At 27.1% G+C, this 57671-nt stretch carries 53 protein-coding genes, 1 pseudogene and 1 riboswitch (2 of these 55 cut by a window edge); of the genes and pseudogenes, 4 read left to right on the top strand and 50 right to left on the bottom strand.

Translation table 11 applies throughout. The features are described 5' to 3' along the window. The 4 genes from Q0Y03_RS02520 to Q0Y03_RS02505 form a co-directional block, all read right to left on the bottom strand. On the bottom strand, positions 1-2878 hold the 5' portion of the coding sequence (locus tag Q0Y03_RS02520; protein ID WP_297712266.1) for an Ig-like domain-containing protein. The gene continues 1730 nt to the left of window position 1, outside the view; only the first 2878 of its 4608 coding nucleotides appear in the window; the start codon lies at positions 2876-2878; its stop codon lies off the left edge, out of view. 280 nt (positions 2879-3158) lie between these two features. Beyond that, positions 3159-4181 (bottom strand): homoserine dehydrogenase, encoded by a 1023-nt coding sequence (locus Q0Y03_RS02515; RefSeq protein ID WP_297712265.1) that lies wholly within the window; start codon positions 4179-4181, stop codon positions 3159-3161. Positions 4182-4240: 59 nt separating this feature from the next. Then, entirely contained in the window at positions 4241-5095 is an 855-nt protein-coding gene (locus Q0Y03_RS02510) for a CPBP family intramembrane glutamic endopeptidase (RefSeq protein WP_297712264.1), read from the bottom strand. A 105-nt stretch (positions 5096-5200) separates the two neighbouring features. Then, entirely contained in the window at positions 5201-5521 is a 321-nt protein-coding gene (locus Q0Y03_RS02505) for a DUF1540 domain-containing protein (RefSeq protein WP_297712263.1), read from the bottom strand. Positions 5522-5802: 281 nt separating this feature from the next. Between Q0Y03_RS02505 and Q0Y03_RS02500 the strand changes: the two genes are divergently transcribed. Continuing rightward, the gene (locus Q0Y03_RS02500) at positions 5803-7464 is read left to right on the top strand and encodes a glutamine--tRNA ligase/YqeY domain fusion protein (RefSeq protein WP_297712262.1); all 1662 of its coding nucleotides are present in this window, start codon (positions 5803-5805) and stop codon (positions 7462-7464) included. 211 nt (positions 7465-7675) lie between these two features. On the opposite strand, the gene Q0Y03_RS02495 is transcribed toward Q0Y03_RS02500, so the two are convergent. The 39 genes from Q0Y03_RS02495 to Q0Y03_RS02305 all read right to left on the bottom strand — a co-directional run bounded on the left by Q0Y03_RS02495 (position 7676) and on the right by Q0Y03_RS02305 (position 44896). Then, complete coding sequence (locus Q0Y03_RS02495) at positions 7676-7876, bottom strand: hypothetical protein (RefSeq protein WP_297712261.1); 201 nt, start codon at positions 7874-7876, stop codon at positions 7676-7678. A gap of 306 nt (positions 7877-8182) precedes the next feature. Next, complete coding sequence (locus Q0Y03_RS02490) at positions 8183-8437, bottom strand: hypothetical protein (RefSeq protein WP_297712260.1); 255 nt, start codon at positions 8435-8437, stop codon at positions 8183-8185. A 158-nt stretch (positions 8438-8595) separates the two neighbouring features. Continuing rightward, positions 8596-10257 (bottom strand): glutamate--tRNA ligase, encoded by a 1662-nt coding sequence (gltX, locus tag Q0Y03_RS02485; RefSeq protein WP_297712259.1) that lies wholly within the window; start codon positions 10255-10257, stop codon positions 8596-8598. Between the two features lie 571 nt (positions 10258-10828). Then, the gene (locus Q0Y03_RS02480) at positions 10829-12136 is read right to left on the bottom strand and encodes an NCS2 family permease (RefSeq protein ID WP_297712258.1); all 1308 of its coding nucleotides are present in this window, start codon (positions 12134-12136) and stop codon (positions 10829-10831) included. A 129-nt stretch (positions 12137-12265) separates the two neighbouring features. After that, a riboswitch (purine riboswitch) is annotated at positions 12266-12367 on the bottom strand. A gap of 233 nt (positions 12368-12600) precedes the next feature. Beyond that, positions 12601-13524 (bottom strand): type II CAAX endopeptidase family protein, encoded by a 924-nt coding sequence (locus Q0Y03_RS02475; RefSeq protein WP_297712257.1) that lies wholly within the window; start codon positions 13522-13524, stop codon positions 12601-12603. Positions 13525-13695: 171 nt separating this feature from the next. Beyond that, positions 13696-14700 carry a ketol-acid reductoisomerase gene (ilvC, locus tag Q0Y03_RS02470; protein WP_297712256.1) on the bottom strand — a complete coding sequence of 335 codons (1005 nt, stop codon included), beginning with the start codon at positions 14698-14700 and terminating at the stop codon, positions 13696-13698. 74 nt (positions 14701-14774) lie between these two features. Next, on the bottom strand, positions 14775-16457 hold the full coding sequence (gene ilvB, locus Q0Y03_RS02465; protein WP_297712255.1) for a biosynthetic-type acetolactate synthase large subunit: 1683 nt from the start codon (positions 16455-16457) through the stop codon (positions 14775-14777). A 109-nt stretch (positions 16458-16566) separates the two neighbouring features. After that, positions 16567-18225 carry a dihydroxy-acid dehydratase gene (gene ilvD, locus Q0Y03_RS02460; protein ID WP_297712254.1) on the bottom strand — a complete coding sequence of 553 codons (1659 nt, stop codon included), beginning with the start codon at positions 18223-18225 and terminating at the stop codon, positions 16567-16569. Positions 18226-18391: 166 nt separating this feature from the next. Beyond that, positions 18392-19462 (bottom strand): 3-isopropylmalate dehydrogenase, encoded by a 1071-nt coding sequence (leuB, locus tag Q0Y03_RS02455; protein ID WP_297712253.1) that lies wholly within the window; start codon positions 19460-19462, stop codon positions 18392-18394. A 116-nt stretch (positions 19463-19578) separates the two neighbouring features. Beyond that, positions 19579-20073 carry a 3-isopropylmalate dehydratase small subunit gene (gene leuD, locus Q0Y03_RS02450; protein ID WP_297712252.1) on the bottom strand — a complete coding sequence of 165 codons (495 nt, stop codon included), beginning with the start codon at positions 20071-20073 and terminating at the stop codon, positions 19579-19581. 14 nt (positions 20074-20087) lie between these two features. Further along, positions 20088-21347: a 3-isopropylmalate dehydratase large subunit gene (gene leuC, locus Q0Y03_RS02445; protein ID WP_297712251.1), complete on the bottom strand. Its 1260-nt coding sequence runs from the start codon at positions 21345-21347 to the stop codon at positions 20088-20090. Between the two features lie 72 nt (positions 21348-21419). Beyond that, on the bottom strand, positions 21420-21932 hold the full coding sequence (ilvN, locus tag Q0Y03_RS02440; RefSeq protein ID WP_297712250.1) for an acetolactate synthase small subunit: 513 nt from the start codon (positions 21930-21932) through the stop codon (positions 21420-21422). Positions 21933-22586: 654 nt separating this feature from the next. Then, positions 22587-23930, bottom strand: coding sequence for a phosphoglucosamine mutase (gene glmM / locus Q0Y03_RS02435; protein WP_297712249.1), 1344 nt, complete (start codon positions 23928-23930; stop codon positions 22587-22589). 106 nt (positions 23931-24036) lie between these two features. Then, positions 24037-24336 (bottom strand): YerC/YecD family TrpR-related protein, encoded by a 300-nt coding sequence (locus Q0Y03_RS02430; RefSeq protein ID WP_297712248.1) that lies wholly within the window; start codon positions 24334-24336, stop codon positions 24037-24039. 214 nt (positions 24337-24550) lie between these two features. After that, a complete protein-coding gene (gene fliN / locus Q0Y03_RS02425; RefSeq protein WP_297712247.1) occupies positions 24551-24814 on the bottom strand; it encodes a flagellar motor switch protein FliN in 264 nt (87 codons plus the stop codon). A 12-nt stretch (positions 24815-24826) separates the two neighbouring features. Next, the gene (locus Q0Y03_RS02420) at positions 24827-25711 is read right to left on the bottom strand and encodes a FliM/FliN family flagellar motor switch protein (RefSeq protein ID WP_297712246.1); all 885 of its coding nucleotides are present in this window, start codon (positions 25709-25711) and stop codon (positions 24827-24829) included. Positions 25712-25726: 15 nt separating this feature from the next. Beyond that, positions 25727-26485 carry a flagellar hook-basal body complex protein gene (locus tag Q0Y03_RS02415; protein ID WP_297712245.1) on the bottom strand — a complete coding sequence of 253 codons (759 nt, stop codon included), beginning with the start codon at positions 26483-26485 and terminating at the stop codon, positions 25727-25729. An 11-nt stretch (positions 26486-26496) separates the two neighbouring features. Continuing rightward, the gene (locus Q0Y03_RS02410) at positions 26497-27255 is read right to left on the bottom strand and encodes a flagellar hook-basal body complex protein (protein WP_297712244.1); all 759 of its coding nucleotides are present in this window, start codon (positions 27253-27255) and stop codon (positions 26497-26499) included. A 13-nt stretch (positions 27256-27268) separates the two neighbouring features. Beyond that, complete coding sequence (locus Q0Y03_RS02405; RefSeq protein ID WP_297712243.1) at positions 27269-27985, bottom strand: FliA/WhiG family RNA polymerase sigma factor; 717 nt, start codon at positions 27983-27985, stop codon at positions 27269-27271. A 15-nt stretch (positions 27986-28000) separates the two neighbouring features. Then, entirely contained in the window at positions 28001-30049 is a 2049-nt protein-coding gene (flhA, locus tag Q0Y03_RS02400; RefSeq protein ID WP_297712242.1) for a flagellar biosynthesis protein FlhA, read from the bottom strand. 16 nt (positions 30050-30065) lie between these two features. Then, a complete protein-coding gene (gene flhB, locus Q0Y03_RS02395; protein WP_297712241.1) occupies positions 30066-31124 on the bottom strand; it encodes a flagellar biosynthesis protein FlhB in 1059 nt (352 codons plus the stop codon). A gap of 40 nt (positions 31125-31164) precedes the next feature. Next, entirely contained in the window at positions 31165-31887 is a 723-nt protein-coding gene (locus Q0Y03_RS02390) for a flagellar biosynthetic protein FliR (RefSeq protein WP_297712240.1), read from the bottom strand. Next, positions 31887-32156 (bottom strand): flagellar biosynthesis protein FliQ, encoded by a 270-nt coding sequence (gene fliQ / locus Q0Y03_RS02385; RefSeq protein ID WP_297712239.1) that lies wholly within the window; start codon positions 32154-32156, stop codon positions 31887-31889. The genes Q0Y03_RS02390 and fliQ overlap by 1 nt, the downstream gene beginning before the upstream one ends. A 12-nt stretch (positions 32157-32168) precedes the next feature. Then, positions 32169-32840, bottom strand: a complete 672-nt coding sequence (fliP, locus tag Q0Y03_RS02380) for a flagellar type III secretion system pore protein FliP (RefSeq protein ID WP_297712238.1) — start codon at positions 32838-32840, stop codon at positions 32169-32171. A gap of 2 nt (positions 32841-32842) precedes the next feature. Then, positions 32843-33205, bottom strand: coding sequence for a flagellar biosynthetic protein FliO (locus Q0Y03_RS02375; protein ID WP_297712237.1), 363 nt, complete (start codon positions 33203-33205; stop codon positions 32843-32845). Then, positions 33198-33914, bottom strand: coding sequence for an OmpA family protein (locus Q0Y03_RS02370; protein ID WP_297712236.1), 717 nt, complete (start codon positions 33912-33914; stop codon positions 33198-33200). Before Q0Y03_RS02370 ends, Q0Y03_RS02375 begins: the two co-directional genes overlap by 8 nt. 6 nt (positions 33915-33920) lie before the next feature. Next, positions 33921-34715, bottom strand: coding sequence for a motility protein A (locus Q0Y03_RS02365; RefSeq protein ID WP_297712235.1), 795 nt, complete (start codon positions 34713-34715; stop codon positions 33921-33923). 14 nt (positions 34716-34729) lie between these two features. After that, complete coding sequence (locus Q0Y03_RS02360; RefSeq protein WP_297712234.1) at positions 34730-35614, bottom strand: flagellar hook-basal body complex protein; 885 nt, start codon at positions 35612-35614, stop codon at positions 34730-34732. 32 nt (positions 35615-35646) lie between these two features. After that, complete coding sequence (locus tag Q0Y03_RS02355) at positions 35647-36117, bottom strand: flagellar hook capping FlgD N-terminal domain-containing protein (RefSeq protein WP_297712233.1); 471 nt, start codon at positions 36115-36117, stop codon at positions 35647-35649. A 10-nt stretch (positions 36118-36127) separates the two neighbouring features. After that, entirely contained in the window at positions 36128-37381 is a 1254-nt protein-coding gene (locus tag Q0Y03_RS02350; protein ID WP_297712232.1) for a flagellar hook-length control protein FliK, read from the bottom strand. Positions 37382-37394: 13 nt separating this feature from the next. Beyond that, positions 37395-37835, bottom strand: a complete 441-nt coding sequence (gene fliJ / locus Q0Y03_RS02345; protein ID WP_297712231.1) for a flagellar export protein FliJ — start codon at positions 37833-37835, stop codon at positions 37395-37397. Positions 37836-37847: 12 nt separating this feature from the next. Continuing rightward, positions 37848-39155, bottom strand: a complete 1308-nt coding sequence (fliI, locus tag Q0Y03_RS02340) for a flagellar protein export ATPase FliI (protein WP_297712230.1) — start codon at positions 39153-39155, stop codon at positions 37848-37850. Positions 39156-39165: 10 nt separating this feature from the next. Continuing rightward, a complete protein-coding gene (locus Q0Y03_RS02335) occupies positions 39166-39915 on the bottom strand; it encodes a FliH/SctL family protein (RefSeq protein ID WP_297712229.1) in 750 nt (249 codons plus the stop codon). Beyond that, complete coding sequence (gene fliG / locus Q0Y03_RS02330; protein WP_297712228.1) at positions 39908-40963, bottom strand: flagellar motor switch protein FliG; 1056 nt, start codon at positions 40961-40963, stop codon at positions 39908-39910. Before fliG ends, Q0Y03_RS02335 begins: the two co-directional genes overlap by 8 nt. A gap of 16 nt (positions 40964-40979) precedes the next feature. After that, positions 40980-42518, bottom strand: coding sequence for a flagellar basal-body MS-ring/collar protein FliF (gene fliF / locus Q0Y03_RS02325; RefSeq protein ID WP_297712227.1), 1539 nt, complete (start codon positions 42516-42518; stop codon positions 40980-40982). A gap of 23 nt (positions 42519-42541) precedes the next feature. Continuing rightward, on the bottom strand, positions 42542-42907 hold the full coding sequence (fliE, locus tag Q0Y03_RS02320; RefSeq protein WP_297712226.1) for a flagellar hook-basal body complex protein FliE: 366 nt from the start codon (positions 42905-42907) through the stop codon (positions 42542-42544). 12 nt (positions 42908-42919) lie between these two features. Next, entirely contained in the window at positions 42920-43324 is a 405-nt protein-coding gene (flgC, locus tag Q0Y03_RS02315) for a flagellar basal body rod protein FlgC (protein ID WP_297712225.1), read from the bottom strand. Positions 43325-43329: 5 nt separating this feature from the next. Beyond that, the gene (locus tag Q0Y03_RS02310; protein WP_297712224.1) at positions 43330-43653 is read right to left on the bottom strand and encodes a flagellar basal body protein; all 324 of its coding nucleotides are present in this window, start codon (positions 43651-43653) and stop codon (positions 43330-43332) included. Positions 43654-44173: 520 nt separating this feature from the next. After that, positions 44174-44896: a hypothetical protein gene (locus Q0Y03_RS02305; RefSeq protein ID WP_297712223.1), complete on the bottom strand. Its 723-nt coding sequence runs from the start codon at positions 44894-44896 to the stop codon at positions 44174-44176. A gap of 198 nt (positions 44897-45094) precedes the next feature. On the opposite strand from Q0Y03_RS02305, the gene Q0Y03_RS02300 reads away from it, so the two are divergent. From Q0Y03_RS02300 to Q0Y03_RS02295, 3 genes and pseudogenes are all read left to right on the top strand, one after another. Then, complete coding sequence (locus Q0Y03_RS02300; protein ID WP_297712222.1) at positions 45095-45229, top strand: glycosyltransferase; 135 nt, start codon at positions 45095-45097, stop codon at positions 45227-45229. A gap of 74 nt (positions 45230-45303) precedes the next feature. Then, positions 45304-45741 (top strand): annotated as a pseudogene (locus Q0Y03_RS15490) (glycosyltransferase); the annotation flags it as partial. A gap of 378 nt (positions 45742-46119) precedes the next feature. Beyond that, positions 46120-47181, top strand: a complete 1062-nt coding sequence (locus Q0Y03_RS02295; RefSeq protein WP_297712221.1) for a glycosyltransferase family 2 protein — start codon at positions 46120-46122, stop codon at positions 47179-47181. A 95-nt stretch (positions 47182-47276) separates the two neighbouring features. Here Q0Y03_RS02295 and Q0Y03_RS02290 read toward each other — a convergent pair whose 3' ends face one another. From Q0Y03_RS02290 to Q0Y03_RS02260, 7 genes are all read right to left on the bottom strand, one after another. Further along, on the bottom strand, positions 47277-49271 hold the full coding sequence (locus Q0Y03_RS02290; RefSeq protein WP_297712220.1) for a glycosyltransferase: 1995 nt from the start codon (positions 49269-49271) through the stop codon (positions 47277-47279). Positions 49272-49481: 210 nt separating this feature from the next. Next, positions 49482-51848, bottom strand: a complete 2367-nt coding sequence (locus tag Q0Y03_RS02285; protein ID WP_297712219.1) for a glycosyltransferase — start codon at positions 51846-51848, stop codon at positions 49482-49484. 26 nt (positions 51849-51874) lie between these two features. After that, positions 51875-52630, bottom strand: coding sequence for a hypothetical protein (locus tag Q0Y03_RS02280; RefSeq protein WP_297712218.1), 756 nt, complete (start codon positions 52628-52630; stop codon positions 51875-51877). Positions 52631-52993: 363 nt separating this feature from the next. Beyond that, the gene (locus Q0Y03_RS02275; RefSeq protein ID WP_297712217.1) at positions 52994-54448 is read right to left on the bottom strand and encodes a sodium:solute symporter; all 1455 of its coding nucleotides are present in this window, start codon (positions 54446-54448) and stop codon (positions 52994-52996) included. Between the two features lie 19 nt (positions 54449-54467). Then, the gene (locus Q0Y03_RS02270) at positions 54468-55181 is read right to left on the bottom strand and encodes an acylneuraminate cytidylyltransferase family protein (RefSeq protein WP_297712216.1); all 714 of its coding nucleotides are present in this window, start codon (positions 55179-55181) and stop codon (positions 54468-54470) included. Between the two features lie 86 nt (positions 55182-55267). Next, the gene (locus Q0Y03_RS02265; protein ID WP_297712215.1) at positions 55268-57268 is read right to left on the bottom strand and encodes a glycosyltransferase; all 2001 of its coding nucleotides are present in this window, start codon (positions 57266-57268) and stop codon (positions 55268-55270) included. A 29-nt stretch (positions 57269-57297) separates the two neighbouring features. Next, a protein-coding gene (locus Q0Y03_RS02260) for a glycosyltransferase (protein WP_297712214.1) crosses the window boundary here: on the bottom strand, positions 57298-57671 show its 3' end. 1618 nt of this gene lie beyond the right edge of the window; only the last 374 of its 1992 coding nucleotides appear in the window; the start codon falls outside the window, past its right edge; the stop codon is at positions 57298-57300.

Here is a 57671-nt window from a genome sequence, read left to right as displayed (position 1 = left end):
ATATATCCTCTTCTCTATTATCAGCATCAGATAATTTTAAATCAAATTGCACTGTATATGGATAATCCAACGACTTTAGTGTTGTTGTAACTTCACCAGTACCGTCTAACTTTAACCATGCTTCTCCATCTTCTTTCACTATTTGTCCATTCTTAATTTTCCCATCATATCCATTTCCACTTGCATCATATATAATTCCATCTTTTTCATTTGTAAAATCATATGACATAACAAGCCCTGATTTAGAGTCTACTCCTGCACCTAGAGTTGCACCAGGTCCTTCTCTCAAACTCTCATATTTAAAACTATACTCTTCAAAGCTCTGATCTTTATCAGTTCCACCCCATGTTTTTTCACTCAAAACAGCTGCCTGTCTTAATAATCTTTCCTGACTATCTCTCTCTGTTACTCCCATATTATTAATATCTGCCCATAATGAAGTCTTTGCACCAAGTAGATTTGGTTCTCCCTTTTTCAAGTTCCCCCCTGAAATTATGGTTGGATCCCAATTATTAAAAATATGTTCTATATTTACAATATCTCTATAATCTCTTCCTGGATTTCCATATAGATGATTTGAATCAGCATTTACTATTTTAAATCCTTCTGAGACTCTTTTAACAGCATTGTCCCAATGATCTGACCAGAAATCTATTACAATATCATTATATTGTTTTGCATCAACACCTTTATTATCAAAATAAGGTACCATAGATGCCCACATACGAACCTCTTTTCCACTCTCTTTAACTTTCTCTGCCATTCTGTTAATATACTCACGCATTCCCTCATATTCATTATCTTGAATTTTCCAATATTCATCAATACCAATATTTACTGTATCACCTAAGAAAACTGGATCTTCTGAGTCTAGATATTCTCCATATAATGTTTCCATAAAGTCAATTGCCCAATCTCCACTTTCGCCAGTTAAGGATAATAACTCCCAATCTCTAGGGTTGTTAATATTTCCTTTGATTTGCGGAAGAACTTTCTGCACTTCTTCCAAATTATTTCTTACATATTTTGTGAATAAAAGTGAATGTCCCGGTGCATCAATCTCAGAAATAGGGTTAATTCCATAACTCATTGCTAGCTTTTGAAGTTCCTTATATTCTTCTTTTGAATACTGTGGTGAGCCATCATACACTTCGTTATAATATTCATCATCCTTATCATCTGTTTTCAGACTTGGGAATAAATCACTTTCTAATCTGAACATTGCTTCGGCATTCTTCCAATAATCATAATCTCCCCTATCACCGTTTGCGGCAATATGTCTATTATCATTTAAGTGAAACTGTACTTCATTTATCTTATAAAAAGCAAATGACTTAACTAAATCTTGTAAAGCTTCAATACGGTAAGGTGCTCTTGCAATATCAATCATAACTCCTCTTATTTCATATTGTGGGAAGTCTCTTATAACACCTTTTGGGAATGTGAACTCTTTTTTCTGAGTATAAAAAACTTGTTCCAAAGTCATAAGTCCATAAAGACATCCATTATAACCACTGCTTGAGATTTTAATTCCATTGTCATCTGCTACTAGTAGATAACCTTCTTCTCCAGTATCATATTCATCTGTTTTTGTAGAAGTTAAAACAATATCAGATTTGCCAGAATCGCCACCTTCCACTATTTCTAATGTCCACCCGGTAATATCCTTCATATCACCTTGGAATTCTTCTGCTACCTTTTTAATTCCTAATTCTGCATTATCTTGAATAATTATTTTAGATTCACTATTTAGATTAAATTCTCCTTCATATCCATACCACTCTTGAATACTTGGAATTACTTTTGGTTCCTTGTTCGCATTATTAACTTGTGGGAATAAAGATGCATTTTTATTCCTTTTATTTGGTACATGAACATTAAAACTCTTTTCAGCCTTATCTTCCTCATTTTCTTTATTTACTGCCTCAATAATGATATCTTGATCATAATCGTAAATATTATAATTACTTATTTTACCGTCATCTGAAATTACTTGTGAATATTCACTTCCTTTTACTCGAATCTCATATCCTTCAGGCGCTTTTGGAAGAGGTACTTCTTCCATATCATTTGTTATCGTTTGCAAAGAAGATATGCTATCAACTACATCTTGTGCAGATTCCGGTAATAACACCTCCCCATCATCCAAATCTAATACTCCATTAATTTCTATTTCATACACACCTATACTCATATTAGCTGCATTTGTATTTCCAGATGTAAATCGTAACCTTACATAACGCTCTACATGCTTCATATTTCCATTTTCCTTTAAGTCTACAACTTTAGTTAAATTCATATCATTCCCTGATGTCATTTCTCCTCTTCCTACTTCTACCCATTCCGCATTTTCATCATTAGTTTTTGATGTTTCAATCACAAAATTTCCATAAAGCTTTGCGAAAAATTTAACCTTAATTTCAGAAACTAGAGAATCTGTTCTAAGTTGTATCTCTATCCATTGTTCTTTAAATTCTTTATCTTCACCACTTTGCCATCTGCTATTTCCTTCTGATGAATTTCCATCTACGGCAAGATTTGGAGTTCTTGCTGGATATTGACCATTAGCTTCTAAATATGCTGATGCTCTTGTAGGTCTCTTCAATGCTAAATTTCTGATTTCTTGATTTGTATTATTTGTTTCTTCTGTTTCTTCTATCTTTTCTATCTCTTCTGTTTTTTCTGTCTCTTCTACCTTTTCTGTCTCTTCTGTTACTTCTGTCTCTTCTGTCTCTTCTGTTACTTCTGTTTCTTTCTCTATACTTTCCTCTTCACCTGATTGATTCATTGCTTTTACAGTAATTCCACCCCCTCCACAAAAGCAACTTAAACTAACTGCCATAGCCAAAAATGTTGCTAATACTTTTTTTCCTCTCATATTTTCTCATCCCCCATTATTTATAGATTGAATAAATTTATTATTCACTTTATAACATATTATATAATAGGATAAATTGCAATATTAAATTTAACTATTTTTTCTAAATTTGAAAATAAAAAGAATATTTCTGTTTTCTAATTAAACCAAAATAATTATTCATTGATATTTATGTTTTTAAAATTTATCCTAGAAATTTTTTATTTGCAACATATATATTCTAATATTTACCTCTAATTAATCATCCAATTTTTACAAAACCTCATTTATTTATTATATCTTATTCTAAACTTTTAACTAATACTATATCTCTTAATATTGATGCTGCTGCATTCCTTGTTCCAGAAGCACCTCCAATTATACTTATATCTCCTAAAGTATCAGTCTTAAAATAAACTCCCTTATCTTTATAATCAACAAAATAAAGTGGATGATCTTCTTTTATTTCTATTGGCTTTACATAAGCCTTTACCATATTATCTTCTCTCTTAACTTTTCCTATTAATTTTAATTTTTTATTTTCCTTCTGGATCCTTTTCACTGTTTCTAATTCAACTTCTGTTATACCTTGTACTTCTACATCTTCTAACTTTATATTCGCATTCATAAGAACATTAGTTAATATTACTATCTTACATGCAGTATCATATCCTAAAACATCAAGACTTGGATTAGCCTCCGCTATTCCATCTTTTTGTGCTTGAAATAAGGCCTCTTCATAACTTACTTTCTCAATGGACATTTTACTTAATATATAATTTGTAGTTCCATTTAATATACCTTCAATGACTTTTATCTCACTACCTGCAACATCATATATCCCTCCATTAATTGAAGGTAATGCTCCTCCAGTTGTGCAACCCACCTTAAGTTTTACAGAGTTTTTATCTGCAATTTCTTTTAATTGTTTATATTTTAATATAATAGGCCCTTTATTACCCGTAACAACATTTATTTCACTTTCCAATGCTCTTTTTATATGTGTTAACCCTGGTTCTCCATTCTCTATGTTTGTAGCTGTTAATTCTACTAAAGTATCAATATCATTATTTTTTATTATTTCATCAATACTTAAGTCATTTTTCCATAATATATGATCTTTAATACTTTTATTTTTATTAATAAATTTAACTAACTCTTCTAAATTAATACCATCTGATTTATAGATGCCACCATCACTTTTTACTATATACTTTACTTTTAACTCTAAGTTGTATTTTTCAAAAACATAGTTTTTCTTTTCTACTAATAATTTTATAAATGCTTGTCCTACTCCACCAAACCCTATTAATCCTATATCCATAATTTCACCTCAAAATTTATATTAAAGGCACTTATCTACAACAGATAAATGCCTCTATATTATCTATAAATATTTACTTTTATTTTAGTTCGTTCTTTTAAACTTAATATCTTAAAACATAAGATCATTAATATTACACCTATTATAGGTACTACAATAAACAATATAGTTGTCCACATTTCGCTGCTAGGATAATAAACAAAATTCACTAAAAGATTATTAACAAAATGCATTATCATACATAAATAAATAGATCTAGTATAATAAAATACAGTTCCTAATATTAATCCTAATAAAAAGGCATTGATACCTTGAGGTATATTTAAATGTGCTATACCAAAAATTAATGCTGAATAAACTATAGCTCTTTTACTATTATACTTATTTATTAATCCCTTTAATAATATTCCTCTATATAAAGTTTCCTCAAAAATAGGTGCAATTACGCAGGTTTCTATTAACAATATTACTATAGGTAATGAATCAAAATATTCCATTGAAGCTTCAAACATATCTCCAGTTGGAATTGAAAATAATATATAATCAAACCATCCATAAGTAATAAGTATATATGAAACAACTAATAACGATCCAATTAAATAATCTCTTTTTCTTACTTCAAAACTATTAGTAATATCACTAGATATATTAAAGCTTTTATTTATAAATACAGTAATAATTAAAATAGTTCCAAATTGATAAATACATGATAATAACGTGGATATACTATACCAAAATTCATTATATGTATTAACTCCCATACCACTTAAAGCAGTATAAAATAACTCTGTAGGAGTATTTAAAAACATAAGTACTATATCAAATAAAAATGATAATCCTAACGCTTGCCAAAAATTTATTGGCTTTATTTGTATTCTTTCTTTATTCAAGTTTTTAAAATAATTTATACTCATAAAATCCTGTTCCTTTTATATTAATATCTTTATTTTATTTTATTCTCCATTTAATGTAAACATTATTGTAAAAATAAAAAGCTAGCTTAACTAGCTTTTCTATTTTTACTTATCTATTTTTGATGTAAATGTTGAACATTCAGTTTGTACTTCTGATATAGCATAAGAACCTTCTATACTTATATTGTTAGCTTCACATTTTTGATTGTTGTTATATTTACAATTTTCTGCTTCACACAATACATTTAATAAATTTTTAGGTGCTTGTATATTGTTAGTAAGCTGTCCTTCTTTTCTCCTGAAATTTTCACAACTTGTAAAGTTCGCAGTAATTGTATTTTTACCTGCTACTTTTATATATTCCCTACAACATAAATTATTCTGATTATGAGTGCATGTGTTAACACTACACATTAAATTATTCATTTTCTAATCCTCCGTTAAAATACTATTGTCAGATAATATTATTTTATTAATATTATTTTTTTATACTTTACTCTAATTTAAAGTTATCTATAAAGTGTTATCTTAATTCTTAACTAGTAATTATCTAACTTTTTCTATAAGCTACTTTATTTTTTACTTATATTCGATTAAAATTATTAATAATAGCCAAAATATAAGTTATAAATGTTATATAATTAGGATTTAAATTATTATATAAAGATTTTTAACTTAAAATTAATCGTTAATAGGAGAGGTAAACTATGTCAACTGAAATTAATTCTTCTAATTTTATAAGAAATATAATAGTAGATGATTTAGAAAACGGAAAACACAAAGAAATAATAACTCGTTTCCCACCAGAACCAAATGGATATCTTCATATAGGTCATGCAAAATCTATACTTTTAAACTTTGGTTTAGCTGAAGAGTTCAAAGGAAGAACTCATCTTAGATTTGATGATACTAACCCAGTAAAAGAAGATACTGAATATGTTGAATCAATAAAAGAAGATGTAAAATGGCTTGGTGGAAACTGGGATGAACTTTACTTTGCATCAAATTATTTTGATGAAATGTATAATAGAGCTGTTCTTTTAATAAAAAAGGGATTAGCTTATGTTTGCGACTTAACTCCAGAAGAAGCTAAAGAATACAGAGGTACTTTAACTCAACCAGGTAAAGAAAGCCCATGCAGAAATAGATCTGTAGAAGAAAACCTAGATTTATTTGAAAGAATGAAGAACGGTGAATTTAAAGATGGAGAAAAAGTTTTAAGAGCTAAGATTGATATGTCTTCTCCTAATATGAATATGAGAGATCCTATTATCTATAGAATTGCACATGCATCTCACCATAATACAGGAGATAAATGGTGCATCTACCCTATGTATGACTTTGCTCATCCATTAGAAGATGCTATAGAAAAGGTAACTCACTCTATTTGTACTTTAGAATTTGAAGATCATAGACCTCTATATGATTGGGTTGTTAGAGAATGTGAAATGGAAGCTCAACCTAGGCAAATTGAATTTGCTAGATTAAACATGACTAACACAGTTATGAGTAAAAGAAAACTTAAACAATTAGTTGATGAAGGTATTGTTGATGGATGGGATGATCCTAGAATGCCTACTATCTCTGGTTTAAGAAGAAGAGGATGCACTCCTGAAAGCTTAAAGAACTTCTGTGCTGCAATTGGTGTTGCTAAGGCTAACTCTACAGTAGATTCTCAAATGCTTGATTATTTTGTAAGAGAAGATTTACAAATGAAAGCTCCTAATGCAATGGCAGTTTTAAGACCTTTAAAATTAGTTATTACTAACTATCCAGAAGGGCAAACTGAAATGCTTGAAGTTAGTAATAATGCTAAGGACGAATCTTTTGGTAAAAGATTAGTTCCATTCTCAAGAGAATTATATGTTGAACAAGAAGATTTCATGGAAGTTCCAATAAAGAAATATTTCAGATTATTCCCTGGAAATGAAGTTAGATTAATGGGAGCTTACTTTGTTAAGTGTAACGAAGTAATTAAAGATGAAAATGGTAATGTAACTGAAATCCACTGTACTTATGATCCTGAAACTAAGAGTGGTTCAGGATTTACAGGAAGAAAAGTTAAAGGAACTATTCATTGGGTAGATGCAAATAATTGTGTACCTGCTGAATTTAGATTATATGAACCTTTAATTTTAGATGATGCTCCAGAAAATGAAGGAAAGCACTTCTTAGAACAAATAAATCCAAATTCTATGGAAGTTTTACAAGGATTTATAGAACCAACAGCTGTAGAAAATGCTAAACCTCAAGATAAATTCCAAATGGTTAGAAATGGATTCTTTAATGTAGATCCTAAATATACTACACCTGAAAAGTTAGTATTTAATAGAATAGTTTCTTTAAAATCTTCATTTAAATTAAAATAAGAGAAAGGCTTTTGCCTTTCTCTTATTTTAATTAGGTATAGTGAGTGTCTTTGAGGTTTCATACATAGTGATTTTTATAATTTTATAATCAGGTACACACAAGTCGTTATTTATCTGCCCTCCTAACACTCTTATCGATATTAGTTTGTGCTATATTATTAATTTAATACTAAAACTTATTGTTATAATTCTAAAAATTTATAATTCTAAATTAACACCATTGGTTATTTGTTGCAGTTTTTTCTTTTTTCTCACCTTTACATTTGTCAGTAATAGTTGATTTTACACTTGCAGGTGATGCCCATTGATTATTTACTGCAGATTTTGGTGCACCACTATTACATCCACATCCACAACTTGATTTACAATTACTTTCTTCACTATGACATCCACACTTTGAATGTTTACTCATAACATTTACCTCCAATGTCTTATTAAATTTAGCCCTGATACAGCCAAGTCTATACTTAGTTCTACCACCGCTACAATAATAGTTTGTACATTATCATAACTTTGATACCTTGTATTAATTGTTGCTATTAGCAGTACACTCTCATTTTTTCTATAATATAATCTAGTTTATTTTTTTACCCAATGTGAATTAAATTTAGCATATCTAATAATATTTATATAAAAGAAAAACTCTCTATTTTTCAATAGTCTCTATCTACTTAACAGAAGACTATTCATTTTATAGAGAGTTTTACTTTTCAATATTTTATTGCATAGAATTTTGATTTGAATTTTGTTGAGCTTTTTTATATGCATCAATATTTGAATCAATTTGAGCACTACTCATTCCATTTTGCATAGCATTTTGATTATTGTAACTGCTTTGCATATTGTTTTGTTGTTGTGGTTGTTGAGATTGTTGTGCATTGCTATTTATGCTTTGAGAACTACTGCTCATACCTTGTTGTGCGTTATTACTCATAGCTGAATTACTTTGATTTTGCTTATTCATATTGTTCATAATATTACCTCCAATTATATTTTTCGGTATTATTTTATGAATTTTAAATCATATAATACATGCCAATATATTCAGCTTAAGTTTAATTTTGTAATGTAATATAATAAATAAAATTTAATATAAAAGTGCTGTATTATATTTAATACAGCACTTTTATATTATAAGCTTAAAAACTTATTAAATCTTTCTCTAACTCTTTCTTCGCCCATAATTTGCATTATAGTATAAAGATCTGGAGTATTTGTTCTATGTGATAATGCACTTCTTACAGCTCCTGCAACATCAGAAATCATACCCTTATATGCCTCTGGATTGGCCTTAAATTCTTTTCTATTTGCACAATATCCAAGCTCTGCTCCAATTACTTTTAATTCTTCAAACCAATTTTCTTGGCTTCCTATATTGAAAGTAAATTTCTTAGCATATTCTTCAATTATAGCTTTTGCATTTTCTAATGATAAAGTCTTTGGTAATTCTACTTTTTCAGCAGTTTCATTATAGAATAACTCATCAAAGAAATAGAATATTTTATCTTTAACTTCATCCCATTTAGCAAAGTCTTTTCTTGGCTTTGGACCTTCTTTATCTATATTGAATATTTCTCTAGCCATAGCTTCATTTGAAGTTACTAAGCTATACATTTCTTCATCATATTGCTTAGCCCATGCAGTATATTGTTCATATACTTTATCTGCTGGCATTCTAGCTATAACATCCTTAGAAACATCATTTAATTTTACTAAATCAAATAATGCTCCACTCTTACTCATTTTTTCTAAAGCAACATGGAACTCATGATAATCAGCAGTTGGATTCTCTGCTCTCCATTCCTCATAACTTGAGTTTACTATGTTTAATAAGTATTCAATAACACATACTACTGGATATCCAACTTCATTATAGTAAGAAACAGCTGCTTCAGCATCTTTTCTCTTAGAAAGCTTTCTCTTAGATCCACCTTCTTGTTTCATTATTGTTGGAATATGAGCATAGTTTGGTCTTTCAAATCCTAATACTTCAAATAACTGAACATGAATTGGAAGTGATGATAACCATTCTTCTCCTCTTATTACATCAGTAGTTCTCATTAGATAGTCATCTATTGCATGTGCAAAGTGATATGTTGGAAGTCCATCACCTTTTATTAAAACTACGTCTTGATTATTTTCAGGGAAAGATATATCTCCCTTTATTAAATCATGAAATTCTACTCTATTTTCAATGTTTCCTGGTGATTTTAATCTTAAAATATAAGCTTCACCATTGTTTATTCTTTCAATAGCTTCCTCTTCAGTAATATTTCTATATTTAGCATATTCTCCATAGTATCCTGGAGTTATTTTATTAGCAATTTGTTCTTCTCTTAATGCAGCTAACTCTTCTGGAGTACAGAAATCTGGATATGCTAAACCTTTTAATAATAAATCCTTAGCAAAAGTTCTGTAAATTTCAGCTCTTTCACTTTGTCTATATGGACCGTATTCACCTTTTGAAGTTTCTTGACCAGTCATTCCTTCACTGAAGTCCATTCCAAAGTTGTGCATAGTTGCAATTGTATCTTCAATAGCACCTTCAACTTCTCTTTTTTGATCTGTGTCTTCTATTCTTAAATAGAAAATCCCTTCACTTTGACTTGCTAATCTTTCATTGATTAATGCAGCGAAAACTCCACCTATATGTTGAAATCCTGTTGGTGATGGTGCATATCTAGTTACTCTAGCACCTTCTTTTAAGTTTCTCTTTGGGTATTCTGCTATATAATATTCTCTATCATGTTCAACATTAGGAAATATTATTTCAGCTAACTTTTCAAATGCCATATTTAATTCTCCTTTATATATATTGTTAAAAAATGGCTGTTCCCCGGAGGCACACCCATTTATATCCAAATAAAAAAGTTTCCATCCTAAATATCATTAGGACGAAAACTTATATTCCGCGTTACCACCTAAATTGATTAATTAAAATTAATCCTCTCAAATACTTATTTACTTTTATTGCTCCAAGGTTTCCTTCCATAGTTTTAAATTTTAGGCTTACACCATCCCTAAATCGCTTTAAATTAAAATTCTATTTACTGCTCCTCTTCAGCGCAATTGCTATAATTATTTTTAACAAACTACAAATTAATTATACAGACTCAAATTATTCTTGTAAAGTATTTATGATATTTCACTTAATTATTAATCCTTATTACCACTAAAATATTATATATATAAATCTGTTATATAAAAAATTCAATTCGCAAACTGTGTGTTTCCATTACTTCTAAAAGTTATCTACAATTATTTATCAAATATAATTCCCTAAAGAATAAAAAAATAAATATAAATGAAATTATATTGAAAAATAACTCCACTTATATTTATTAAAAATCTATTTATTTCTTTATTATCTTACTGCAAAATATATTATAAATAATACTGCTAAAACATACATAACTGGATGTATTTTTTTAGCTTTTCCTTTAAATATCATAAGAACTACATATGATAAGAACCCGAATGCAATCCCTTCCCCAATGCTGTAAGTTAAAGGCATTAATATTACAGTGAAAAATGATGAAATTGCAACTTCTGGTTTTTCCCATTCAATTTCCTTAAGATTACTACACATTAATGATCCAACTAAAATAAGGGCTGGTGCAGTTACTGCTGAAGTAATTACTGTAAGTAGCGGTGAGAAGAATAATGAAATTAAAAATAATATTCCTACTACAACACTTGAAAATCCTGTTCTTGCACCTATTGCTACTCCTGATAATGATTCAACATAAGCAGTAGTATTAGTAGTTCCAAATATTGCTCCTATACAAGTAGCAACTGAATCTGCAAGTAATGCCTTAGACCCATTTTCAACTGACCCATCTTTTTTAAGTAATCCAATCTTTGAACCAACTGCAACTAATGTACCTGCTGTATCAAAGAAATCCATAAATAAGAAAGTAAAAACAACTAATATCATTTGTGGATTAAATATATTTCCTATGTTTTGAATTGCCACTCCAAATGTAGGTGCCATTGATGGTGGCATTGATATTATTGAAGTTGGAATATCTATTAATCCAAATATCATACCAACAACTACAGTGACAGCCATTCCAATAAATATTGCTATATTAGATCCTCTAACCATTAATATTGCTATTACAATAAGACCAAATATTGAAAGCAATACTGTTGGATTTGTTAAATCCCCAAGCCCTACAAATGTTGCTTCATTTGCCACAACTATTCCTGCATTTTTTAAACCAATAAAAGCTATAAATAATCCGATTCCTGCACTTACCGCTAATTTTAAATTTGTTGGTATTGCTTTAATGATTAATTCTCTTAATCCTGTTGCTGATATTATTAAGAATATTACACCTGATGCAAGTACTCCTGATAATGCTGTTTGCCAAGGAATGTCCATTCCTATGCATACACTATATGCAAAGAAAGCATTTAACCCTACTCCTGGTGCTAATCCCATTGGAAACTTTGCAAATATACCCATTATTAATGTACCAATTGCTCCAGATAATGCTGTTGCAACAAAGACACTTTTTTCTGGCATCCCTGCTTCTGCTAAAACACTAGGAATTAAAAATAGAGCATATGCCATTGTTAAAAATGTTGTTATTCCTGCTATTGTCTCCGTCTTAAAACTTGTTTCTTTTTCTTGAAAATTAAAATATTTAGATATGAAACTTATCATTTACTTACTCCTCCATGCATTTTTCTGTAATCGCAATATTTATCGCATGTTGAGTATAAACTTTAATATGTAAATTAGTAAATATTTTTTATTTATATGTTTAATATAATATTTAGATTTGAGTATTATCTTTTATATAAAACATATCGTAGTCAAATCATTTATGGTGATTTGGTAGAAACTGTTGGACCTTATTTCCAACTTTATACGATAAACACGACTACCTTTTAATTATATGAATAATATTAATACAAATACGAATGTTTGTCCATATTTTTTAGTTATTTTCCATAAATATTAGTATTTTCTCACATTAATGTTCGTATTTTTTAATATTAACCTCTTTTTTATATAGCTATTATATATAATAAAGGGAATATCCTATATTTTTAGATATCCCCTTTAAATAATAATATTATTTTTAAAATTTATTTCTTAAGTACTTAACAATTTTTATATTTATTTTACATAGACAATATGGATATCATAGAAAACAAGCAAATTGCTACATATAATATCATTCCTACATTAATCCAAATAGTTTTAAATTCAGTTCCTTTTTCTAATTTAATTTCACCATCTAATAGAGATATATTTTTTCTATTTTTTATTATTAGTACTAAACCTACTATTACTATTGCTAATAACACAAGACCTACACAACCAACAACTACTAAATTACTACCATCACCAATTACTGCTGGTAAAATAACGCTTCCCATTATATTTACAACTATATGAAGTATTATTGAATATTTTATAGTTCCTGTTTTTAATGTAATATAAGCAAAAATCATACCTAATGCTACTGCATAGAAAAATTGCGAGAAATTCCCATGAAATAATCCAAATAGAACTGCAGTTGTTATTATTGTAACTTTATCCCCATATCTTCTTAGCTTATTAAGCATTACACCTCTAAACATCATTTCTTCAATTATAGGAGATAATATTCCTGCAAAAATTAATGACCATATCCAATTGCTTCCTTCAAGCATATTTACTAATGGATTTGTAACTTCACTACCTTTAATTACAGCTATCAACATCATAAGAAGATTAGTCAAAAAATTAACTATATATACTACACTATAAGACATAACACATATTTTTATAATTTCCAAAACTCCAAGTGTTCTGCTTTCCCTTTTTTCTTCTTCAGGTAAGTTTTTAATCATAAAATAAAATACAGGAAATCCTATTAAATAAAAACTAATTGCAATTGATGCATAACTTATCCATGTAGCTGATAATAACTCCTGATTAATTACTCCAATAATCCCCAAAAACGTTACTTGAATTACACTTACTAAAATCATTGTAACAAAAGTAGCAAGTCCAATTCTATTAAATACCTTTTTATTCTCTACTTTAACTTTTAATTCCATATAAACCTCTCCTTAATTTTATATCTTTACACTTAACATTTTACCATTAATTAACATCTTTATAAAGCTACTTCATTTTACTTTCTAAAATACTAGAAAAAAAGGCTATATTCAGAATGAATTTATTAATTCACTCTGATACAGCCCCTTAAATTTTATAAACTCAATTTACTAGTCTAATTTCTTAGTATCAATCCAAGACATCATTTCTCTTAATTCTTTACCAACCTTTTCAATCGGATGTTCAGCTTCCATTCTTCTTATTGCATTAAATTGTGGTCTACCAACTTGGTTTTCCATTAGCCAATTTCTTGCGAAAGTACCATCTTGAATTTCAGTTAATACCTTCTTCATTTCTTTCTTAGTTTCATCAGTAACAATTCTATTACCAACCATATAATCTCCATATTCAGCAGTATCAGAAATAGAATATCTCATAGCAGCCATTCCACCTTGATACATTAAATCAACAATAAGCTTCATTTCATGTAAGCATTCAAAGTAAGCATTTTCTGGAGCATATCCTGCTTCAACTAAAGTTTCAAATCCAGCTTTTATTAATGCTGTACATCCTCCACAAAGAACTGCTTGCTCCCCAAATAAGTCTGTTTCAGTTTCATCTTTAAATGTAGTTTCTAAAACTCCAGCTCTTGCTCCACCAATACCATTTGCATAAGCTAATGCTAATTCTCTAGCTTGTCCTGTTGCATCTTGATGAACAGCTATTAAGCAAGGAACTCCTGAACCTTCAGTATAAGTTCTTCTTACCATATGTCCTGGCCCTTTTGGTGCAACCATAAATACGTCAACATCTGCTGGTGGAACTATTTGTCCATAATGAATGTTAAATCCATGAGCAAATACTAAAGCATTTCCTGCTTCTAAGTATTGCGCAACTTCTTCTTTATATAACTTAGCTTGCTTTTCATCTGGTACAAGCATCATTACAACATCAGCACTCTTTACAGCATTAGCAACTGTTGCTACCTCTAACCCAGCTTCTTTAACTTTATTCCAAGATTTACTTCCTTCATATAATCCTACTACTACATCTACTCCACTTTCATGAAGATTTAATGCATGTGCATGACCTTGGCTACCATAACCAATTACTGCAACTTTTTTTCCTTTTAATAAATCTAAATTTGTGTCCTTTTCATAAAACATTTTTGCCATCTTTATACCCCCGATTTATTTATTATTTTTATTTATAAAATTTGCTACCATTATATCTATGATAGAAATTTAGATTAACATTCTAAGTCTTCTTCATTTATTATTTGATGAATTGGTGCACCTGGTGCCACCATAGGAAATACCTTTTTATCGCTATCTATCATGTAATCAATAATTACAGGTTTATCTATAGCTAATGCTTCATTTAATACATTTTCCAACTCATCTCTTTTTTCAACTCTAAAGCCAACTCCTCCAAAAGCTTCTGCAAGTTTAACAAAGTCAGTTGCTCTATCTAGAGTAGTTTGTGAATACCTTGCTTCATAGAAAAGACTTTGCCATTGTCTAACCATTCCTAAAGCATTGTTATTCATTACAATAACTTTAATTGGAATATTATATTTAACTGCTGTTGCAAATTCATTGCAATTCATTCCAAAACTTCCATCTCCAGCAATATTAAATACAGTTTTTTCTGGATTAGCAACCTTAGCTCCTATAGCAGCTCCTAATCCAAATCCCATTGTGCCAAGACCTCCTGATGATATTAATGTTCTTGGAGTTTTAAAGTTAAAATATTGAGCTGTCCACATTTGATGTTGTCCAACTTCTGTTGACAAAATAAAGTTGCCTTTATCCATATCGCTAAGTTTTTCAAATAAAAATTTTGGAGTTAATTCTTCTCCATCATCCCTACCATTCTTAGTTAATGCTAAAAGTTTCAGTTCATCTACAGTATTTAACCATTCTTTATTTTTCTTCTCATTTAATAAAGGTATCAATTTCTGTAGTACAATTTTTATATCTCCTATAATAAATGAATCAACTTTTACATTTTTATTTACTTCAGCTGGATCAACATCTATTTGTATAACTTTAGCATTATTAATAAATTCTCTATCACTTATTACTCTATCGCTAAACCTTGCTCCCAATGCAATTATCAAATCACATTTTGTAGCTAAAATATTAGATGCATTACTTCCGTGCATTCCTATCATACCTGTATTTAATCTATGTTCAGAAGGAATTGCTCCCCTACACATTAAAGTTGTTGCTACTGGTGCATTTAATTTTTCAGCAAAATTAATTAACTCCTCTGTAGCATTAGCATTAATAACTCCACCACCTGCATAAATAAGTAGTTTAGAAGATTCATTTATATATTTTGCAACTTCTGCCAAAATTGACTCTGTTACATGCTTAATTTTAGGTTCAGCCTCTAATGATTCTAATTCTTTATACTCTGTTTTATCAGCTGTTATATCTTTTGGTATATCTATTAAAACTGGCCCTGGTCTTCCTTCTCTAGCAATATAAAATGCTTTTCTAATTGTTTCTTGTAAATTATTAATATCCTTAACTATAAAATTATGCTTTGTTATAGGCATTGTTATACCTGTTATATCAACCTCTTGAAAACTATCTTTACCAAGCAAATCTTTCGATACATTTCCTGTTATAGCAACTAAAGGGATAGAATCCATATAAGCAGTTGCTATTCCTGTAACAAGATTAGTTGCACCAGGTCCTGATGTAGCTATACAAACGCCTACTTTTCCAGTAGATCTTGCATATCCATCTGCCGCATGAGCTGCATTTTGCTCATGACAGGATAAATAATGTTTTATTTTATCCTTATATTTGTATAAATAATCATAAATATTTAATACTGCTCCTCCAGGATATCCAAAAACAGTATCAACACCCTCATCTAATAAAGATTTAACAAGAATTTCAGCTCCTGTTAATAACATTTAACTAACCCCCTTTATTTAATTGCAAGTGCCAATTTACAAATTGCAAGTTATAAGTTTAGGAAACCTTCTATCTTTTATTCTTATTATTGTCACTTTCAAGTTGTCGCTACTTATACACTGCTCCTGTACTTGCTGAACTTACTAACTTAGCATATCTTGATAAATATCCTTCTTTAACCTTTGGTTCTACTGGTTTTAATGCTTCTCTACGCTTAGCTAATTCCTCATCGCTTACAAGTAAATCTAAATTTCCATTTAATATATCTATAGAAATAATATCTTCATCTTGTACTAAAGCAATATTTCCACCTTCAGCTGCTTCTGGTGATACATGTCCTATAGCTGCTCCTTTTGTTGCCCCACTAAACCTTCCATCAGTTATAAGCGCTACTGACTTATCTAATCCCATTCCACAAATTGCTGAGGTTGGTGATAACATTTCTCTCATTCCAGGTCCACCCTTTGGTCCCTCATATCTAATTACTACAACATCACCTTCAACTATTTTCTTTCCTAAAATAGCTTCTATAGCCTCTTCTTCAGAATTAAAAACCTTAGCTGGCCCTTTATGTTTTAACATTTCCTTAAGTACTGCAGATCTTTTAACCACAGCTCCATCTAAAGCTAGATTTCCTTTTAAAACTGCAATTCCACCAGTTTCACTGTATGGTTCTTCAATGTGTTTTATTACTGAATAATCTAAAACTTTAGCATTTTCTATATTTTCTCCAACAGTTTTTCCTGTTGCTGTAATACAATTTAAATTTAATAAATTCTTTTTGTTTAACTCACTCATTACAGCTCTTATTCCACCTGCTGCATATAAATCTTCAATATGAGTGTCAGATGCAGGTGCTAATTTACAAAGATTAGGTACTTTAGATGACATTTCATTTATAATCTCTAAATTTATAGGAGATTTTGCTTCATTTGAAATAGCCGTTAAATGTAATACACTATTTGTTGAACATCCAAGAGCCATATCTACTGTTAAGGCATTTTTTATAGATTCTTCAGTAATTATATCTCTTGGTTTTATATCTTTTTCTAAAAGATTCATTACTGCCATACCAGCATATTTTGCAAGTCTAATTCTTTCTGAATAAACAGCTGGTATTGTTCCATTTCCAGGTAAAGCAATTCCTAATACCTCACATAAACAATTCATAGAATTTGCTGTAAACATTCCTGAACATGATCCACATGTAGGGCATGCTTTTTCTTCTAAGTCAGCTAAATCTGACTCTAACATTAAACCACTTTCCACAGATCCAACTGCTTCAAACATTGTAGATAAAGAAACTTCTTTATCTTTGAATTTACCAGCTAACATTGGACCACCACTTACAACTACTGATGGTATATTTAACCTTAAAGCTGCCATAACCATTCCTGGAACTATCTTATCGCAGTTTGGTATAAATACTAATGCATCAAAAGCATGAGCCTTTGCCATACATTCAATAGAATCTGCTATAAGCTCTCTTGTAGCTAAAGAATATTTCATTCCTTCATGTCCCATTGCAATACCATCACATACTCCTATAGTTGGAAATACTAATGGTGTTCCACCAGACATTAATACACCTTTTTTTACACCCTCAACAATTTTATCTAAATTTACATGACCTGGAATTATATCATTTTGAGATGTAACAACACCTATTAAAGGTTTATTTATTTCTTCATCAGTTAATCCTGATGCCTTAAATAATGATCTATGCGGAGCCTTTGTGACTCCTTTTTTTACTACATCACTTCTCATTTAAATCCCTCCGTAATTAGTTTTAAGTGACAAGTTTCAAGTAGCAAGTTTTCGGAGTAAATTTAGTTAATACAAAATTATATATTTTAGAAACTCCCCTAGGAGTTTCTTCCTTAACTTATCACTTGTCACTTGCAACTTGTCACTCACCAAATCTTGTCAATTACTAAATTCTCTCTACAACAAGATCTCCCATTTCCTTAGTCCCAATAAGAATAGTACCTTCACTTTTAATATCTCCTGTTCTATAACCTTTTTCTAAAACTTTAACTACTGCATCTTCTATATCTTTTGCTTCACTTTCTAAATTAAAGCTATATCTTAACATCATAGCTGTAGAAAGAATTGTTGCTAATGGATTTGCTATTCCTTTTCCTGCTATATCAGGTGCAGAACCATGTATTGGTTCATACATTCCTAAAGTACCTTCTCCTAAAGATGCTGAAGGTAACATTCCTATTGATCCAGTAATCATGGATGCTTCATCTGATAATATATCTCCAAACATATTTGAAGTAACAATAACATCAAATTGTCTAGGATCTTTAACTAACTGCATAGAAGCATTATCAATATATAAATGATTAACTTCTACGTCTGGATAATCCTTAGATATTTCTTCTACTACACTTCTCCATAATCTAGAGCTTTCTAATATATTAGCTTTATCAACGCTTGTTAACTTCTTATTTCTTTTCATAGCTGTATCAAAGCCTATTTTTACTATTCTTTCAATTTCTTCGACATTATATCTTTCAGTATCATATGCTGAAACTACTCCATCAACAACCTCTCTACCTCTCTCACCAAAGTAAATTCCTCCAGTAAGTTCTCTTACAACACAAATATCAATTCCATCCCCAATTATTGTGTCTTTCAATGGTGATGCTTCTTTTAATGCTTTATATAAAAGTGCTGGTCTTAAATTACAATATAAATTTAATCCACCCCTTAATCCTAATAAAGCTTGTTCTGGTCTAACTTTTGCATTAGGATCATCCCACTTTGTTCCTCCAACAGCACCTAAAAGTACTGCATCACTTTTTTTACAAACCTCCAAAGTCTTGTCTGGTAATGGTGTTCCTAAACTATCTATTGCACATCCACCAGCTTGTAAAAATTCAAACTCAAAATTATGACTATATTTTTCCCCAATTTTACTTAATATTTTTATTGATTCATCTATAACCTCTGGACCTATTCCATCTCCTGGTATAACTGCTATATTAAAATTCATAAAATTTCCCCCTTATTGAATTTATAAACTAAGTAAAGCTAATTATTTTTAATCTATAACATGCACTTAACTTACTTTTTATGCTTATTACTTCATATTTTAAATTTATTAATTCATTATTTTTCTTGAGAATTTTTTATATATCCTATAAGACCATTGCTATTTATTATTTTTTGCATAAACTCAGGGAATGCCTCCCCTTGGTATTCCTCATTTTTAGTTAAATTTTTAATAACCCCAGTATCAAAGTTTACTTCTAACTTATCCCCAGCTTCGATACTTTTAACCGCTTGATCACATTCAAGAATTGGTAAACCAATATTAATAGCATTTCTATAAAAAATTCTTGCAAAAGTTGAAGCTATAACACAACTAATTCCACTTTCTTTAATTGCTATAGGTGCATGCTCCCTAGATGAACCACATCCAAAGTTTTTATTTGCAACTATAATATCTCCTTCTTGAACTTCCTTTGCAAAATCTAAGTCTATATCTTCCATACAATGTGATGCTAATTCTTTCGCATCTGATGTATTTAAATATCTTGCAGGTATAATTACATCTGTATCTACGTTATCTCCATATTTAAAAACTCTTCCTGTTGCTTTCATATTTATTTACCCCCTTAAAGCGTTTCCGGATCCGTTATTTTTCCTGTTATTGCTGAAGCTGCTGCAACTGCTGGACTTGCTAAGTAAACTTCTGATTCAACATGTCCCATTCTTCCTACAAAGTTTCTATTAGTAGTTGAAATTGCTCTTTCACCTTTAGCTAATATACCCATATGGCCTCCTAAACATGGACCACAAGTTGGTGTAGAAACAACTGCCCCTGCTTCTACTAAATCCTTTATTATTCCTTCTTCTAGTGCTTGTAAATAAATTTTTTGAGTTCCTGGGAATACTATACATCTAACTCTCTTATTTACTTTATTCCCCTTTAAGATATCTCTAGCAACTCTTAAATCTGATATTCTTCCATTTGTACAAGACCCTATTACAGTTTGATCAATTTCTATATCACCAACTTCATCAATAGTTCTTGTATTATCCGGTAAGTGTGGGAAAGAAACTGTTGGTCTTAAAGTAGATAAATCTATTTCATAAACTTCATCATATTCAGCACCTTCATCAGCTTCATATACCTTCCACTCTTTCTTTCCATGTTCTTTTAAATACTCAATTGTCTTCTCATCTACTGGGAATATACCATTTTTTCCACCAGCTTCAATAGCCATATTTGCCATTGTAAATCTGTCATCTATTGATAAGTAATTAAGTCCATCTCCGAAGAATTCCATTGATTTATATAAAGCACCATCTACGCCTATCATTCCGATAATATGAAGTATTACATCTTTACCACTTACCCATTTTGATGGTTTCCCTTTTAAAACAAACTTTAATGCTGAAGGAACTTTAAACCAACACTTTCCTGTTGCCATTCCAGCCGCCATATCAGTTGAACCTATTCCTGTAGAGAAGGCTCCTAATGCCCCATAAGTACAAGTATGAGAATCTGCACCAATAACTACATCTCCTGCAACTACTAAACCTTTCTCTGGCAATAAACAATGTTCTATTCCCATTTCTCCTATTTCAAAAAAGTTACTTATTCCCTTTTCTCTTGAAAACTCTCTAATAAATTTACACTGCTCTGCAGCTTTTATATCTTTATTAGGTGTAAAATGATCTGGAACTATTGCTATCTTATCTTTATCAAATACCTTTTTTACTCCAAATTTTTCAAATTCCTTTACTGCAACCGGTGAAGTAATATCATTGCCTAATACTAAGTCTAAATTTACTTCTATTAATTGCCCTGCTTTTACACTTTCTAATCCTGCATGTGCAGCTAATATTTTTTGTGTCATTGTCATTGCCATAAATTTTCCCCCTTTAAAAATATGCTTTTGCTTTTCTTTCGATATCTTTTATAAGCTTATAATCTATATAAGTTAATTAAATATTTCACAGTAATCTGTTATGTAATTAGCTCCCCTTTCTAATGCACATACTCCTGTTCTTACTAACTCCTTTATTTCATACTCCTCTAAAAGCCTTATAAGAGCACTTATTTTACTCTCATCTCCTGTTAATTCAATAGTCAATGTTTCTGGCGAAATATCTATTATTTTGCTCCTAAATATCTTTACTACTTCATTTACTGCTGCTCTTTGTTCAGCATCAGCTTTAACCTTAATAAGTACTAACTCCCTGTATACTGAATTATCAAATTTTAAATTTAATACCCTTAAAACATCTTCTAACTTATTTAACTGTTTAGTGAATTGTTCTAAAACATCTTCATTCCCATTTAAGGTAATAGTCATTCTTGAAATCTCTGGATTTTCAGTTCTTCCAACAGTCAAACTATCAATATTAAATCCTCTTCTTGCAAATAATCCTGAAACTCTTGTTAATACTCCTGAAGAATTCCTAACTAAGACAGATAAAACATGTCTTTCCATTTCAATACCCCCAATGAAATAATTTGTAATTATTGAATAAAATGGTCCTAAATTAGGTAAAAAAAATCCCACCCTTAATGATAAAATCATAACGGTAGGATAAAATTCCTCATCATTAATATCACTAGGCTCAAACAAACCCTTGCATTTAACGGTGCTTACCGGTAACTCCCTACTTACTATTAACTAATGTTCAGGAGACAGCTCAAGAGTGATCGTTATTTAGTTAAAGTATCCATTCGCAGCATCCATGGACTCTCTGAAACTTTTTTTATCTAAATAAACATCTCTATCACAGCTTTTATTTCTCAAAAGAAATTCCAAAATATTCTATTGTTAATATATTACTCTTTACTTTAATACTCTGTCAATATACTGTTTCTATTTTTAGTAAATTAATTATATTTTTTACATTTTATTTATTATTTTTAATATTAATTTAATATTTTACTACTTTTATTATTAAATTAATATCTCTATCAAATAAATAATATCGTATTAATAATATGTAATTTCTTTAATAAAAACTAATGTATTCCATGTTTTACTGATATCATTTTTAATTTTATTTATATTTTTTATAATAATATAATAATAAATTCATAAATTTCAAAAAAAATTAATGCTCTTACGAACATTAATTTTTTTATCATATTAAATTTTGCTTAATATTAAATCTACTAAGCTATTTGCCATTTCATTTATTTCTTCTTGATTTTCCCCTTCAAGCATAACTCTCACTAATGGCTCAGTTCCTGATGGTCTTATAAGAACTCTACCAACACCATTAAGCTTAGCTTCAACAGCATTTATAGCTTCAATTATTTCTGCATCTTCTAAATAAATATTTTTCTTTTCATTTGGAACTTTAGCATTAACTAATACTTGTGGTAATTCCTTCATTACTCCAGCTAACTCACTGAAAGTCTTACCACTTTCCTTAAGTATTGCTGCAACTTGAAGTGCAGTAACTAATCCATCTCCAGTAGTATTGTGATCTAAGAATATTATGTGACCTGATTGTTCACCACCTAATATATAGTTTTCATTAAGCATCTCTTCAAGTACATACCTATCTCCAACTTTAGTTTTAACTAAATTAATTCCTTCTCTTTTAGTAGCAATATCTAACCCTAAATTACTCATTACTGTAACTACTAAAGTATCATCATTTAATTTTCCAGCTTCTTTTAAAGCTTTTGCACAAATAGTTAATAAGAAATCACCATTTATCATATTTCCTTTTTCATCAACAGCTAAACATCTATCTGCATCTCCATCAAAAGCAAATCCAATATCACAATTCTTTCTTACAACATAGTCCATTAACTCTTCCATATGAGTTGAACCACAATTTTCATTTATGTTATTTCCATCTGGGTTATCGTTAATTACATAAACTCTAGCACCTAAAGCTCTAAATGCTTTAACTGCTGCTTTATATGCCGCACCATTTGCACAATCTAAGGCAACTCTAAGCCCTTTTAAATCAGTTTTAATTGTACCCATTGCATAATCTATATACTCTCTTAATGCTGTTTCCTCAGTATATGATCTTCCAACATCTCCACCAACTGGACTTGGAACTCCTTCAAAATTACTTTCTATTACAGCTTGTATTTGATCTTCTAATTCATCAGATAATTTATATCCTCTTCCATCAAAAAACTTAATTCCATTATATTCAACTGGATTATGAGATGCTGAAATCATAACTCCTGCATCTGCATTATACTCTCTTGTTAAATGAGCTACTGCTGGTGTTGGAACTACACCTAAAATTACTGCCTCTGCTCCAACAGAAAGAATACCTGCAACTAAAGCAGCTTCTAACATATCTCCTGATATTCTAGTATCCTTAGCAACTAATATTTTAGGTTTATGTGTTCCTTCTGTTAATACAAAAGCACCAGCTCTACCTAAAGCGTAAGCTAAATCTGCAGTTAATTCTGTATTTGCTATTCCTCTTACTCCATCTGTTCCGAACATTCTACTCATATATAATACCTCGCTTATTCATTTCGATTTAACTCTTATAGTATATCCTTTATTCCCATTTTTTACAATAGCATATAGCCTTACCTTTATCATACTTTACAGCTCATTACTTTTCAGAATTAATCCTATCTAATACTATGTTATACCCACCTTGACCATAATTAAGACATTTATTAACTCTACTTATAGTTGCAGTACTAGCTCCTGTTACTTCTGCTATTTCTGTATAAACCTTTTTTTCCTTAAGCATTTTTGCTACTTGAATCCTTTGGGATATAGCTTTTAACTCTGTAATAGTTGCAATATCTTCAAAAAACTTATAACATTCATCTATATTTTGTAATTCTAAAATTGCATTAAATAACATATCTAAATCATCTTTAAACCCCAATTTTTTCAAGCTCATATTATCACTCCTATTATTTTATGCATTATTATTTCAACACTTTATTATGTTAAATTTAATATATATTTTTCTTTAGCTTTGACAAACTTATTACCATTATATCTTAATTTTATACAAATTACATAATCATTAATAAAATTATAAATATTAAATGAAAATATAATGGCAAATGAAAATAATATTAAATTTTCATTTGCCATTAATCTATAATACTTTATTTTAAAGTATTTACTAACTCTTCTGATTCTAAAACGCTAGTAATTTTTATTCCAAAATTCTGTTGAGCAATAACTACTTGCCCGTAAGCTATTTTCTTACCATTAACAAGTATCTCTACTTCTTGATTTGCTAATGTATCAAGCTCTATTAATGAACCTTTTCCTAATTCTAAAACTTCATTTAATGTCATTTTGGTTCTACCTAAAACAGCAGTTATCTCTATTGGTATATCTAAAATTCTAGATATTTTATCATTCATTATTATCTCCCCCTATTTAATTATATCAATAATTTCTACTCCCTTTTTCATACCAATAACACCTAGTTTTGCCTTATAAGCCTTAGCTTCACCAACACTTACAGTAATATCTTTATTTATCTTTTGATCTAAAAGAATAACATCTCCAACATTTAAGTTTAGCAAATCACTAATATTTACTTTAGCATCACCTAATTTTGCAGTAATGTCCATATTAACATTTTGCATATAAGGAAAAATTTCGCTTATAGATATATCTTTAACTTCACATTCTTCAAAATTAATTTGATTTTCTATTTTATCATTATTAAAATCATCTATTATACTTTTCATATTTTCATATGGAATACAGAATTTAATGCAACCAACTATTTCATTTTCTAATAATACATTTATAGTTGAATTAAAAATCATCTCTTTTGTAGTTAACTTTTGATATTGTATTTTATTATTATATATTTTTACAACTTTAATTCCCTGATGTGATTTTGGTATATATATTCTTTTTAATAAATTATCAAATAAATATTTTATTAATTCTAAATCTATATTAGTAGGTTCTCTATCTTTATCTTTAACTTTACCATTTCCACCTAATAATAAATCAACTATACTTAAAATTACAGACTTATCCAAAAATAAAGTTAAATTATCAACTATAGATAAAATACTAAATTCAACTATTATACTATCTGGAGATATGTTTTCAATAAACTCTCCATAAGTTGTTTGAATACATTTATCTACTGACATTCTAAAAGAATCATTCTTAGTTTCATAATTTATTTGCATATTTGAACTTTTGCAAAAATCTTCACACATAAGTGCTAAATTTCTTATATTTTCTAAAGAAAACTTTTCACTTTTCTTAAAATCATATAATCTTACATCATCCATTTTCTATCTTCTTCCTTATCTAGATTGTAAATTATTAATCATAGACCACATTTCATCAGCTACTCCAAACCCCTTACTATTTAATTGGAAAGCTCTTTGTGATGTTATTAAATCAGTAAACTCTTGAGAAAGAATCACATTTGACATTTCAGTATATCCCTGATATATATCTCCATTTGCTACTACTAACTGAGCTCCATCATTAGATATAAATAAATTTCCACCAGCTGATAAAAGATCATTATCTCCAGTGGCTTTATAAAGATTTATATTACCTATTTTTTCATCATTAACAAAAACTTCACCTTGTTTATTAATCTTTAAATTTTCTGATGTTATTCCTGAATTAATATAATTTTTTCCATTATTAAATTGAATATCAAGAATATTTCCTGAATCATCAACAATTTTTCCATTTGCATCAATTGAGAATTCACCATTTCTAGTATAAGCATATGTATTATCTGGTCTAATTACTCTAAAAAATCCTTCTCCATCTATAGCTAAATTGCTAGATATTTGAGTATCTTTAAATGCTCCTTGTGTAAAATTTCTTACCTCTGTAGTACTCTTTACACCAGTTCCTAATGTTGCATTTTGATCATTTACAGGATATGTCTCATTTGAAATTCCTACTCTAAGTAAATCTTGGAATCCAACATCTAACTTTTTATATCCAATTGTATTAGCATTAACTATATTATTTGAAATAGTATTAATTTTATTTTGATTAGCACTCATACCACTTCTACTTATATTTAAAATTCCATACATATATTTTATCCCTACCTTACTGTTCCTATCTCACTTGCCATTTTACCTAAAATAGAATCCATAACTTGCACTACTTTTTGATTAGCTTCAAAAGCTCTTAAATTAGACATTAAATCTGCTGTTGATTGTATAATATCAACATTTGAACTTTCTTTTTGCATATTTTTAACTACATAATTATTAGTTGCCACCGCACCTTCTCCAGTATAAAGGTTCTCTCCAACCTTTTCTAAATTATTATAATTATCAAAATCTACAATATTAAATTTATGTACTGCTCCAGAAGATAAAACAATATTATTACTACTATCTACAGTTATATTACTTGTTCCAACATATATTGGCTGATTATTAGTATTTAATACTTGTGCACCAGATGATGTTACTAAATAGCCTTCTCTATTTATATTAAAAGCTCCATCTCTTGTATAAAAAATATTTCCCTCATCATCTCTTACAGTAAAAAAGCCCCTTCCATTTATAGCGAAATCTGTTTGGTTTTCACTTTCTACAATTGTACCTTGTTCATAATTAATATTAATTTCATCAATTTTAACTCCTGGATTTAATACTCCTAATTTTTGATTTGTAGGCATTCCATTTACATAATTATCATTATTTTGAACCATTACATCATCAAAAGTTTTATTTATTACTTTTTCTGATTTAAAACCAGTAGTATTAACATTTGCTATATTATTAGTTATTACAGTTTGACTAGTCTGTAAATCTAGCATTGCTGATACTGCTGTATATAATCCACTTAACATATTAAATTTCTCCTTAAACTACTCTATAATTTAACTTATTAATTGCATTTCTTAAGTTAGCTATTGCTCTACTATGTAATTGTGATACTCTTGATTCTGATACTTCTAATACTTTTCCTATTTCTTTTAGTGTAAGTTCCTCATAATAATATAAAGATAAAACAAGTCTATCCTTTTCTTTAAGAGTATCAATTGCCTTTTCTAATATTTGAAGCTTTTCTTCTTCTTCAACTATATTTTCTGGTAATAACGCATTATCATCTTTTATTGTATCCACAATACTAACATCAGTATTTCCTTCAAAAATAACTGTATCTAAAGAAGTAGTACTCATTAAATTAATAGTATTTTCTATCTTATTAACTTCATTTTTAGATACTTTTAAATATTTAGATATTTCCTCTCCTGTAGGCTCTCTTAATAAATTGTTTTGCAAACTTTCTATAGCTGAATTATACTGTTTTATTTTAGAAACGTCATTTCTCGAAATTGGTGAGTTTCTTCTTATTTCATCAATAATCGCTGCTCGTATTTTAAGAGATGCATAAGTTGAAAATTTACAATTTCTATCATATTCATAAGTATTTGCTGCATCTATAAGTCCTATAGTTCCATAACTTACTAAATCTTCATACTCAATTCCAATATTTTTAGTAAAATATTTTGAAGCTATATGTCTTACTAAATTAATATTATCTAATATGTATTCCTCACTTTGAGCTTTAAGCATTTTACACTCCCTCCATTATATATTAATTACAGCTTGGGCTCTTATTTGAACATTATTTGGTATTTCATTTAATGATAAAATTGCTACATTAGGAAATACCATTTCAACTAATTTTCTAAAAGGTGCTCTTATCTTAGGAGAAACTAAAATAACAGGCCTATTGTTACAAAACTCAACACTTTCAGTAATTGTTTTTATGCTATTGAAAATTTTATTAGTGTTATCTGGATCAACAGCTGGATAAGTACCATTAATAGATTTTTGAAGATTATTAGCTATTAATCTTTCAACTTCATTTGATAAAGTTGCAACTGTTATAGAATTATTTTCATCAACTAATGACTCACAAATACTTTTGTTTAACGCCATTCTTACATATTCAGTTAATAACTCAATATCTTTTGTATTTATAGCATTATCAGCTAAAGTTTCTAATATTGTAACTCTATCTTTAATTGCCACTTTTTCTTTAAGTAAATTTTGGAATACTTTTTGAACCTCACCTAATGTCATAATATCTGGTATTAATTCATCAACAATAACACTATTTTTTTCTTTCGTAGCATCCATTATTGCTTTAACTTCTTCTCTTCCCATTAATTCATAAGATTTCTCTTTGACTATTTCTAATAAATGAGTAACTAATATTGTTGATGGATCTACTATTGTATATCCTTTAAGTTCTGCCTCTTCTATCTTATCTTTAGTTATCCATAATGCTTCTAAACCAAAACTTGGTTCAACTGCCTTTATTCCTTCTAAGTCTAATCCTAATCCCATTGGATCCATACATAAAACCATTGTAGGCATAAGACTATATGTAGCTACTCTATTTCCTTTTATTTTTATACAATATTGATTTGGATCTAATTGAAGATTATCTCTAATCCTTATAGGTTGTACTATTATTCCCATATCAATTGCACATTGTCTTCTTATCGAAGCAATTCTTTGTAATAAATCTCCGCCATTACTATCATCAGCTAATGGTATAAGACCATATCCAATTTCTACTTCTAAAACTTCAACATTTAATAACTCAGTAACATCTTCTACCTCATTAAGTGTTGATACTTCTTCTACTGGTAAATCTTCGTTAGCAATTTCTTCTCGTTTTTCATCTTCACCTTTTTGTAATGTTCTTCCTATTAATATACATCCTCCACCTAATGCAAAGAATGATAATTTAGGAAGACCTGGCATGATACCTAAAACTATTAATACAACACCTGTTACCATTATTGCTTTTGGAATAGCAGTTAATTGTTGTCCAGCTAAACTAGCTATATTTTCATCAGTATCTGCTCTTGTAACTATAATACCTGCTGCAGTTGATATAAGTAGTGCCGGAATCTGACTTACAAGACCATCCCCTATTGTTAATCTTACAAAGGTTTGAACTGCTGTTCCAATATCCATGCCAAGCATTAACATACCAATTATAATTCCTGCAATTATATTTATTGCTGTTATTATAATCCCTGCAATAGCATCACCTTTAACGAATTTAGAAGCACCATCCATTGATCCATAAAAGTCTGCTTCTTGTTGTAATTCTCTTCTTTTCTTTTTTGCAGTTTTTTCATCTATAACACCTGCATTTAATTCTGCATCTATACTCATTTGTTTACCTGGCATAGCATCCAATGTAAATCTTGCTGATACTTCAGATACTCTTCCAGAACCATTAGTAATAACTAAAAACTGAATAATAATTATTATTAAGAATATAATTACTCCTAGTACATAATTTCCTCCAACAACGAAACTCCCAAATGATTCTATTATATTACCAGCATAACCTTGACCTAAAATAAGTCTAGTAGATGAAATATTTAATCCTAACCTAAATAAAGTTGTAATCAATAGTAATGTTGGAAATATCGTTAGTTGTAATACATTAGTTGAAAATAAAGTCATAAGTAAAATCAAAACTGATAGTGTTATATTTACAACTAATAATATATCTAATAAAAACGGAGGTAATGGAATAATAATCATTAATATTATTCCCATAACACCAAAAGCAACTAATATGTCAAACTTATTTTTTAACTTCCCCATATTAAACTTCCTCTACTTATTTTTTATATCTATTTTTTATTTTGTATACTGCTACTAGTACTTCAGCTATTGATTGATACATTTCAGCTGGTACTTCTTGATCAACATCAACTTCTCTATAAAGCATTCTTGCTAAAGGAACATTTTCAATCATTGGAATATCATGCTCTTTAGCTATTTCTCTCATTTTCATTGCTAAAATATCTGCTCCTTTAGCTATAACTACTGGTGCAGAATCTTTTTCCCTTTCATATCTAATTGCTATTGAGATATGCGTTGGGTTATTTATAATTACCGTTGCACCTTTAGTATTTTGAATCATTGATTGTGAAAGTATTTCTCTTTGTCTTTGTTTAATTTGACCTTTAACATGCGGATCCCCTTCTGATTGTTTATATTCATCTTTTACCTCTTGTTTAGTCATCTTTAATCCCTTTTTATGTGAATATAACTGATAAGCATAATCCAATGCTCCAATAGCTACTGCTATACCTATTGCAATTTTAAATAACTTTTTTACTATATCAATTGCTACGTATATTAAATGTGGAAAATATATATTTCCTACTTTTAAAATATCATAATAATTTTTCTTAACAAACGAAACTCCTACAGCAGTTAATATAATTAATAGTATTACATTCTTAAAAGTTGTAATAAATGCTTGTCCAGAAAACATATTTTTTATACCATTAAATGGATTTAATTTTGAAAATTTAGGTTTCATGCTTTCTGTACTTATTACAAATCCACCTTGTATGATATTTGCAATAATGGCTAAACAAATAACTATTATTCCCATAGGTAGAAAAAGCTTCATGTATTTAAATAAACCATCTGAAAATATCTGGTTAGCCATTTTATCAGTTAAATGGTTAGAAAAATCCATTGATAAAGTTGAAGCTATATATATTTTAAAGTTTTTAATTAATCCATTAATCATCATAAAAATACAAATTACTGCACCTATTAATGTAAATGCATTTGATACTTCTCTACTTCTTGGTACATTACCTTTTTTTCTTGCTTCCATTTTTCTTTTGGCCGTGGGTTGTTCTGTTTTATCCGATGACAAAATAATCTCCCCCCTTTATTAACTCATTTAAATTAAACTTTTAAATTAAGGTTCCTTGAAGAACTTTACTTAATTCCTGTAATATATCTTTAATTACGTTAACTATAAATGGTAGTGAACTCATAAAGAATAAAATTCCTATTAACATTTTTAATGGCATTCCCACAATCATTATGTTTAATCCTGAAACACTTCTTGCTATTATCCCAATTATTAAATCAGTTATTATTAATACAACTATAATTGGAACTGCCATTTTTATTCCCATTTCAAAATAATGTGTAAATACCTTTATAATATACGAAAAATTAAAATCTATTATTGAATATCCTATTGGAATTATTTTAAAACTATTTTGTATTGAATTTATTATTATATGATGTGCATTAACAGCAAAAAATACTAATACTCCTACATAATATACTAAATGTTCTGTAAATGTTGATTGTGATTGAGTATTAGGATCATATGTGCTAGACATAGATAATCCCATTTGACTATCTATTAACTTACCTGCCATTTTTAAACAATAAAATGAAATTGTGACCATATATCCAAGGATAAGTCCGTTTATTGTTTCTAAAATTCCATATCTTATTAATTCATAAAAATTTTCGATTTGTACATTTACCTCTAAATTAATTGCAATCATTGCCGATAATAATAATGAGAAACAAATTTTAAATAGTTTTGGTGTCCCATTTGTAAAAATAATATTAGTAGCTAAAAAAAATGCTGTTACTCTTAAAAATACGTATATCATTATTTGACTATGGTTGATATACTTTGAAACATCTCACTTGTAAACATTACAAGTTTATTTAACATCCAAGGTCCACCTACAACTAATAATAATATTATTGCTAGTACCTTAGGAAGAAATGTTAATGTTTGTTCTTGAATTTGTGTTGCAGCTTGAAAAATACTTATTATAAGCCCTACAACTAAAGATATAGCAAGTATTGGTCCAGCTACTAAAATACCAGTAATTAATGCTTTTTTTACTATAGTCATTATTGCTAATTCATTCATTATTCCTATCTCCTATTGCGTAAAACTTTGTATTAGTGATTTAATTAATAAATCCCATCCATCTACCATAACAAATAAAAGTAATTTAAATGGTAGTGATACCATTGCTGGTGGAAGCATCATCATTCCCATAGACATTAATGCACTAGAAACTACTAAATCTATTACTAAGAATGGTATGTATATTATGAAACCTATCTCAAATGATGTTTTAAGCTCACTTATAGCGAAGGCTGGTACTAATATACTTAACGGTAAATCTTCTGGGTTCTTTATATTTGTTGTATCTATTGATGAGTTTTTAATAAATAATTCTATATCTGTATCTCTTGTTTGCTTAATTAAAAAATCTGAAATTGGATTTTTTAGTTCATCATAAGCCTGTTCCATTGTTATTTCATGGTTTATATAAGGTTCAATTGAATTTGTTGCAATTTCATTTACAACAGGTTTCATTATAAATAAAGTTAAACATATTGCTAATCCAACTAATATTTGATTAGGAATAGCTTGCTGAGCTCCTAATGCCGATTTTATAAATGAAAACGTAATTATTATTCTTACAAAACTTGTCATCATAAAAATTATTATTGGCAAAAACATAAGAGCAGTCATTAATATAAACATCTGCATATTAGGGGTTAATTCTGAACCATTACTTAAAATCTGCTTAAAAATGTCCATTTTTATTCTTTCCCTTTTAATTTATTATCTAATATTTTTTTAAAGTTTAATTTATTCAAATTAAGTGAATCATTTTTCTCTTTTTTCATTTTTATTATTTCATTCATTTCATTTTCATCTAACTCTTTAATTACTTGAGTATTGTTATTTGACACTACTATTACAGAACCTGTTTTTCCTGTCTTTATCACGTATAAACAAGTATCTTTACTTAAGTTAAATCTCTCTAATATGCTAGTATAAGAGCCTGCTACAAACTTGTTCAGGCTCTTTTTACTAACTTTTAATGAAATAAATATTAATATTATTACAACCGGAACTAAAACAATTAAGTTTATAATGAATTCTACAAATGTTTTATCCACTTACTTCATCATTCTCCTTTTGTTGCACTATTAATATATCAACTCTTCTATTAATAGCTCTATTTTCTGGTGTTGTATTATCTAGTAATGGTTGATATTCTCCATATCCTGTTGCTGAAAATCTTGTAGGATCAAGTCCTTTAACTTCAATAAAATATTTAACTACACTAACAGCTCTTGCTGTTGATAATTCCCAATTCGAATTATATCTTGCTGAACTAATTGGAACATTATCTGTATGACCTTGTACCATTATTTCATTAGTTATTGAAGGAATTAATCCACTTATTATATCTAATATCTTAGTGCTTTCAGGCTTTAAATCAGCCTTTCCTAAGTCAAAAAGTATACTTTCGCTTAATTGAAGTACAACACCTGCATCTTCTTCTCTTATCTTAACGCTATCTGTTAAACCATTTTTATCTATTATGTCTTGTACTTGCTCTACTAAGACTTCATATGGACTTTTCTCTCCTATCCCTTGTTCTATATCTTCATTAGAAATATCTGGAGTGTCTTCTAATTTCATTGGAATTCCTGTTATTTCTCCTTTAAGTGCCGCTGCAATAAGTTTTAACTTTTCATTATCTGTACTTGAAAATGAATAAAGTAGTATAAAAAATGTTAGTAACAATGTTATAGTATCTGCATAGGTATCCATCCAAGCATTTGTATTAATGTCATCTGGTTTCTTTTTCTTACGTGCCATCTTGCTCTAATTAGCTACCTTTGAATTTTTATCATACTTTGCTTTTTCCTTTTCATTTAAAAAGCTTTTTAATTTTTCTTCTAAAACTCTTGTTGAATCACCATTTTTTATACTTAAAATACCTACTAACATCATTTCTCTATTTTCTACTTCTCTTTGTCCTTTATTTTCAAGGTTAAATCCTAATGGGTTTAAAACTAAATTTGCTAATAATGCACCATAGAAAGTAGTTATAAGTGCCGCTGCCATACCACTTGCTATATTGTCCGGATTATCAAGCTCTGCAAGCATTTGTATAAGCCCTACAAGTGTACCTATCATACCGAAGGCCGGAGCATATGAACCCCATGTTTTATACATCTTTGCACCTTTCATATATCTACCTTCAATTTCTGAAATGTTATTGTTTAAAATTTCAACTATTAAATCATTCTCAATTCCATCAACAACTAATTCCAACCCTGTTTTCATAAAACTATCTTTTATAGATTCAATATCTGACTCTATTGCAAGTAGTCCATCTTTTCTAGTCTTCATTGAAATCTCTTTAAATTCATTTATTACATTTATTTTATCTATTGTTGGAGTTTTAAATAACCCCTTTGAAATTACTCCCATCATTTTTACTTCATCAAGTGTGAAAGTAATAAGAAGTGCTGAATAAGATCCACCAACAGTAATTATTACAGATACTAAATCATAAAATCCTGCTAATCCTACATCCCCTTGAGATATTGCAAATACTATAAGTCCTACTCCAAGTAATATCCCAAGTGGCGTTAATATATCACTTTTTTTCATTTTTAACCTCTTATTTATCTCTTAAGATTTATTATTTCTTGTAACAATTCATCACTTGTTGTTATTACTTTACTTGCTGCTTGGAAAGACCTTGTTGTAACTATCATATCTGTAAACTCTTCTGATAAATCTACATTTGACATTTCTAATGCACCTTGAGTAATAAGACCAATTTTAGCTCCTACCTTGTCTTCTTGATTGCTTGAAGCATTATATGTCGGTAAACCTGAGTTAGCTGAATCTAAATAAATATTATTTCCATTAGCTTCTAAACCACTTTGATTCATGAAAGTTGCAATTTTTAATGTTTGTTGTGGTGCATCATCAGGATCATCACTACCCATTACTTTACTTCCATCTTCTAGTACATAAGATATCTGACCTTCTTTAGAGATATTATAAGATACAACTCTCATCTTAGTTCCATCTGCATTTTTTGCTTCTTCTGGTATAAATACTGGCTTATTATCAGTAGTTAATACATAATATCCACTAGCTGTTACCATTTTACCTTCTGAATCTACTGTAAATGATCCATCTCTTGTAAATCCTTCTGATGGTGTTCCATTTCCTTTTTGCCCTATCTGAACTACAAAAAATCCATCACCATCTATTGCTATATCACTTGCAATCCCAGTTTGTTGTAATGAACCTTGTAACATGTTCTTACTTATTGAACTAACCTTTACCCCTGCACCTACTTGTCCAGGGTTAACTCCTCCTAGTGAGTTACCAGGTTGACTGGCATATATAACTGTTTGATTTAATGTATCACTAAATCTTACACTTGATTTTTTGAAAGCCGTTGTACTTGCATTAGCAACGTTATTACCAACTACGTCCATCTTTGTCTGATTTGACTTCATTCCACTTATTCCCGAATACATTGATTTTAACATCTTACTTATCTCCTCTTTATCTAACTCATAATTTATTCTGTAACTTTAATTAATGATGAATATTCTACTTCTTTTATTTCACCAGTATCATTTAACTTAAGCTCTAAACATACAACTCCCTCTTTAATTGAGGCACTTTTAACTTGTCCATTAAATTTTTCATATTCACCTTTTTCATTTGGTACAGCTACTTCAACCTTCTTACCTATTAATTCTGTTGCTGCTTCAACAGCATTATTTACTAACATTGAATTATTTAAATTAACTAAATACTCCATAGAATCATTTATCAACATCATTTGTTCTAGCGTGTTAAATTGTGCAAGTTGACTTACATATTGTGATGGATCTTGACTATTAAATGGATCTTGATTAGTCATTTGTGCTACTAACATTTTTAGAAATAAATTTTTATCAGTTTTATCAGCCGAATCATATATAAGAGTCCCATTTTGAGTTTTTCCTATGGCTGAATTTGAACTACTTCTCATGTTTACTTCCATATCTTTCTCCTTATATCAATAAGTTAATATTTATATCATCATCTTCTACTAAACTATTATCTTTATTATTGTTTTCAGATATAAATTTACTTGTTTTTCTTTGTTCTTTATTTCTATTATTTCCATTGAATTGTTGACTTAAATCTTGTGAAAAATCACTTTGATTTCCATTCTTTATTTCAACGTCTACTTCTTTAACATTAATATCTAATGTATTTAGACTATTTTTTATTTCATTTACATTATCTTTTAATAAATTAAAAGTATCTGAATTATATGATGTAACAACTACTTTCTCTTCATTATTAGATTTAAGTATCTTTATATGTAATTCACCTAAATCTTTAGGATTCATTTTTACACTTATTTCTTCTAAATTATTTACTTTTAAATACTTTATTGTCTGAATAAAATCTTGAGATACATATTCACTTCTAATAATTTGTGGCTGTATAACTTCAGATTTTATTTCTGTAATAGTATTATTTTTAGGCATAACAATATTATTTAATATACTAAGTTCATTTTGAGGATTATCAATTACATTATCACTCTTTATTGATAATGCTCTAAAATTACTCATTATTTCTAAATCATCACTAACTACTAACTTGCTCTCATCATGTGATACATAACCTTCTTTTTTAGTTAAGTTATTATTTGTTAGTAAATTTACTATCTTATCTTTAACCTCATTATTATTTATAAAATTTTTAATTTTTCTAAAATCATCTGTTATACTTGATGTATCTATTTTATTTTCTATATTAATTTTATCTGCTATATTTTCCACATAATTTATTAAGTTATCCACGATTTCTTGTTTATTATTCACATCACTCTGAACAATATAATTTTTTATTTGTATGTTATTATCTAAATCAATATTCTTTAAATTAGTATCTATTTTTTCATTATTCTTTAAGTTAGTATCTATTCTTTCATTTATTTTAGGATTTATATTATTAAGTAATCCACTAATTAACTCAACTAACTTTTCATCAATTTCATTATCTTCAGTATTTTCAGTTAAGATTTTTTTTAATTCAACTTCTATCTTACTTTCTACATTCTCTTCAAATTTAGCTTCAATATCTAAATTGATATCATTTTTTATATTAATCTCATTATTTAAATCGGTAATTTTTTCATCACCTATTGCATTACTTAATGCTAATAAAAAATTTACTTCTAAATTATCACTTTTAATACCGACACTATTAGAGTTTCCTGATGATAGTGTCTGTGATATACCTACTTTCACTGTCATCATTCTCCTACATGTATTCAGCTTTATGTCTTAAAAATGCATACATTCCAAACTCATCATTGGTTGCTTGCTCTTTTTGATCTTCTTTTTTCTTATATAAATTAAATTTATTTTCTTTTAACTTTTCTAAAGACTTTCTTTCAATTTGTTTATTTAACAAATCTATTCTAGCTTCATTTAATAACTCTTCCTTTTTAAATAGCTCATTACTTTTAACATTAATAGTATTAGATAAGTAATTTAAATAATTAAAAGTTATAATCCTTGATACTGAATTTTCAACATCAATTTCATTTTGATATTTTCTATACTTTTGTTTTAAATTGTTAAGTTCTTTTTCAACTACCCTTTTTTCATTTTGAGCTTTAGAGTATTTAATTTTACTTTCTTCTTCATTTTTAACTTTAATATCTAAAACCTTTTGTAATCTAAACTTAAAGTTTTCCAATTACCCACCTCCTTATCTAAAAATATTTTTTAAATTAGTAATATTATCTTCGAAAGAGCTTTTTTCATTTACTCCTTGTTTTAAGTAATTATTTACCTTATCTATATATTCAATTGATTTATCAATTTTAATATTAGATCCTCTTTCATAAGCTCCAATATTAATTAAATCTTCTGCTTCCTTAAATGTTGCAATTATATCTCTTGCTTGTGATGCTGCTGCCTTATGTTCTATTTCACAAATATCATTCATAAGACGACTAACACTATTTGAGATGTCTATGGCTGGATAATGATTTTTATGAGCTAATTCTCTAGATAAAACTATATGCCCATCTAATATACCTCTTACAGCATCTGCAATTGGTTCATTAAAATCATCTCCATCAACAAGCACTGTATAAAATGCGGTTATTGAGCCTATATCTGAAAGTCCTGTTCTTTCCATCAGTTTTGGTAATTCAGCAAAAACAGATGGAGTATATCCCTTTTGTGCTGGCGGCTCTCCAATTGCAAGTCCTACTTCCCTTTGAGCCATTGCAAATCTAGTAACTGAATCCATCATCAATATTACTTTCTTGCCCTGGTCTCTAAAATACTCAGCTATCGAAGTAGCTGTTAATGCACCTTTAAGTCTTACTAACGGTGGTTTATCAGATGTTGCACATACAACAACTGATTTTTTCATACCTTCTGGCCCAAGATCTCTTTCAATAAAATCTAATACTTCTCTTCCTCTTTCTCCAATGAGAGCTATAACATTAACATCAGCTTCTGCTGTTCTTGCAATCATTCCAAGTGTTGTACTTTTACCAACACCACTTCCTGCAAATATACCAACTCTTTGCCCTTCTCCACATGTAATAAAGCCATCAATAGCTTTAATACCTGTTGGCATTATATTTTTAATACGCTTTCTTTTCATTGGATCTGGTGGTTTATTAAACATACTGTATCTTTCTCCACCTGAAATTGTACTTTCATCTATTGGATCACCTAATGCATCAATAACTTTTCCTAATAATTCATCACTGCATTTAACACTACATGGATTTCCACTTGCTACAACTCTACATCCTGGTCCAACTCCTACTAACTCTCCTAACGGCATAAGAATTATTTCATTTTCCCTAAACCCTACAACTTCACAGTTTATTGGATTATTACTTTGATTGTATATTGTACATAGCTCACCAACTGATGTTTTTAATCCTTCGACCTCAATAGTAAGTCCAATAACCTTCTTAACTTTTCCTTCTGATATATAGGGAGTTATATCATTTATTTTTTTTAATTCTTTATTAAAATCTATAGAAATCATATTCCCCCCACTATAGTAGCTCTTCTCTAACTTTATCTAAGACACTATCTATACCAACTGTTAGTTTTCCATTTCCACATTCAATCTCTGCATTACCCTCTTTAATACTTGAATCAGAAACTATAAAAATCTTTTGTGACAAGTTATTTTCTTTGATTTGTTCATTCATATTTCTTTGTAACTCTTCTTTATATTTAGAATTAACCTTTATAACTAAATCTTTTTTTAAATCATACTCATGAATAATGTTATCTAACATAGTATTCATTAAAGATACATCTTTAAACTTCTCTCTTAATACTTGTTCAGCAATTGATATTGAGATATTAATTATTTGTTCCTTATTAGATTTTATGTACTCTTTTGCTTGGCTTTTTATATCTAATAATGTGCTATAACCATCTTCCTTAATCTCTTTACTTTCCTTATGAGCTTTTTCAATATTTTGCTCATAAGACTCCTTATAGCCATCTTCATATCCATTTTTCAAACCTTGCTCATAACCTAATTCATATGCTTTTTTTTCAATTGCTTTAGAATTTTCATTTGCTTCATTTATAATTTCTTGCTTCTTTAACTCAGTTTCTTCTAGTATTTTTTCATACTGTGCTTTTGCTTCTAAAATTTTCTTTTCTATTTCTTCTTTTTCTTCAAATAATTTATCTGATGTGCTAAAAAAATCATCATTACAGGATATTTTTAAACTTACTTTTCCTTTAATTTCTATATCGCTATTTCTTAACACATTAACCTTAGACAATTACTTCATCCTCCGCATCCTTGCTGATACTTATTATTCCCTCATGTTCAAGCCTTCTTATAATCTTAACGATATTTCTCTTTGCTTCCTCAACTTGAGAAACTTTAATTGCTCCAAGTAAACTTATTTCTTCCTTTAATGCTTGTGCCGCTCTACTTGATTGATTTTTTAAGATTAAGTTTGATATTTGTTCATCAACACCTTTAAGTGCAATAGCAACATCTTTTATATTTACTTCTTTTAATATCTTTTGAATTGATATATCATCAAGTTTAATAATATCTTCAAATGTAAACATATTTGCTTTTACTCTTTCTGCAAGAATATTATTTTTAGCTTCTAAGAAACTTATAATGTTCTTTTCTGTTTTTCCATCTACTTTTGTTAATATATCTAATAAACTATCAAACCCATTTGATGAATCTGTTTTTTCATCTCCTACAGCAAGTAACTTTCTTTCTAATGCACTATCTACTGCTTTTATTACTATCGGTGAAATATTTGTTATTGTTCCAAGCTTTAATGCAACTTCTTGTTGTAAGCTTTCTTCTAAACTACACATTATTTGAGCTGATTTTTCTGCTTGAATATTTGATAGTATTATTGCAATAGTTTGTGGACTTTCTCCATCTAAACAAGCTATTATTTGATTTACATCTGCTTTTCTAGCAGATGCAAATGCTTGTGTAGATGTTTCATATTTTATACCTTCCATTAACTTACTTGCTTTTGAATCATCAAATGCACCTTGTAATAATGTTTTAGTATAATCAATTCCACCTTCCATTGCGAAATCTTTACTTTTTCTTGCTTCTAAGAACTCTTTTAATATTCTTCTTCTTTCTTCTGCAGTTACTTTGTATAAGTTAGCTATTTCTACACCTATTTTTTGAACTTGCTTATCTGATAAATTCTTAAGTATATTAGGAGATAATTCTGGTCCTAATGTCATAAGTAATACGGCTGCCTTTCTAGCACCACTTATATTTTCTTTATTAATATCTCCCAAATCATAAGCATTTCCACCTTTTAAATTATCACTATGCATTTCTCTCACCGCCCCATTACTCACTTAACCAAGTTTTTATTAATTCTATAGCTTCATCTGTATTCTTAGAAACTATTATCTTAATTTCATCTTCTAAACTTAATTCACTTTCTTCCATAGCTATTTCTTGTTCTATTCTTGCTTCTTTTTCTTTTACTAACTTAGCTATTAAATCATTTTGATCTTCTTCTACAACTTCCATATCTTCTTTTACCTTTTTCTTTTTAAGTAAAATTATCATAGCTACTGCAAATACTAATGCAATAATTCCAGCTATTATTCCATAACCTACAAAACTTTTAACTGTTCCATTAGTCCCATTAGTTCCATCTTCTGAATCTGCAAATATATCTTGCCCATCTGTATTAAATGGCATATCTACAACTGTTAACTGATCTCCCCTATCAGCATCTATTCCTAATGCTGATGAAACCATTTTTTCAACATTGTACATAACATCATCTGATAACGTACCATCAATGGCTACTGCTGCAGTTATTTTCTTTATTTCTCCAGGTGTTGTTAAAGTTGTTGTTTCTGTTTTACCAACCTCATACTCTGTCTTCTCTTCTCTTGAAGATGAACCAGCTCCACCTGTAGTAGTACTATTATTAGTCATATTATTATCTACTGGTGAACCACTATTTTCTGAATTGGTTGATGTGTTTTCGCTTTTGCTTTGTGACTTTATAACTGTATCTGGATTAATTACAACCTCATTTTTTTGTACTGTATCGTAATTTAAAACCGCATTTACAGTTACTTTAACTTTACCTTTTCCAAATATACCCTCAAGCATTGATAAGATTGAATTTTGAAGTTCTTCACTTATTTGTTTTTCTGAATCTCTTGAAGCTGAAGATGAAACAGCATCTATTGCATTTCCATTTTCATCATATATTCCTTCTGATAATAAATTCATATTTTGATCTATTACTTCTACATTCTTCTTTGGTATATTTATAGTACTTGCTGATACTAATGACATTATTGATTTTATTTGACTTCGTTCTAATTTTTGTCCAACTTTAAGTGAAACATATACAGCAGCCTTTCCCTCTGTAGTTTCATTGCTAAAAACAGATTCTTGACCTTGAGTTATATGAACTCTAGCAGCCTCTACTTGTGGAAAAGTTTTTATTGTCTTTTCTAACTCCCCTTGTAACATTCTAAGTTTTTTTATTTGAAATTCTTCATCTGTCATTGAAAGACTTGAGCTTTCATCCATTAATTCAAATCCCTGTGAACCATTTGTTATTGATGAAGATAGTTCAATTCTCAATTTATCTATTTGCTCTTTAGGAATATATATTGTATTTCCTTCAATTTTATTTTCTACACCTGAATCTTCAAGTAATTTTATAACTGTTGCTGCATCTGTAGCATCTAATCCTGAATATAATACTCCATATTTATTTTTTTGAGCATAAATAACTCCAAACGCTATTGCTGCTACTATTGTAACTATCGCTATACAAATTGCTATTTTTTTATTTTTATCTAAGTTCTTTATTTTATTTATAATTTTTGTTAAAAGTTCTTTGACTTTTTCCATTTGCTACCTCTTGTATTGCCTCCTTATAGTTGAACATTATTTATTTCCTTATAAGCTTCAACTACCTTATTTCTTACTTCTATCAATGCTTGTAATGAAAGTGATGATTCTTGCATTACTAACATAACTTCATGCATTTCAACATCTTCTCCTTTTATTAAGGCTTCTATTTTATTGTTTGCATTGATTTCTGCGTCATTTACCTTATTTATTACATTACTTACCACAGTGGAAAAGCTTGTACTGTTAGAATCTTCTTTATTATTTAATTTGTTTATTTCATTATTTAGTACTGTAGAAAAATTTGTACCATTTATTTCCCCTATATTATTACTTCCTAAGTTAATATTGTTTAATATAGAATTTGTAAGTATTGATTGTATATTCATCTTAATCCCTCATTATCTTCCTATTTCTAAAGCTTTTGATATCATATTTTTTTGTGCATTTAATGTATCTACATTTGACTCATATGCTCTTGATGCTGAAATTAAATCTGACATCTCAACTAATAAATCTACATTAGGATATTCTACATATCCTTCTGCATTTGCATCTGGATGTGATGAATCATACTCTAACTTCATCTCTGAGTCATCCTTCTTTATTTCTGTTATCTTTACACCTAACATACCAAGCTTACTATCATAGTTTTCCGCAAAAATAGCTGTTTTTCTTACATAAGCTCCACCTTCTTGAGTTCTTGTTGTTCTTGCATTTGCTATGTTCGATGATATTACATCCAATCTTAATCTTTCTGCTGATAAACCGCTAGCACTTATTCTCATTCCACTAAATACGCTCATAATTCTTACCTTCCTGTTATAACACTTTTAGCCATTGATAATTTTGTATTAGTTAAACTTACTAATCCGTTAAACATTAATGTATTTGCTGCTTGATTAACTTTTTCATTTTCTAAATCAACATTATTTCCATCAGCTTTTATAGATTCTGAATTATCTACTTTAACTTCAATCTTACCTTGCTTATTTACATCATTTAATGTTTCTTCAAAACTAACATACTTTCTCTTATAGTTTTGAGTATTAACATTAGCTATATTATTAGCAATTGTTTCACTTCTAAGTTGTGCAGCATCTAAAGCATTTTTCATAAGATTATATATTTCCATAATTTTCACCATCCATAATTAAATTTAACTATTATATAAAAAATTGTTATTCACTAAAAAATAGAATACTACCCAGACCACGGATAGTATTCTATTTTCAAATTCAATATAATTTAAAGATATATTCTTATAAAAATTTATCTTGTTATTAATAAATTATATTTACTTTTTACAAATAATTAGTATTTTACTATATTATCCTACATAACTTTCCATAATTATTGATTATACTTATTATACACTTTTTTTCAACTTTTTTCGACATATTTTATAGCTTTTTTATTTATTGTCTTTAATTTTTTTAAAACTTCATTGTTTTTTCAACCAAATTCCATACTTAGTGTTATATTTGTTATTATTTTTCGACCATTTTCAAATCATATATCAAATTCTATTATATAAATTTTAAAAAATCAAACCACATAATATTCCTATAGATTTATTATTTTACTTTTTACTTATTTGTTTCAAATTTTAAATTATATAAAAAAATAAGCTAAACATAGTGTCTAGCTTATTTCTATATATAAATACTTATAATTAGTCCTGTAGAAATATTTCCATTTAAATCTGTATAATCAGTTAAATTTATTTCTAATCCATTAGTAATATATTCACTTTCATCCAAATAGTATATAAATTCACTTTCTTGTGCTTCTACTTTTTTCTTATTACTTGTAATATCTTGACTTAATATCATAAGTTCTGATTTATATTGCTCTAATTTACTTTTTGTACTTTTTATCCTTCTTAATATTTCATTTACTTTTTCTAATAACTTATTTTCATCTTGTATATGATTTTGATTTTCTATATGATTTTTATCACTTATTTTTTCTTGTTTATTATTCTCTTCTTCTTTAGTTTTATTTTTTAATTCATTAATTTGTCTATTAAGCTGTCTTACTTTTATCTTTTGCTTTACTTCTTCTCTTTGACCATTTTTAATAGCTTGAATATATTCATTTCTTGCTTGCTTTAAAGTATTTTCAATAGTTTCTATTTTTTGTTCTTGTGATTGAATTATTGATATTTTATCCTGTACAGTTCTTTTGTCACTATTAATTATACTTGCTTTTTTCCTTATTGTTTGATATATATCGCTACTAGTTCTTTTATTACTAGTTTTTTTACTCTCTGAATTTTTTTCCCCATTCATTGTTATATTTAAATATTGACTTATAGTATTTGATAAATTAATACTTCCTATTGTATTTCTTTGGTTATTATCTATTTTTAACATTTATCCTCCTATGAATAAAATTATTACTATTAATTAATTTTTTATACATACTTTTATAATTATACCATTATTCTTAAAAAAATCACTCATTATTCACTATATCCTTTAAGTAAATACAGATATTATAGTGGAAATATAAACAACTTGACTATATAAATTACGTTAATTATAATACTTAATATCTTTAATCAGAAGGAGATGATTAAAATCAATATTAAGATAAGTGTAATAATTCCTATATATAATGTAGAAAAATATTTAGATGAATGTTTAGATAGTGTTGTAAATCAAACCTTAAAAGATATAGAAATTATATGTGTAAATGACGGGTAAACAGATTCTTGTAGTAAAATAATAGATAGATATGCCAATAAATATAATAATATTAAAGTAATAACACAAAAAATGCTGGCTTAAGTGCAGCTAGAAATAATGGTTATAATATAGCAAAAGGTAAATATATTTATTTCTTAGATAGTGATGATTATTTAAAAGATTTAAATGCATTAAATATAATTTTTGAAGAATGTGAAAAAGAGAATTTAGATATTGCATTAATAAATTCATATGCCTCTTGTGAAGATAAGAATATTGGAACTGACTTTATTATAAATACTAGTAAGCATTTAGGAACTAATGTAATGTCTGGAGAAGAAGCTTTTAACGTTTTAATAGAAAATGCTTTTTATTATCCTGCAGTATGGTTAAAAGTATACAAAAGAGAGCTTTTAGGAAATTTAAATATAATATTTTACGAGGGTATAATTTATGAAGATCTTTTATACTCTATTATTTGTGAAATAAATGCAAAAAGAGATCAACTAAGGAGCTTTATAAATTTCTAAGCGAATTATCTATATACAACAAATCTGAAAAAACAATAAAAAACTTGAGACTTTTTACTAAAGATATTTATAAACAATCTATTTTTTGTTGCGATATATTAGGAAGTTTAGATAAAAGAAAAGTTATAGTTTCTAATATAGATAAATCCTTAATAGATATATCTATAAATATTATGATAAACACTCCTACTCTTTATTATAATTCTAATAAATATTAACTCACTAAAAATGCTTTAATATCAAACTTATGATGATAGTTACATAATAAAACTGGATATCACAAATTGAGTATTTTTATTAAAGTAAAACTAAAACTTTTAATAAAAATTGAAATAAATATTATAATCTAAAAATTGCTATACATTGGAGGTTTTAATATTGAAGACTTTAAGTTTAGTTATGATAACTAAAAACGAAGAATCAAAACTTAAAAGATGTTTGAATTCTATTAACGATTTAGTTGATGAAATTATAATTGTAGATACCGGTTCTACAGATAAAACTAAAATAATTGCATCTGAATTTAATGCTAGAATTTTTGATTATAAATGGGATAATAATTTTTCAAATGCTAGAAATTTTGCTATTAATAAATCTACCAGTGATTGGAATTTAATTTTAGATGCTGATGAATTTATTACTGATATAAATAGATATGAATTAAATAAAATTATTAATTCTAATGATAAATTTATAGGACAAATTAAAATTATTAATCTTTTTGAACAAGAAGGAGAAATTAGAAAATCTAATAGTTTTATAAGTAGATTAGCTCCAAAAGGAATATATTTTAATGGAAGTATACATGAACAATTAGATAATACTATTTCTAGAAAAATAATTCCTATTGAAGTTGAACATGATGGTTACCTTAATACAAATAAATTTGATAGAAATATATCTTTAATTATTAATGAATTAAAAGAAAATAGAAATGATTCATACTTATTATATCAAGCTGCTAAAACTTATTATAATAATAAAATGTATAATGAAGCTGAATTATATTTTGAAGAGTTTTATAAAAACATCAATATAGAAAAAGATGCTTTTATTAATGATAGTATAATTCTTTACTTGTATACAATTATTAAAACTAAAAACTTTGAAAAAGGATTAAAAATCATTAATGAAAACTTTGATATATTAAGCAAGTCATGTGACTTTTATTTTGTTTGCGGATTATTCTTTACAGAATTAGTTGCATCTAATACCGAAAATTATTTATCATATTTTAATAATATAGAACTGTGTTATATTAATGCACTTCAAATTGGTAACTCTAATGAAATTGTTGAGGGTACAGGAAGCTATTTAGCTGCTTACAATCTAGGAATATTTTATGAATTAATTGATAACATTGATAAAGCTCAGTACTATTATAAAATATCATCAAATTATAATTATAAGTTAGCAAAAGATAAATTAAATTTATATTAATTCAAATACTATATTTACTTATTTATATAAACTAATAGATACTTTTTAGTAGCTATTAGTTTATATATTTTTTTACTTATCTACTAAATATACTCTTATTTATTTTTCAACATATATTCATTAACTAATATAGTGTTAAACTTATTAATAACATTATCAATACTATAAGCTTCTACTGTCTTTTTACATTCCTCTTCTGTCGGTAATATTAAATTACCTATATTAATATTATGTAATATTTCATGTAATTGATTATAGTCACCTACTTCAAAACTATATCCATTTTTAAAATCTTTTACTATATCTACAGATCCAGCACATCTACTAGTTATAATTGGAATACCTCTTTGTAATGATTCTAATAAAACCAATGGAAACCCTTCGTGTTGCGAAGGTAAAACTAATGCTGTAACATTATTAACACATTCCCAAGGTTTTTCTTGCCAACCTAGCCAACTTATTTTTTCATTTATCTTTAAATCTATTGCTAACTGCTTTAATTGTTCACCATGAACTCCATCTCCTATTACAGTTAAATGCCAATCTCCTTGTAATAAACTTAATGCTCGTAATAATGTATCCACTCTCTTTTGACCATTTTCTAATCTTCCTATATAAAGAAGCTCTAGCTTATTATCAATTCTTTTAATTACATTATAACTATTGTTTTCTATTGGATTTCCAATTAAATATATAGATTTTTCATTACTAATAAATTTGCTTATAGATTTTGATATTGAATTAGATATTGAAATATGATTATCTCCATAGCTTAGTAATTGCGGATAACTAGTAATATTAGGATCTACATGTAACCATGATAAAACAGTTATATTATTCTCACCTAAAATATTTAAAGCTTCCTTACATATATAACTTGTTTCTGGTATATGTGTTGCTAATATTATATCTGGTAATCCTAATTCTTTAAGTTTATTTGCATAACCTTCAGCTAATCCATAAATTGTATCTTCCCACCTATTTTCTTTTAATCCATAGCAATAAAATTCATTAACTTTACTTTGCCACTCTTCATATTTTGACCTATAAGATTGAAATACTCTTACACTATGTCCCCTATTTATTAATTCTCTACTAATAATTTCTATAACATTTTCTGTACCACCTCTACCTTCGATATGATCTATTACTATATCAATTTTTAGTTTTATATTTTTATTTTCTAATTTACTGTAGACATTATTTATTTTTTCATCAACTTCATTATTTAAATTATTGTCATCAGAATAAAGTAAAATATCATAATAATATTTTAATGCTTCAAAATCTTTATTTAATCTCTCACAAACGTATGCCATATTAAATAATATATCTATATTGTTTTTATATAAGCTTACAGCTTCTTTTAAATAACTATAAGCTTCTTTTACTCTATCACTTAAAATATATATTATTGACTTTATTGAGTATACTTCTATATCGTCTTTAATTAACTCCTCATATTTTTTCAATAACTCTTCTGCCAAACTTATTTTATTATTATTTATTAAATCTTTTATTGCAATTTTAGCATTTCTTAAACCATTATAGTATTCTCCATTTTTATTGTATCCATTTAAAATATCTTCTATATTACTTATGTCTTCTATATAATATATATTTCCTTTATTTATTATATTCCCTACAATATAATTTGATATTTTTTTAGATATTGCTAAATGTGCATCAGCATAATTTAAAAGTTCTCCTCCAGTAAGATAAATATTATCACCATAAAGTAACGATAATATAACAGGCCTTTTATCCTTTAAAAACTCTACTGCTTTCCTAGAAATATAAATTGAACTTGGTGTATACGTAGCTAATATTATGTCCGGTAATCCAACTTCATCTAATTTTACTTTATATCCTTTATATAAAGTATCTAAATTTTCTTCTCTTATCTCCCCTACTAACCCATAATAATCTACATATGAAAAATTACTTATCCACTCTTCATATTGTGGCTTATAAGATTGAAAAATACGAACCTTATGCCCTCTATCTATTAACTTAGTACTTATTTTACTTAATAAATCTTCTAATATTCCTCTTCCTTCAGTATATACTAAAACTATATCTATAATCACAATAACTTCTCCAATCTATCATGTTAATGTAAAATTTTTATAATATTTCTATTTAAACATCTTTATATAAAAAAGCTGTACACTAATTAAATAATGCAACAGTTCTATAAAAAGCTTATTTCAAACAATTATTATTTACCGTATTTATTAACTATATATTAATATAATTGAGATCTCTATCTTTTAAATAGCTATTAATTTTATAATTTTTTACTTATTAAATATTCTTCTATTTAATTCATTAGTTACTTTAACTGCACCTTTTTCATTTAAATGATCAACATCACTAAAATCTTCTTCATTAAAAATATTTTCTTCTGAAAAATCTATTAATTCTATATCTGATTTGTATTTTATATTATTAATCACATTATAAAACTCTTTTTTATATCCTTCATCTAAAAATTCACTATAATATTTAGTAGTTGGAAATACTATTATAATTATTTTTATATTTTTTGACTTTAAAAACTCTATAAATTTATAAAAAATATCTCTATACTCTTTATAGGTTTCATTATATTTTAATAACTTATTATGTTGCTCAGCTCTATTTTTACCTATTTCATATTTTTCCTCACTGCTAATACAACTTAATTTTACTCTATGTAATATACTAGTAATCTCTCTACTAAATCTTTTATTATAATATGAGTTATTCTCTATATATACTAAGCTCTTAAAATATTTATCTAAAAACTCTAAATTAAATAAATATCTTATAAGATTATTATCTACTACTTTATTTAACTCTAATCCTTCAACACATTCTACATCTTCTAAATTATGCTTATCATTAAGAATAGGATAATAAACATTTCTTATTTTGTTTATCTCATCTTCATTTTTAGATCTAGATAAGTCATGATTGAATAAAAAATATCCAGCTCCTATAATACAATTTTTTATATTAGTATTATTTTTTATAGTATTTTCAGCTAATTTACATGAATAATATAAATCTTGACCTGATAATGCAATATTTATAGAACTAGAATTCATTTTTATCTGATCTATTCCATTTAACGGATATGAATTTCCGACTATTATAGTTTTTATATCTTTATTATATGATTTTTCAATAGATTTTACTAAATAATTATAATCATAATTTCCATAATATATCTTATCACTTATATCAAATAAATAATTCATAGCCTTATCATAATATACAATATTATTAAAATGTTTTGTTATTTCTATATTATTATCAACTGTTTCTTCACTAATAATTAAAATATTAATATCATTTTCTGATAGTTCATTTATTACTCTAATTATTTCATATTTATCTTTAATTATGGTACATCTCTCTTTTAAACATGTATTAATTAAATTATATTTATCTATACCATAAAAATATATATTTATTCTATTACTCCTATTAATATCTCTTAATAATTCCATTATATAAGTTTTTAACTCATTAGCTAATTCATTTTTATCTGTACTTAAAATATTAAATTGTAATAATATATTAGTAATTCTTGTTTTTAAATTTTTAAAACTATCTAATTCGTTATAACTATTCTTCCCATGAATTAATTTTATTAACTTTCTAATTTCTAATATTAATTCATCTGAAGATAAATTTTCTTTTTCTAATACTATAATACAATCATTTAATATATTAATATTTACAATATATTTTAAAAGTTTAGAATTTATTATTGTATTAATGCCAACATCAATAGTTCTAATTTCACTATAAAAATATCTTATTATCTCATTTGTATAATCATATAACTCTATATGTTCACTTATCATTAAAGCTCTAATCATATATAACTTTAACTGTTCTAAAAAGTACTGCTTTAAATCATCACTAATATTTTTTTCTATATTACAATACCTTTCAAATACATCTTTTGAAACCTGATAGTATCCATCTACGTTTATTTTTGCTAATTTAGTAGTAATTGCTGATGAATTCCTTACTCTTCTATACATAAATTTTTTAGGAATATATTTAACTCTTTCTGCTAATATAAAACTATCAAATACTTGTATTACATCCTCATATATTTTTAGTTCTGAATATTTTATATTATTTTTTTCTAAAAATTCTCTTCTATAAAAATTAATAGTAGACTCTGTTCTAAAACACTTTCTACTAAATGCCTCTTCCATAAATTCAAGTCCTGTTTTTACCCTACTCTCTAAAAGCTCGTCTCTTTCTAAATTATCACCATAATTTCCATTATAACTTTTTTCATAAAATAAAATTGCATCAAATGTTACTATATCTAAATTGTTTTTCTTCGCTTCTTCATAACAAATTAATAATGTATCTTTATCAAGATAATCATCACCATCTAAAAAATAAATATATTCTCCTTCTGCAAACTTCAATGCCCTATTTCTTGCAGTACCAACACCTGTATTCTCTTGATTTATTATTTTTATATTGCTATTACGTTCACTATACTTATTAAGAATAGATAAGCTATTATCTGTAGAACCATCATTTATACATAGTATTTCTACATTATCTAATGATTGATTTAAAATACTATCTATACATTCTTCTAAATATTCTTCTACATTATAAATTGGTATTATCACACTAACCTTCATTTATTACTTTACTCCTTTTTAAATTATTATTTATGATTATCAACTTCAAAGCTATTTATAAATTCATTATCATTTTCTAGTAATTCAAAAATACCTTTATGAGGAACTAATATTTTATATATTTTAATTTCAGTATTATCTAATTTTTTAATTATATCTTTATATTTTTTATTGTAAGGCACTATTAACTCATATTTATTTTCGTTATATTTATTTATAAACTCTCTTAATTCTATTACTTCTTTCCTCGTTATTACTACTTTATCTTTTACATATGCCCAATTATTAGCTTGCTCTTTTTCTGCTAATAATTCAATATATAAATTATCAATATTACTAAACTGATATGCTATATATTTAAATAAATTAATATTATTCTTATCTATTAATTCATTATTCATAACTTCATCCATAATATTAAAATATTCTTGGGATAAAATTTCACCTTCATATAGATTCCTTATATCATTTATAAAATTACTATCATTAACATATCTTAAAGCTATACCTGTATATAAAGTTGCTTTAATTTTTTCGCCAATTAATAAAAGAGTATATATTAAGTTAAAATAACCATCTACAAAATCATTCTGTAAATCAATAGCCGTTTTATAACATATAATAGCTGAATTATATTCTTTTATTTTAAAACATAACATTCCTCTCAAATTCCAATATTGAGAATTATTTATGTACCATTTTTCATTTTTAATTATCATATTGTATGCATTTTCTATATCATCATTTAGTATATACATTTTTATATTATTAATAATTTCCATATTATATCTCCTATACTATATCTGTTGTATAAATCTTCTTAACTACTTTATCTTTCACAATGTTTTCTCTTAATATCAGTCATTAATATCTCTATATATTTATCTTGTTTAATAATATCATTAGTATTATGTAATATATCTAACTCATTATCAATTCTCATAAGGCAATATTTCAGATTAACTTATTTTATTTATTAGTATAATAAATGGGTAAAGATTAAGCTTTACCCGTTTATTATACTAATAATTATATTTATTTTTTTATTCTATATATTTATGTATCGGTTAGTAATATAAATACTTTAATATATACTAAAATATTTAAACTACTTTATAAGTATTATCATAATTATATTTATACTATTATATAAACCTATTAGTTATATAGCTAATTAAACTTCCTATAATAACTGATACTATAATTGAAATTAAAGAGTATGACCATGTACTAATTGATGAATTACTATACTTTAATACTATAACTATAATAGACGAAGTTATTAGTCCTGCATATGCCCCAAATTTATTAGCACTTTTATTAATTACTCCAAGTACAAAAACTCCTGCCAATACGCCTAAAACTAGTCCCATAAAACTATTAAACCATTCATAAACTGATTTAATTTTACCATTTGCTAACATTATAGAAACTATAATAGTTATAACACCAATACCTAAAGAAATATATCTAGCTATTTTAGTTTCACTTTTATTATCAATATTTTTTGATATAAACTTTTGAATATCTAATGTCCAACTAGTTGCAACTGAATTTAATCCTGTTGATAGTGTAGACTGTGCTGCTGCATATATTGCTGCCAATAATAAACCAGATATACCAACTGGCACCTGAAATGCTATATAAGATGCAAAAATTTGATCTTGATTATTTACTTGTAATAAATTTGGATTTTGATTATAAAATACAAATAATGCAGTACCTATTAAATAAAATATTGTTGCAACTACTATTGATAAAATTCCATTCCCATAAGTCATCTTTTTTAGTTCTTTTATATTAGTTGTAGTTGTAAATCTTTGAACCACATCTTGACTTGATATGTAAGATGAAAATGTATTTAATCCTGCACCTACTAATATTATAAATACACTTGTTTTTAATATATTTTTATCAAATATTATTTCTTTTTGTGAAATAAACTTATTTTCTAGAAATAAAGTTCTAATTACTTCTTTAAATCCACCATCTATATTTAACAATAAAAATCCTAGCGCAAATATAACCCCTACTATTAATACAATACCTTGAATAAAATCTGTCCATACTACAGATTTTATTCCTCCGGTATATGAGTATATAATAGCTATAACACCCATTACTATTATTAATATACTAATACTTATCCCTGTTAGTTCAGCTAAAACCATAGATGGTAAGTACATTATTATAGACATACGTCCTATCTGATATATAATAAATAATAATGCACCTATTATTCTTAAACCCTTATCTTTATATCTTATTTCTAAATAATGATATGCTGTATCAATTTTTAAACTACTATATACAGGTAGAAAAAACTTTATTGTTAATGGTACCGCTATAAATACGCCTAATTGTGCAAACCATAAAATCCAAGTACCACTATATGAATTACCTGCTAAAGATAAAAATGATATTGGACTTAATAAAGTAGCAAATATCGAAACTGATGTAACCCACCATGGTATTGTTCCATCACCTTTAAAATATTCCATTCCTTTCATATCTCTCTTAGTAAAAACTAGACCTATTAATAGTACTATAGCTAAATATACTATAAGAACCATCATATCTATCAAAGTAAAACCATTCATTAATTTTCCTCTTATTAATCTATTTTTCTTTAGTTAATGCTATTTCTTTCATCATTATCTTAGCAATTTTTAAATCTAATATTTCATCTATATCAACTGAATATTTTTCATCCATTATATATGATAATTTATTATCATTTAAACTTGTATTTAAGTTTAAATTTTCATTTATTTTATTTATATATATTACTCCATTTACCCTATAATATTCTTTAAAATCTTGTCTTCTTTGAGTACTACTTATATTAAGTAAATTACTCATACTATTATCTTCATTTAATGTTCTCATTAAAATAGGATGTTCCTTTACTTTACATATACTTACTAAACTATCTGAATCTTTTTGTACAATTAATTCTACAGCTTCATCAATATGATAGCTTTCTCTTAATGGTTGAGTAGGTTGTAATAATACAATATAATCGTATATATCTCCATAAATATGTAATTGCTCTATACAATGCATAACACACTCAATGGTTTTTGATGTATCCAACGCCAGATAATCTGGCCTTAAAAATGGAACATCTGCACCATATTTTTTAGCTACATCTGCTATTTCTTTACAATTAGTTGATACTATAACTCTATCGATATATTTAGATTTTAATGCAGCTTCTATGCTATAAGCTATAAGGGGTTTGCCACATAAATCTATTACATTTTTGTTTTTTATCCCCCTACTTCCAGCTCTCGCTGGAATAATAGCTAAAAATCTTTTATTTTTATACATTTTTAATACTCTTCCTTATTTATAAAAAGTTATTTATATTTTAAATTTTTATTATAAATTTATTTTAAAATCCTATTTACATATATTTAAATTTCACTATCGATTTTTTGTATAACATCATCAATAGTATTCGGTAAAAATATATTTAATTTTTCAAATACTTCTATCAATCTATTACTATTTTCATCAAATATTTTATCAATACAAATTGCTCTTTTAGAACCTAATATTTTAGAAAATGTCATTAAAGATGTAGATACTCTAGATATTAAGTATAAATTTTGCAAACTATAAAACGCTTCAATTGCAATACTATTTTTTATAAACTTTACATTATCCGATTCAATTATGTAATTATCTAAATATTTATTTTTTTCTCTTGGATGATATTTTAAATATATGTTAACTTTTTTCTGATTTAATCTATGTATTATTTCATATATAACTTTAACATAATCAGTAATATCCAAATTATTATATATAAAAAAATCAGAATGTTCTAAAGCTATAAAAATATTAGCTTTATTTAAATCTTCAACATCTTCTTCACATTTACTATATAGATTTTCTATTGCTATCTTAATTAAATCACTTTCTATTTCAAGATTTTCTTTTCCATCTCTTAACTCATCTCTTACTAAATGAGGATATATTAAATATCTCTTTTTTATTTTACTAAGAGTTCCACACACCTGTATATTTTCTACATGTAAATTTATATTCTTATAAATTTCTTCTATTTTTTGTTCAGTAAACTCAATAGGAAACTTCTCATCTGTGTAAACAGCAGTTCCATCTTCTAAATAATAAAAATTCCCATTATTTTTTAATCTATTTTTTACAATATATTGAGTATGTACTTCTCTATCACTATTTGCAAATATATTATTATATACTTTCTTATTTATTTTAGAATTAATTGTATTTACATTAAATATATCCTTATTTTCTAAATATATAACATTATTAAATATTTTTTCTAAATTCTCTATATTTATTGATTTTAAATCAAAAGTTTTCCATATAAATATATCATTTTTAGAACTTCTATACTCATCACTAAGAGCCATACTAATTGCTAATATCATATGATATGGTGTATGAACCAAAAATAAACTATCCATTTCATTAACAATATCTTCATTACTATAATATAAACTTGGTGAACTAACTTGCATATCTAAATCAATATTAAATAGTTTACTTTTATTATTTATATCCTGACAAATGCTTCTTCTTATGTTATTACAGTTAAGTACATCACAATAGAATATACTATTATTATAATATCTTCTTATCCAGAATAATAACCTATTTCTTGTTTCTAAAGCTAACCCATTATTTAAATATAACTTATAAGCTTCTTTTGCTGTAATAAAATTTCCTTCAGCTCTTTTTATATTTATTTTAGATGTCATAATAGAATTATTTCTTATTCTTCGATTAAAAAACTTTTTAGATATATATTTTATTCTATTTGCTTTTATAAATGAACTCATAGTATGAAGTTCATCTTCATGCAATATACCTTCATAAAAATATAAATTATTTTCTTTTATAAAATCACTCTTATAGAAATTTAACCAAACTGTTGCATAATAAGCGCCAACCTTATTAGATAAGTTATAAAACTCTTCTCCATTCATCACTTCACTAGATAGCATACTTTCTCTATCATATCGTTCTTTAAAATTATTAGATTTAAAATCAGAATCATAAAATACATTTGCATCAAATGTTAATATATCTAATTTTTCTATTTCAGAAATATTAAAACATTCTTCCATAGAATTCAATTCAATATAGTCATCACTATCTAAAAAATATAAATATTTTCCTTTAGCTACTTTAATTCCACTATTTCTAGCAGCACTTAATCCTGCATTTTCTTGATTAATAATTTTTATATTTTTATATTTTAAATAATATTCTTCTAATATTTTTAAGCTTCCATCAGTTGAACCATCATTAATACAAATAATTTCTATATTATCTAACGTTTGATTTACAGCACTTTCTAAACATTCTATTAAATATTTTTCAACATTATATACAGGTATAATTATACTAACATTAAATTTTTCCATTTTCTCCTCTTTATTAATACTAAATATTTTTAAATTTTATTATTAATTTTTTGTATAATCTCATCAATAGTATTTGGTAAAAATATATTTAATTTTTCAAATACTTCTATCAATCTATTACTATCTTCATCGAATATTTTTTCAATACAAATTGCTCTTTTAGAATCTAAAACTTTACAAAAAGTCATTAGAGATGTAGATACTCTAGATATTAAGTATAAATTTTTAAAACTATAAAAAGCTTCTATTGCAATACTATTTTTAACAAACTTTACATTATCAGATTGAATTATGTGCTTATCTAAATATTTATTTTTCTCTCTTGGATGATATTTTAAATATATATTAATGTTTTTTTCTTTGGCTTTATAAATTATTTCATTTATAACTGTTAAATAATTAT

This window comes from Clostridium sp. (assembly GCF_026168755.1).
Taxonomy (GTDB): Bacteria; Bacillota; Clostridia; order Clostridiales; family Clostridiaceae; genus Clostridium.
Note: the sequence above shows the minus strand (reverse complement) of the source record. Positions and strands in the feature narration are given on the sequence as shown.

What these genes read in the sequence shown, in the direction of transcription:
- Q0Y03_RS02515 (WP_297712265.1), bottom strand. Translation starts at nt 4,181, where the DNA reads ATGGATATAGGATTAATAGGGTTTGGTGGAGTAGGACAAGCATTTATA.
- Q0Y03_RS02510 (WP_297712264.1), bottom strand. Translation starts at nt 5,095, where the DNA reads ATGAGTATAAATTATTTTAAAAACTTGAATAAAGAAAGAATACAAATA.
- Q0Y03_RS02505 (WP_297712263.1), bottom strand. Translation starts at nt 5,521, where the DNA reads ATGAATAATTTAATGTGTAGTGTTAACACATGCACTCATAATCAGAAT.
- Q0Y03_RS02500 (WP_297712262.1), top strand. Translation starts at nt 5,803, where the DNA reads ATGTCAACTGAAATTAATTCTTCTAATTTTATAAGAAATATAATAGTA.
- Q0Y03_RS02495 (WP_297712261.1), bottom strand. Translation starts at nt 7,876, where the DNA reads ATGAGTAAACATTCAAAGTGTGGATGTCATAGTGAAGAAAGTAATTGT.
- Q0Y03_RS02490 (WP_297712260.1), bottom strand. Translation starts at nt 8,437, where the DNA reads ATGAACAATATGAATAAGCAAAATCAAAGTAATTCAGCTATGAGTAAT.
- gltX (WP_297712259.1), bottom strand. Translation starts at nt 10,257, where the DNA reads ATGGCATTTGAAAAGTTAGCTGAAATAATATTTCCTAATGTTGAACAT.
- Q0Y03_RS02480 (WP_297712258.1), bottom strand. Translation starts at nt 12,136, where the DNA reads ATGATAAGTTTCATATCTAAATATTTTAATTTTCAAGAAAAAGAAACA.
- Q0Y03_RS02475 (WP_297712257.1), bottom strand. Translation starts at nt 13,524, where the DNA reads ATGGAATTAAAAGTTAAAGTAGAGAATAAAAAGGTATTTAATAGAATT.
- ilvC (WP_297712256.1), bottom strand. Translation starts at nt 14,700, where the DNA reads ATGGCAAAAATGTTTTATGAAAAGGACACAAATTTAGATTTATTAAAA.
- ilvB (WP_297712255.1), bottom strand. Translation starts at nt 16,457, where the DNA reads ATGTTATTAACAGGAGCTGAAATTCTTGTTAAATCTTTATTAGATGAG.
- ilvD (WP_297712254.1), bottom strand. Translation starts at nt 18,225, where the DNA reads ATGAGAAGTGATGTAGTAAAAAAAGGAGTCACAAAGGCTCCGCATAGA.
- leuB (WP_297712253.1), bottom strand. Translation starts at nt 19,462, where the DNA reads ATGAATTTTAATATAGCAGTTATACCAGGAGATGGAATAGGTCCAGAG.
- leuD (WP_297712252.1), bottom strand. Translation starts at nt 20,073, where the DNA reads ATGAAAGCAACAGGAAGAGTTTTTAAATATGGAGATAACGTAGATACA.
- leuC (WP_297712251.1), bottom strand. Translation starts at nt 21,347, where the DNA reads ATGGCAATGACAATGACACAAAAAATATTAGCTGCACATGCAGGATTA.
- ilvN (WP_297712250.1), bottom strand. Translation starts at nt 21,932, where the DNA reads ATGGAAAGACATGTTTTATCTGTCTTAGTTAGGAATTCTTCAGGAGTA.
- glmM (WP_297712249.1), bottom strand. Translation starts at nt 23,930, where the DNA reads ATGAGTAGAATGTTCGGAACAGATGGAGTAAGAGGAATAGCAAATACA.
- Q0Y03_RS02430 (WP_297712248.1), bottom strand. Translation starts at nt 24,336, where the DNA reads ATGAGCTTGAAAAAATTGGGGTTTAAAGATGATTTAGATATGTTATTT.
- fliN (WP_297712247.1), bottom strand. Translation starts at nt 24,814, where the DNA reads ATGAATGATAAAATATCTAGAATTTTAGATATACCAATAGAGATAACT.
- Q0Y03_RS02420 (WP_297712246.1), bottom strand. Translation starts at nt 25,711, where the DNA reads ATGGATGATGTAAGATTATATGATTTTAAGAAAAGTGAAAAGTTTTCT.
- Q0Y03_RS02415 (WP_297712245.1), bottom strand. Translation starts at nt 26,485, where the DNA reads ATGTATGGAATTTTAAATATAAGTAGAAGTGGTATGAGTGCTAATCAA.
- Q0Y03_RS02410 (WP_297712244.1), bottom strand. Translation starts at nt 27,255, where the DNA reads ATGTTAAGTGGATTATATACAGCAGTATCAGCAATGCTAGATTTACAG.
- Q0Y03_RS02405 (WP_297712243.1), bottom strand. Translation starts at nt 27,985, where the DNA reads ATGCTTAAAGCTCAAAGTGAGGAATACATATTAGATAATATTAATTTA.
- flhA (WP_297712242.1), bottom strand. Translation starts at nt 30,049, where the DNA reads ATGGGGAAGTTAAAAAATAAGTTTGACATATTAGTTGCTTTTGGTGTT.
- Q0Y03_RS02390 (WP_297712240.1), bottom strand. Translation starts at nt 31,887, where the DNA reads ATGATATACGTATTTTTAAGAGTAACAGCATTTTTTTTAGCTACTAAT.
- fliQ (WP_297712239.1), bottom strand. Translation starts at nt 32,156, where the DNA reads ATGAATGAATTAGCAATAATGACTATAGTAAAAAAAGCATTAATTACT.
- fliP (WP_297712238.1), bottom strand. Translation starts at nt 32,840, where the DNA reads ATGGACATTTTTAAGCAGATTTTAAGTAATGGTTCAGAATTAACCCCT.
- Q0Y03_RS02370 (WP_297712236.1), bottom strand. Translation starts at nt 33,914, where the DNA reads ATGGCACGTAAGAAAAAGAAACCAGATGACATTAATACAAATGCTTGG.
- Q0Y03_RS02365 (WP_297712235.1), bottom strand. Translation starts at nt 34,715, where the DNA reads ATGAAAAAAAGTGATATATTAACGCCACTTGGGATATTACTTGGAGTA.
- Q0Y03_RS02360 (WP_297712234.1), bottom strand. Translation starts at nt 35,614, where the DNA reads ATGTTAAAATCAATGTATTCGGGAATAAGTGGAATGAAGTCAAATCAG.
- Q0Y03_RS02355 (WP_297712233.1), bottom strand. Translation starts at nt 36,117, where the DNA reads ATGGAAGTAAACATGAGAAGTAGTTCAAATTCAGCCATAGGAAAAACT.
- fliI (WP_297712230.1), bottom strand. Translation starts at nt 39,155, where the DNA reads ATGATTTCTATAGATTTTAATAAAGAATTAAAAAAAATAAATGATATA.
- fliG (WP_297712228.1), bottom strand. Translation starts at nt 40,963, where the DNA reads ATGCATAGTGATAATTTAAAAGGTGGAAATGCTTATGATTTGGGAGAT.
- fliF (WP_297712227.1), bottom strand. Translation starts at nt 42,518, where the DNA reads ATGGAAAAAGTCAAAGAACTTTTAACAAAAATTATAAATAAAATAAAG.
- fliE (WP_297712226.1), bottom strand. Translation starts at nt 42,907, where the DNA reads ATGAATATACAATCAATACTTACAAATTCTATATTAAACAATATTAAC.
- flgC (WP_297712225.1), bottom strand. Translation starts at nt 43,324, where the DNA reads ATGAGCGTATTTAGTGGAATGAGAATAAGTGCTAGCGGTTTATCAGCA.
- Q0Y03_RS02310 (WP_297712224.1), bottom strand. Translation starts at nt 43,653, where the DNA reads ATGGAAATATATAATCTTATGAAAAATGCTTTAGATGCTGCACAACTT.
- Q0Y03_RS02305 (WP_297712223.1), bottom strand. Translation starts at nt 44,896, where the DNA reads ATGTTAAAAATAGATAATAACCAAAGAAATACAATAGGAAGTATTAAT.
- Q0Y03_RS02300 (WP_297712222.1), top strand. Translation starts at nt 45,095, where the DNA reads ATGATTAAAATCAATATTAAGATAAGTGTAATAATTCCTATATATAAT.
- Q0Y03_RS02285 (WP_297712219.1), bottom strand. Translation starts at nt 51,848, where the DNA reads ATGAAGGTTAGTGTGATAATACCAATTTATAATGTAGAAGAATATTTA.
- Q0Y03_RS02280 (WP_297712218.1), bottom strand. Translation starts at nt 52,630, where the DNA reads ATGGAAATTATTAATAATATAAAAATGTATATACTAAATGATGATATA.
- Q0Y03_RS02275 (WP_297712217.1), bottom strand. Translation starts at nt 54,448, where the DNA reads ATGAATGGTTTTACTTTGATAGATATGATGGTTCTTATAGTATATTTA.
- Q0Y03_RS02270 (WP_297712216.1), bottom strand. Translation starts at nt 55,181, where the DNA reads ATGTATAAAAATAAAAGATTTTTAGCTATTATTCCAGCGAGAGCTGGA.
- Q0Y03_RS02265 (WP_297712215.1), bottom strand. Translation starts at nt 57,268, where the DNA reads ATGGAAAAATTTAATGTTAGTATAATTATACCTGTATATAATGTTGAA.